General features: G+C 48.6%; 65 protein-coding genes and 4 tRNA genes (2 of these 69 cut by a window edge). 11 read left to right on the top strand and 58 right to left on the bottom strand.

All coding sequences use genetic code 11. The annotated features are described in order from the left end of the window. The 5 genes from ACXYMU_RS01805 to dapF form a co-directional block, all read right to left on the bottom strand. A protein-coding gene (locus ACXYMU_RS01805) for a sporulation protein (RefSeq protein ID WP_458984627.1) crosses the window boundary here: on the bottom strand, positions 1-221 show its beginning. It extends 295 nt beyond the left edge of the window; only the first 221 of its 516 coding nucleotides appear in the window; the start codon lies at positions 219-221; its stop codon lies off the left edge, out of view. Further along, the gene (deoC, locus tag ACXYMU_RS01800; RefSeq protein ID WP_458984626.1) at positions 214-876 is read right to left on the bottom strand and encodes a deoxyribose-phosphate aldolase; all 663 of its coding nucleotides are present in this window, start codon (positions 874-876) and stop codon (positions 214-216) included. The genes ACXYMU_RS01805 and deoC overlap by 8 nt, the downstream gene beginning before the upstream one ends. 121 nt (positions 877-997) lie before the next feature. Then, positions 998-4,375, bottom strand: coding sequence for a preprotein translocase subunit SecA (secA, locus tag ACXYMU_RS01795; RefSeq protein ID WP_458984625.1), 3,378 nt, complete (start codon positions 4,373-4,375; stop codon positions 998-1,000). A 376-nt stretch (positions 4,376-4,751) separates the two neighbouring features. After that, on the bottom strand, positions 4,752-5,267 hold the full coding sequence (locus tag ACXYMU_RS01790) for a GNAT family N-acetyltransferase (RefSeq protein WP_458984624.1): 516 nt from the start codon (positions 5,265-5,267) through the stop codon (positions 4,752-4,754). 28 nt (positions 5,268-5,295) lie between these two features. Next, the gene (gene dapF, locus ACXYMU_RS01785; RefSeq protein WP_458984623.1) at positions 5,296-6,087 is read right to left on the bottom strand and encodes a diaminopimelate epimerase; all 792 of its coding nucleotides are present in this window, start codon (positions 6,085-6,087) and stop codon (positions 5,296-5,298) included. A gap of 102 nt (positions 6,088-6,189) precedes the next feature. Here dapF and ACXYMU_RS01780 point away from each other — a divergent pair, with 102 nt between their 5' ends. The 7 genes from ACXYMU_RS01780 to ACXYMU_RS01750 all read left to right on the top strand — a co-directional run bounded on the left by ACXYMU_RS01780 (position 6,190) and on the right by ACXYMU_RS01750 (position 12,115). Then, on the top strand, positions 6,190-7,083 hold the full coding sequence (locus ACXYMU_RS01780; protein WP_458984622.1) for a class I SAM-dependent methyltransferase: 894 nt from the start codon (positions 6,190-6,192) through the stop codon (positions 7,081-7,083). Between the two features lie 162 nt (positions 7,084-7,245). Continuing rightward, entirely contained in the window at positions 7,246-7,797 is a 552-nt protein-coding gene (locus ACXYMU_RS01775; RefSeq protein WP_458984621.1) for a hypothetical protein, read from the top strand. A gap of 7 nt (positions 7,798-7,804) precedes the next feature. Then, the gene (locus ACXYMU_RS01770; RefSeq protein WP_458984620.1) at positions 7,805-8,245 is read left to right on the top strand and encodes a hypothetical protein; all 441 of its coding nucleotides are present in this window, start codon (positions 7,805-7,807) and stop codon (positions 8,243-8,245) included. 409 nt (positions 8,246-8,654) lie between these two features. Next, on the top strand, positions 8,655-9,401 hold the full coding sequence (locus tag ACXYMU_RS01765; protein ID WP_458984619.1) for an SDR family oxidoreductase: 747 nt from the start codon (positions 8,655-8,657) through the stop codon (positions 9,399-9,401). A gap of 145 nt (positions 9,402-9,546) precedes the next feature. Continuing rightward, on the top strand, positions 9,547-10,491 hold the full coding sequence (locus tag ACXYMU_RS01760) for a Ppx/GppA phosphatase family protein (RefSeq protein ID WP_458984618.1): 945 nt from the start codon (positions 9,547-9,549) through the stop codon (positions 10,489-10,491). Between the two features lie 212 nt (positions 10,492-10,703). Beyond that, positions 10,704-11,771 (top strand): Ldh family oxidoreductase, encoded by a 1,068-nt coding sequence (locus tag ACXYMU_RS01755; protein WP_458984617.1) that lies wholly within the window; start codon positions 10,704-10,706, stop codon positions 11,769-11,771. 5 nt (positions 11,772-11,776) lie between these two features. Further along, complete coding sequence (locus tag ACXYMU_RS01750; RefSeq protein ID WP_458984616.1) at positions 11,777-12,115, top strand: hypothetical protein; 339 nt, start codon at positions 11,777-11,779, stop codon at positions 12,113-12,115. Positions 12,116-12,455: 340 nt separating this feature from the next. Here the strand turns inward: ACXYMU_RS01750 and dnaK are convergent, their stop codons facing one another. From dnaK to ACXYMU_RS01485, 53 genes are all read right to left on the bottom strand, one after another. After that, entirely contained in the window at positions 12,456-14,321 is a 1,866-nt protein-coding gene (gene dnaK, locus ACXYMU_RS01745; RefSeq protein ID WP_458984615.1) for a molecular chaperone DnaK, read from the bottom strand. Between the two features lie 226 nt (positions 14,322-14,547). Continuing rightward, positions 14,548-15,045, bottom strand: a complete 498-nt coding sequence (locus tag ACXYMU_RS01740; RefSeq protein WP_458984614.1) for a DinB family protein — start codon at positions 15,043-15,045, stop codon at positions 14,548-14,550. Between the two features lie 141 nt (positions 15,046-15,186). Continuing rightward, complete coding sequence (locus tag ACXYMU_RS01735; protein ID WP_458984613.1) at positions 15,187-15,486, bottom strand: FtsB family cell division protein; 300 nt, start codon at positions 15,484-15,486, stop codon at positions 15,187-15,189. A 94-nt stretch (positions 15,487-15,580) separates the two neighbouring features. Then, entirely contained in the window at positions 15,581-16,858 is a 1,278-nt protein-coding gene (gene eno, locus ACXYMU_RS01730; RefSeq protein WP_458984612.1) for a phosphopyruvate hydratase, read from the bottom strand. A gap of 20 nt (positions 16,859-16,878) precedes the next feature. Then, complete coding sequence (gene carA / locus ACXYMU_RS01725) at positions 16,879-17,991, bottom strand: glutamine-hydrolyzing carbamoyl-phosphate synthase small subunit (protein WP_458984611.1); 1,113 nt, start codon at positions 17,989-17,991, stop codon at positions 16,879-16,881. Between the two features lie 75 nt (positions 17,992-18,066). Continuing rightward, the gene (gene rplQ, locus ACXYMU_RS01720; protein WP_458984610.1) at positions 18,067-18,648 is read right to left on the bottom strand and encodes a 50S ribosomal protein L17; all 582 of its coding nucleotides are present in this window, start codon (positions 18,646-18,648) and stop codon (positions 18,067-18,069) included. A 70-nt stretch (positions 18,649-18,718) separates the two neighbouring features. Further along, on the bottom strand, positions 18,719-19,708 hold the full coding sequence (locus ACXYMU_RS01715; RefSeq protein WP_458984609.1) for a DNA-directed RNA polymerase subunit alpha: 990 nt from the start codon (positions 19,706-19,708) through the stop codon (positions 18,719-18,721). Positions 19,709-19,745: 37 nt separating this feature from the next. Beyond that, positions 19,746-20,351, bottom strand: coding sequence for a 30S ribosomal protein S4 (rpsD, locus tag ACXYMU_RS01710; RefSeq protein WP_458984608.1), 606 nt, complete (start codon positions 20,349-20,351; stop codon positions 19,746-19,748). A gap of 18 nt (positions 20,352-20,369) precedes the next feature. After that, complete coding sequence (rpsK, locus tag ACXYMU_RS01705; protein ID WP_161890014.1) at positions 20,370-20,762, bottom strand: 30S ribosomal protein S11; 393 nt, start codon at positions 20,760-20,762, stop codon at positions 20,370-20,372. 9 nt (positions 20,763-20,771) lie between these two features. Continuing rightward, complete coding sequence (gene rpsM / locus ACXYMU_RS01700) at positions 20,772-21,149, bottom strand: 30S ribosomal protein S13 (RefSeq protein WP_458984607.1); 378 nt, start codon at positions 21,147-21,149, stop codon at positions 20,772-20,774. Positions 21,150-21,159: 10 nt separating this feature from the next. Next, on the bottom strand, positions 21,160-21,276 hold the full coding sequence (gene rpmJ, locus ACXYMU_RS01695) for a 50S ribosomal protein L36 (RefSeq protein ID WP_045688470.1): 117 nt from the start codon (positions 21,274-21,276) through the stop codon (positions 21,160-21,162). A 5-nt stretch (positions 21,277-21,281) separates the two neighbouring features. Beyond that, complete coding sequence (gene infA, locus ACXYMU_RS01690) at positions 21,282-21,500, bottom strand: translation initiation factor IF-1 (protein ID WP_241643240.1); 219 nt, start codon at positions 21,498-21,500, stop codon at positions 21,282-21,284. Then, complete coding sequence (map, locus tag ACXYMU_RS01685; protein ID WP_458984606.1) at positions 21,501-22,274, bottom strand: type I methionyl aminopeptidase; 774 nt, start codon at positions 22,272-22,274, stop codon at positions 21,501-21,503. It lies immediately after the preceding gene. After that, positions 22,274-23,590: a preprotein translocase subunit SecY gene (secY, locus tag ACXYMU_RS01680; protein WP_458984605.1), complete on the bottom strand. Its 1,317-nt coding sequence runs from the start codon at positions 23,588-23,590 to the stop codon at positions 22,274-22,276. The genes map and secY overlap by 1 nt, the downstream gene beginning before the upstream one ends. Before the next feature lie 9 nt (positions 23,591-23,599). Further along, complete coding sequence (gene rplO / locus ACXYMU_RS01675) at positions 23,600-24,046, bottom strand: 50S ribosomal protein L15 (protein WP_458984604.1); 447 nt, start codon at positions 24,044-24,046, stop codon at positions 23,600-23,602. After that, positions 24,046-24,228, bottom strand: a complete 183-nt coding sequence (gene rpmD, locus ACXYMU_RS01670; protein WP_458984603.1) for a 50S ribosomal protein L30 — start codon at positions 24,226-24,228, stop codon at positions 24,046-24,048. Before rpmD ends, rplO begins: the two co-directional genes overlap by 1 nt. 5 nt (positions 24,229-24,233) lie before the next feature. Continuing rightward, positions 24,234-24,752: a 30S ribosomal protein S5 gene (gene rpsE / locus ACXYMU_RS01665; protein ID WP_458984602.1), complete on the bottom strand. Its 519-nt coding sequence runs from the start codon at positions 24,750-24,752 to the stop codon at positions 24,234-24,236. A 6-nt stretch (positions 24,753-24,758) separates the two neighbouring features. Continuing rightward, positions 24,759-25,106, bottom strand: a complete 348-nt coding sequence (gene rplR, locus ACXYMU_RS01660; RefSeq protein ID WP_458984601.1) for a 50S ribosomal protein L18 — start codon at positions 25,104-25,106, stop codon at positions 24,759-24,761. Between the two features lie 8 nt (positions 25,107-25,114). Continuing rightward, complete coding sequence (gene rplF / locus ACXYMU_RS01655; protein WP_458984600.1) at positions 25,115-25,669, bottom strand: 50S ribosomal protein L6; 555 nt, start codon at positions 25,667-25,669, stop codon at positions 25,115-25,117. Between the two features lie 15 nt (positions 25,670-25,684). Then, a complete protein-coding gene (rpsH, locus tag ACXYMU_RS01650) occupies positions 25,685-26,083 on the bottom strand; it encodes a 30S ribosomal protein S8 (RefSeq protein ID WP_458984599.1) in 399 nt (132 codons plus the stop codon). 90 nt (positions 26,084-26,173) lie between these two features. Continuing rightward, on the bottom strand, positions 26,174-26,443 hold the full coding sequence (gene rpsN, locus ACXYMU_RS01645) for a 30S ribosomal protein S14 (protein WP_458984598.1): 270 nt from the start codon (positions 26,441-26,443) through the stop codon (positions 26,174-26,176). A gap of 4 nt (positions 26,444-26,447) precedes the next feature. After that, positions 26,448-27,002: a 50S ribosomal protein L5 gene (rplE, locus tag ACXYMU_RS01640; protein WP_458984597.1), complete on the bottom strand. Its 555-nt coding sequence runs from the start codon at positions 27,000-27,002 to the stop codon at positions 26,448-26,450. A 1-nt stretch (position 27,003) separates the two neighbouring features. Next, the gene (rplX, locus tag ACXYMU_RS01635) at positions 27,004-27,327 is read right to left on the bottom strand and encodes a 50S ribosomal protein L24 (RefSeq protein ID WP_458984596.1); all 324 of its coding nucleotides are present in this window, start codon (positions 27,325-27,327) and stop codon (positions 27,004-27,006) included. 18 nt (positions 27,328-27,345) lie between these two features. Continuing rightward, positions 27,346-27,714 carry a 50S ribosomal protein L14 gene (rplN, locus tag ACXYMU_RS01630; protein WP_458984595.1) on the bottom strand — a complete coding sequence of 123 codons (369 nt, stop codon included), beginning with the start codon at positions 27,712-27,714 and terminating at the stop codon, positions 27,346-27,348. Between the two features lies 1 nt (position 27,715). After that, a complete protein-coding gene (gene rpsQ, locus ACXYMU_RS01625) occupies positions 27,716-27,973 on the bottom strand; it encodes a 30S ribosomal protein S17 (protein WP_458984594.1) in 258 nt (85 codons plus the stop codon). Positions 27,974-27,987: 14 nt separating this feature from the next. After that, the gene (gene rpmC, locus ACXYMU_RS01620) at positions 27,988-28,188 is read right to left on the bottom strand and encodes a 50S ribosomal protein L29 (RefSeq protein WP_458984593.1); all 201 of its coding nucleotides are present in this window, start codon (positions 28,186-28,188) and stop codon (positions 27,988-27,990) included. Positions 28,189-28,191: 3 nt separating this feature from the next. After that, the gene (gene rplP, locus ACXYMU_RS01615; protein ID WP_458984592.1) at positions 28,192-28,614 is read right to left on the bottom strand and encodes a 50S ribosomal protein L16; all 423 of its coding nucleotides are present in this window, start codon (positions 28,612-28,614) and stop codon (positions 28,192-28,194) included. A gap of 31 nt (positions 28,615-28,645) precedes the next feature. Then, on the bottom strand, positions 28,646-29,443 hold the full coding sequence (rpsC, locus tag ACXYMU_RS01610) for a 30S ribosomal protein S3 (RefSeq protein WP_458984591.1): 798 nt from the start codon (positions 29,441-29,443) through the stop codon (positions 28,646-28,648). Between the two features lie 3 nt (positions 29,444-29,446). Further along, the gene (gene rplV / locus ACXYMU_RS01605) at positions 29,447-29,839 is read right to left on the bottom strand and encodes a 50S ribosomal protein L22 (protein WP_458984590.1); all 393 of its coding nucleotides are present in this window, start codon (positions 29,837-29,839) and stop codon (positions 29,447-29,449) included. A gap of 2 nt (positions 29,840-29,841) precedes the next feature. After that, positions 29,842-30,120 carry a 30S ribosomal protein S19 gene (gene rpsS, locus ACXYMU_RS01600; protein ID WP_241643222.1) on the bottom strand — a complete coding sequence of 93 codons (279 nt, stop codon included), beginning with the start codon at positions 30,118-30,120 and terminating at the stop codon, positions 29,842-29,844. Then, positions 30,121-30,948, bottom strand: coding sequence for a 50S ribosomal protein L2 (gene rplB / locus ACXYMU_RS01595; protein WP_458984589.1), 828 nt, complete (start codon positions 30,946-30,948; stop codon positions 30,121-30,123). Between the two features lie 10 nt (positions 30,949-30,958). Then, on the bottom strand, positions 30,959-31,246 hold the full coding sequence (gene rplW / locus ACXYMU_RS01590) for a 50S ribosomal protein L23 (protein ID WP_458984588.1): 288 nt from the start codon (positions 31,244-31,246) through the stop codon (positions 30,959-30,961). Then, a complete protein-coding gene (gene rplD, locus ACXYMU_RS01585) occupies positions 31,246-31,875 on the bottom strand; it encodes a 50S ribosomal protein L4 (protein ID WP_458984587.1) in 630 nt (209 codons plus the stop codon). Before rplD ends, rplW begins: the two co-directional genes overlap by 1 nt. Before the next feature lie 2 nt (positions 31,876-31,877). After that, positions 31,878-32,495, bottom strand: coding sequence for a 50S ribosomal protein L3 (gene rplC, locus ACXYMU_RS01580; protein WP_458984586.1), 618 nt, complete (start codon positions 32,493-32,495; stop codon positions 31,878-31,880). A 186-nt stretch (positions 32,496-32,681) separates the two neighbouring features. Continuing rightward, positions 32,682-32,987: a 30S ribosomal protein S10 gene (gene rpsJ, locus ACXYMU_RS01575; RefSeq protein ID WP_007654312.1), complete on the bottom strand. Its 306-nt coding sequence runs from the start codon at positions 32,985-32,987 to the stop codon at positions 32,682-32,684. A 9-nt stretch (positions 32,988-32,996) separates the two neighbouring features. Next, the gene (gene fusA, locus ACXYMU_RS01570; protein WP_458984585.1) at positions 32,997-35,102 is read right to left on the bottom strand and encodes an elongation factor G; all 2,106 of its coding nucleotides are present in this window, start codon (positions 35,100-35,102) and stop codon (positions 32,997-32,999) included. A gap of 2 nt (positions 35,103-35,104) precedes the next feature. Beyond that, entirely contained in the window at positions 35,105-35,572 is a 468-nt protein-coding gene (rpsG, locus tag ACXYMU_RS01565; protein ID WP_458984584.1) for a 30S ribosomal protein S7, read from the bottom strand. Between the two features lie 19 nt (positions 35,573-35,591). After that, entirely contained in the window at positions 35,592-36,002 is a 411-nt protein-coding gene (gene rpsL, locus ACXYMU_RS01560; protein WP_458984583.1) for a 30S ribosomal protein S12, read from the bottom strand. A 105-nt stretch (positions 36,003-36,107) separates the two neighbouring features. Further along, positions 36,108-36,425 (bottom strand): DUF3467 domain-containing protein, encoded by a 318-nt coding sequence (locus ACXYMU_RS01555; protein WP_458984582.1) that lies wholly within the window; start codon positions 36,423-36,425, stop codon positions 36,108-36,110. Between the two features lie 7 nt (positions 36,426-36,432). After that, positions 36,433-40,746, bottom strand: coding sequence for a DNA-directed RNA polymerase subunit beta' (rpoC, locus tag ACXYMU_RS01550; protein ID WP_458984581.1), 4,314 nt, complete (start codon positions 40,744-40,746; stop codon positions 36,433-36,435). Between the two features lie 108 nt (positions 40,747-40,854). Further along, positions 40,855-44,727: a DNA-directed RNA polymerase subunit beta gene (rpoB, locus tag ACXYMU_RS01545; RefSeq protein ID WP_458984580.1), complete on the bottom strand. Its 3,873-nt coding sequence runs from the start codon at positions 44,725-44,727 to the stop codon at positions 40,855-40,857. Positions 44,728-44,886: 159 nt separating this feature from the next. Next, positions 44,887-45,267 carry a 50S ribosomal protein L7/L12 gene (rplL, locus tag ACXYMU_RS01540; RefSeq protein WP_458984579.1) on the bottom strand — a complete coding sequence of 127 codons (381 nt, stop codon included), beginning with the start codon at positions 45,265-45,267 and terminating at the stop codon, positions 44,887-44,889. 43 nt (positions 45,268-45,310) lie between these two features. Next, entirely contained in the window at positions 45,311-45,835 is a 525-nt protein-coding gene (rplJ, locus tag ACXYMU_RS01535; RefSeq protein WP_458984578.1) for a 50S ribosomal protein L10, read from the bottom strand. Between the two features lie 4 nt (positions 45,836-45,839). Then, positions 45,840-46,532: a 50S ribosomal protein L1 gene (gene rplA, locus ACXYMU_RS01530; protein ID WP_458984577.1), complete on the bottom strand. Its 693-nt coding sequence runs from the start codon at positions 46,530-46,532 to the stop codon at positions 45,840-45,842. A 15-nt stretch (positions 46,533-46,547) separates the two neighbouring features. Then, positions 46,548-46,991, bottom strand: coding sequence for a 50S ribosomal protein L11 (rplK, locus tag ACXYMU_RS01525; RefSeq protein WP_458984576.1), 444 nt, complete (start codon positions 46,989-46,991; stop codon positions 46,548-46,550). Positions 46,992-47,003: 12 nt separating this feature from the next. Beyond that, positions 47,004-47,561, bottom strand: a complete 558-nt coding sequence (nusG, locus tag ACXYMU_RS01520) for a transcription termination/antitermination protein NusG (protein WP_458984575.1) — start codon at positions 47,559-47,561, stop codon at positions 47,004-47,006. Between the two features lie 9 nt (positions 47,562-47,570). Next, positions 47,571-47,762, bottom strand: a complete 192-nt coding sequence (gene secE, locus ACXYMU_RS01515) for a preprotein translocase subunit SecE (protein WP_458984574.1) — start codon at positions 47,760-47,762, stop codon at positions 47,571-47,573. 30 nt (positions 47,763-47,792) lie between these two features. After that, positions 47,793-47,865, bottom strand: a tRNA-Trp gene (locus tag ACXYMU_RS01510). Positions 47,866-47,976: 111 nt separating this feature from the next. Next, the gene (gene tuf / locus ACXYMU_RS01505) at positions 47,977-49,164 is read right to left on the bottom strand and encodes an elongation factor Tu (protein ID WP_458984573.1); all 1,188 of its coding nucleotides are present in this window, start codon (positions 49,162-49,164) and stop codon (positions 47,977-47,979) included. A gap of 72 nt (positions 49,165-49,236) precedes the next feature. Then, positions 49,237-49,308, bottom strand: a tRNA-Thr gene (locus ACXYMU_RS01500). Positions 49,309-49,426: 118 nt separating this feature from the next. Next, a tRNA-Gly gene (locus ACXYMU_RS01495) sits at positions 49,427-49,499 on the bottom strand. A 90-nt stretch (positions 49,500-49,589) separates the two neighbouring features. Next, a tRNA-Tyr gene (locus tag ACXYMU_RS01490) sits at positions 49,590-49,672 on the bottom strand. Between the two features lie 150 nt (positions 49,673-49,822). Further along, entirely contained in the window at positions 49,823-52,369 is a 2,547-nt protein-coding gene (locus tag ACXYMU_RS01485) for a M1 family aminopeptidase (RefSeq protein ID WP_458984572.1), read from the bottom strand. Between the two features lie 86 nt (positions 52,370-52,455). Here ACXYMU_RS01485 and ACXYMU_RS01480 point away from each other — a divergent pair, with 86 nt between their 5' ends. From ACXYMU_RS01480 to ACXYMU_RS01465, 4 genes are all read left to right on the top strand, one after another. Next, positions 52,456-52,953 (top strand): acyl-CoA carboxylase biotin carboxyl carrier protein subunit, encoded by a 498-nt coding sequence (locus ACXYMU_RS01480; protein WP_458984571.1) that lies wholly within the window; start codon positions 52,456-52,458, stop codon positions 52,951-52,953. A 75-nt stretch (positions 52,954-53,028) separates the two neighbouring features. Next, positions 53,029-53,805, top strand: coding sequence for a UMP kinase (pyrH, locus tag ACXYMU_RS01475; RefSeq protein WP_458984570.1), 777 nt, complete (start codon positions 53,029-53,031; stop codon positions 53,803-53,805). A gap of 51 nt (positions 53,806-53,856) precedes the next feature. Beyond that, positions 53,857-54,420, top strand: a complete 564-nt coding sequence (frr, locus tag ACXYMU_RS01470; protein ID WP_458984569.1) for a ribosome recycling factor — start codon at positions 53,857-53,859, stop codon at positions 54,418-54,420. A 103-nt stretch (positions 54,421-54,523) separates the two neighbouring features. After that, a protein-coding gene (locus ACXYMU_RS01465) for a hypothetical protein (protein WP_458984568.1) crosses the window boundary here: on the top strand, positions 54,524-55,293 show its 5' portion. 118 nt of this gene lie beyond the right edge of the window; 770 of the gene's 888 nt are visible here — the first part of the coding sequence; its start codon is at positions 54,524-54,526; the stop codon falls past the right edge of the window.

Genomic DNA, 55,293 nt, shown 5'->3' with positions numbered 1-55,293 from the left:
GCTACCCTGTCGTTTACATGGTGCGTTGGCTCTATGCGGGCAACAGGCGCCTCAGCTGCATCCACCGGGTATTTCGGACGGTAAATGCTCAGGTCTTCCTCCAGTTTAGGCCTAGCATCCCGGCCCCTGTCTGCGTCTTTTGCTGTGCGGGCAGAAGAAGAGGCACACGCCGTGCTGAAGATCAGGGCCAACGACAGCAGTAGGTTAAGAATTCTATTCATGAGTCACGATGTTTATACTGGCGGAGCAGCCTAGCCTGTCGGCACCCGCCTTGATTAACGCTTCGGCATCTGCCAATGTTTTGATACCTCCGGAGGCTTTTATCTTCATGTGCCTGGGTAACACCCGGCGCATCAGCTTAATGTCTTCCAGCGAAGCACCCCGCGTACTGAAGCCCGTAGAAGTCTTTACGTAATCGGCACCGGCGGTCACACAGATTTCGCAGGCTTTCTCAATCTCATCTGGGCTAAGCAGCGCCGTTTCGATGATCACCTTTAGCTCAGCCTCTTTCATGTGGCAGAACTTAGCCAGGTCGCCCAGTTCATTCTCTACCGCGGCGTACTCCCCGGATTTGAAAGCAGATATGTTCATCACCACATCTATCTCGGTGGCGCCGTCGGCAATGGCCTGATGCGTTTCCAAGAACTTTACCTTGGCGTGCTGATACCCCAGCGGAAAACCGATCACGGTCGCCACTTTCACCAAAGCACCAGGCCCCAGGCGTTCTGTTGCCTGCTGCACATAGCAGGGCGGCACGCAAACAGCCGCGAAGCCATAACTCCGGGCTTCATCGCAAAGCTGCAACACTTGCGCGGCAGTTGCATCCGGCCGTAGCTGCGTATGGTCTATATAGCCGGCAATTTCTTCTGCAAGCATCTTTCTGGTTTAAATGACAAAGGACATAAAACAAGTAGTGAGCTCATTTTACATCCTTCATCGGTTTATCTACTTAAAGTAAAAGGTGGCCGGAGGTATACCCTCGTAGCCACGCTTTTTATTATTCCTCAATCAGTATGCAACGGTTGTGGTTCAGGTCGTCTTCCACTGTCTTGAACTTCACGTCCTTCAGCACACGGCCATCGTTATACTGCACGTTCACACGGTCGTTGCGGCCGGCAACTTTATGCGAGTGTGCCGGCATAATTCTCTCCGGCTCCTGTGCCGGCGCTGAGGTATGGCCAGTTTCATCCTCGAGAGATGAGTGCACTTCCTGCTTCTGCTCTTTCAGCACAGGCGGCTTTGGTGCCATTGGCGGCCTAATCGGCGCTTCCATTTGTGCCGACGGTGCCTGCACCGGTATGTAAGCATGGAACAGGAACTGAATGGTCTGCTCGTTCACCTTGCCGATCATGCGCTTGAACAGCTCAAACGACTCGAACTTATAGATCAACAGCGGGTCTTTCTGCTCGTATACCGCGTTCTGCACACTCTGCTTCAAGTTGTCCATCTCGCGCAGGTGCTCGGTCCAGGCCTGGTCAATCGTACCCAGCGTGATGATTTTCTCCATAGCCCGGATCAGCTCCGCGCCATGCGACTCATACGCTTTGGTCAGGTTGGCCACGGCAGCCAGCTGGCGCTTGCCATCGGTAAACGGCACGGCCACGTTCTCAATCATCGGCCCACGGTTCTGGTGGATGTCTGAGATGATCGGGTATGCCTGCTCTCCCGTCTTCTTGTTGCGATCCAGGTAGTGGTTCAGGGCCTCGTTGTAAAGGCGCTCGGCCAGCGCGTTGGCCTGTACCGACTTGAACTCGTCCTCGGTGATGGCAGACTCGATGCCAAACACGCGCAGCACATGCAGCTGGAAGTTCTCGTAGTCGCTGATGTTTTTGTAGCTTACCACCACGTCTTCGCTGATATCGTAGATCATGTTCCAGATATCCAGCTCCAGGCGCTCCCCGTAAAGGGCGTTGCGGCGGCGCTTGTATACCACCTCACGCTGCGCGTTCATCACATCATCGTACTCCAACAAGCGCTTCCGCTGGCCAAAGTTATTTTCTTCTACCTTTTTCTGCGCACGCTCAATGGAGTTCGTGATCATCGAGTGCTGAATCACCTCTCCTTCTTCTAGGCCCATGCGGTCCATCAGGCGGGCAATACGGTCAGAGCCGAACAGGCGCATCAGGTTGTCTTCCAAACTCACGAAGAACTGTGAAGAACCCGGGTCACCCTGGCGACCGGCGCGACCACGCAACTGGCGGTCTACGCGGCGCGACTCGTGGCGCTCGGTACCGATAATGGCCAGGCCACCCGCGCCTTTAGATTCTTTTGTAAGCTTAATATCGGTACCACGGCCTGCCATGTTCGTGGCGATGGTTACCGTGCCCGGCTTACCGGCCTCGGCTACTACTTCTGCCTCCTTCTGGTGCATCTTGGCGTTCAGTACCTGGTGCTTGATGTTGCGCAGCTTCAGCATGCGGCTCAGGAGCTCCGAGATCTCCACCGAGGTGGTACCCACCAGCACCGGACGGCCCTGTTCTGTCAGTTGCACGATCTCGTCGGCAACGGCATTGTATTTCTCACGAACGGTTTTGTATACCTTGTCGTGCTCGTCTTTTCGTTGAATCGGGCGGTTGGTCGGGATCACGACCACATCCAGCTTGTAGATGTCCCAGAACTCGCCTGCCTCTGTTTCGGCCGTACCCGTCATACCCGAAAGCTTGTGGTACATACGGAAGTAGTTCTGCAGCGTAACCGTGGCGTAAGTCTGTGTGGCGTCCTCCACCTTCACGTTCTCCTTTGCCTCGATGGCCTGGTGCAAACCGTCTGAATAACGACGGCCCTCCATTACGCGGCCTGTCTGCTCATCCACAATTTTTACTTTGTGGTCTGGTGTTACGATATACTCTGTATCCTTCTCGAACAGGGTATAAGCCTTCAGCAACTGGTTGATGGTGTGGATACGCTTCGACTTCTCCTGGAAGTCTGCAATGAGTTGCTCCTTGTTATGCAGTTGCTCCTCGTGCGTCAGCGATTTATCGTTCTCGATGTTGGCGATCTCCGTGCCGATGTCCGGCATGATGTAGAAGTTCGGATCCTCGCCCTGGCCCGTGATCAGGTCAATGCCTTTCTCCGTCAGCTCAATCTGGTTGTGCTTCTCATCGATGGTGAAGTAGAGCGGCGCGTCGGCCTCTGGCATCTGGCGCGAGTTATCCTGCAGGTAGAAGTTCTCTGTCTTCTGCATGATGGCGCGGTTACCTGTTTCGCTCAGGAACTTGATCAAGGGCTTGCTCTTCGGCAAACCACGGTAAGCTCTGAACAACGACAGTCCGCCCTCCTGCGTGTTGCCTTCCTTGATCATGCGCTTGGCATCTGTCAGGAAGTTCTGCACTACCTTCCGCTGCGCTTCCACCAGCATGGCAATGCGTGGCTTCAGTTGGTAGAACTCATGCTCATCGCCGCGCGGCACCGGGCCGGAAATAATGAGCGGGGTACGGGCATCGTCAATCAGAACGGAGTCCACCTCATCGACCATGGCGTAATGGTGCTTGCGCTGCACCAGGTCCTGTGGCTCGCGGCTCATGTTGTCGCGCAGGTAGTCGAAGCCGAATTCGTTGTTTGTACCGTAGGTGATGTCTGCCTTGTAGGCGTTGCGGCGCGACTCGGAGTTCGGCTGGTGCTTGTCGATGCAGTCGATGGTCAGGCCATGGAACTCGAACAAAGGCGCCATCCACTCAGAGTCACGCTTGGCCAGGTAGTCGTTTACCGTAACCACGTGCACGCCGCGTCGGGCCAGTGCGTTCAGGTATGCAGGCAGTGTTGCCACAAGCGTTTTACCCTCACCTGTGGCCATCTCCGCAATCTTACCCTGGTGCAGCACAATGCCACCGATCAGCTGCACATCATAGTGCAGCATGTCCCATACAATTTCGCTTCCGGCGGCCAGCCAGCGGTTTGCCCAGATCGCCTTGTCGCCATCCAGTTGCACGTTTGGCTTGCGGGCAGCAAGGTCACGGTCCATGTCGGTGGCTGTTACCACCATCTGGCCGTTTTCTTTCCAGCGGCGCGCGGTTTCCTTCACTACGGCAAAGCCGAGCGGCAATACTTCCATCAGCACCACTTCCAACTCCTTGTTGCGCTCCTTCTCCAGCTCATCAATCTCAGCGAAGATATTCTCCTTCTGCACGATGTTCAGCTCCGGTTCATCGGCGATGCGCTTGTGCAGCGCGGCAATCTTCTCGTCCGTTGGCTTCAGGCGCTCATCGATAATGCCCTTGATCTCTGCCGTCTTATGGCGGAGCTGATCGTCCGTCAGGCCGCTCAGCTTCACGTATTCTTCGTTAACTTTCGATACGTAAGGGACAACCTCTTTTATATCTCTGTCGGATTTAGTTCCGAATAATTTCGCAACGGTTTTACCGAAAAAATCAAACATCTGTATGTAGCTTTTTATATAAATCCTTTGTTCGCAATATCGTCAAAAATAAGGTGATTTTCCGATATATCCGATGTGTAGCACCAAAACAGTACCAGAATAACCTCACTTTGGCGCATCTGCCATAATTACCGGATACATAGCATTTTTACACTATTTGATACTCAGCGCCTTAAATGGTTATGCCATATCCTGTAACACGTGGCAGAGTGGCAGGGGTTTGCGCTTGCAGGATTGCTGTACAGGGGAGTGGAATCGGGGAGATTTGCTTTATAGACCTGCTCGAATTGCTGCCCTGCCAGCGACTTTACAGTATAACCAGGGTGGTATAACCGTACTGGGCATATGATCTCAAAACCCAGGGCTAACGCTGCGCTTAAAAAACCCGCTGAAACTCTACCACATCCTGCCAGCCATAGGGCGTAGACAGCCAGTCTCTCCGGAGACCTACTTTATCGAAACCGGCTTTCTGGAAAAGGTTGAGGCTGGCCAGATTCGTAGCCGTGACGGTACAGTATACCTGGTGCAGTTGCAGTGTCTGCTGGCTATAGTCCAGAAGCAGTTGCAGGGCCTCGGCAGCATGCTTGTTGCCGCGGTGCGCCGGCAGTACAACAACGCCCACCCCAGCGCGCCGATGCAGCGGCTCGAAATCGAAAAGGTCAATAGTGCCCACCGCCTCATGACGCTGGTTGCAGATGACCAGGCGCAGTTGCTTCACGGTATAGATGTCGAGGGCAGCGTTTTCGAGATAGGTTTTAAGCACCGCCTTAGAGAAAGGCATCAGCGTGTTGCCCACGTGCCAGACCGATTGATCGTTTTCGAGGGTATACAAAAACTCCAGATCAGTGGGCTCTAAGGCTCTTAAATAAGTATTTTCTGCACTTAGGAACACGCTGATCCGGAGTTATACCTTGTTATACCTATAGTTGCTGTGGTTGCGCCAACGGCACAGTGCCCGAAAACACCTGCTTGGCCGGGCCAATCAGGTAAATGTGGTTAAAGTGGCCATCGGTCTGGTCGAAGGCAACTTCTAAATCGCCTCCCAGCGTCTTTACCTTTACCGGGCTTTTAAAGCCTTTCAGGCTGGCCACCAGGGCGCATGCCGTTACACCGGTACCACAGGAGAGCGTTTCATCTTCCACACCACGCTCATAGGTGCGTACAAAAATCTCATCGTCTGCTATTTTCTGCACAAAGTTCACGTTTGTACCCACCTCTTTAAAACGGCTGTTGTAGCGAATGGCACGGCCTTCGGCATATACATCCAGCTCCTGCACATCCTCCACAAAACGCACATAGTGCGGGGAACCCGTGCTGAGGTAATGGTCCTCGCCAATCTGCTCTACGTGGCGCACATCATTCATCTTTAACTGGATGAGGTCGCGCTCTACGCTGGCCTGGTGCTCGCCATCGGCAGCCAGGAAGCAGGCCACATCCTCGATCACCCCCAGGTGTCTTGCAAAACGAACCGTGCAACGCGCCCCGTTGCCGCACATAGAGCCCAGGCGGCCATCGGCATTGTAATACACCATCTCAAAGTCATAGTCCGGATGGTCCTGCAGCAGAATCAGGCCATCAGCGCCCACACCTGTGCGTCTGTCGCAAAGTTGCTTCACCAATGCCTCGTCCTCTGTCGGGAACGTATGCTTCCGGTTGTCTACCATCACGAAGTCATTCCCCGTGCCCTGATATTTGTAAAAGGTTATTGCCATATAGCTGTAACAAAAAATTCTGAGGCAGCGTGCCTTTTTAAGGTTAAGCGGATATTGAGTACTTTTGCCAAGCAGCACACTGCCAATATAAAAGACAAAGATATGTATTCCTTTTTAACTACAGAAAACTGGGCTGATTACGAGCTGGTAGATTCTGGAAATTTTGAGAAGTTGGAGCGTTTCGGAGAGTACTTTGTGGCTCGGCCCGAGCCGCAGGCCATCTGGGACAAGCACCTGCCGGAAAGCGAGTGGCAGCGCCTGGCGCAGGCCGTGTTTACCCGCGACAAAGGCAGCCAGGAAAAAGGCCAGTGGAAGCTGAAGAAAGGAATGCCGGAGCAATGGTATATCAACTATGGCTATAACGACCTGAAACTGCGCTTCCGACTGGGTTTGTCGTCCTTCAAGCATGTGGGCATTTTCCCGGAGCAGGACAGTAACTGGAAGTTTATCTATGACACTACCCGCCAACTGCAAACCCCGCAGCCCAAGGTGCTGAACATGTTTGCCTATACCGGGGGCGCTACCCTGGCCGCCAAAGCCGCTGGTGCCGACGTTACGCACCTCGACTCAATCAAGCAGGTGAACTTCTGGGCCCGCGACAACATGGAGGCCAGTAACCTCGACAATGTGCGCTGGATTGTGGAGGATGCCATGAAATACGCCCGCCGCGAAGTAAAGCGGGGCAACAAGTATAACGGCATCATACTGGACCCTCCTTCTTATGGCCGCGGCCCGAACAACGAGAAATGGCAACTGGAGAATGAGCTGAACGAAATGATCAAGCTCTGCCACGAGATGCTGGACGGCACCGATTATTTCCTGCTCATAAACCTTTACTCGATGGGTTTCTCGGCCATGGTGCTCGATAATCTGATGCGCCAAACCTTTGGGCAGAAAGTGCAGCATGAAGAACTGGGCGAGTTATACCTGCACGACAGCGGCAACCGCCGTTTACCGCTGGGTACCTTCTTCCGGTTCACCTCTGTAAAAAAATAAGTTCTCCCACTTTATCAGCTATATAAAGTGCTGCCATACCCCTCTCATAGTAGCGGTATGGCAGTACGAACTTTCCATGTGTAGCTAGACGCGCGGTATACCTGTCCTGTTCACCACTTACCATACTCTGAGTCAAAAACTAAAGAAATATAGAAACGCTTGATGAAGAAAACGCTGCAGAAAATCCCGTTGTTGCTGATAATCATTTTACAAGCGTCATTCCTGTTAGCGATTTTGCATGAGCAACTCACCCTCATCCCTATCCTGCTTTTTAGCCTGACGTTGGGCCTCGTGCTGTTCGTGGCTTACCGCCAGATGCCCATACATGACTCCAGGCATATGCGAAGGGATTTTGTAGCAGTGCTATTTGTGGTGGTTGGCGCGCTGCTGGCATTCTACATTAACATCATACTGGCTTTCGGCCCTGTTATCGGGGCGGCGTTTGTTGGTGTAGTGGCGTCCTTCATACCGCGTCTCAAGCCGCAATCGCGGTTGCTGCAAGAAGCACCCGCTGCTGCCTATTGTGGCGCTTTTGTGGGTATGTCCAGCCAGCACATCGCCGAAACCCCATTCTTTGTTCTGATGGCTAGCCTGATTACAGGGTTGTTGCTCGTGTTCTCCAAGAACTTCTTTCGGGGTGTTGGCGGCAAACTGGGCACGCTCGCTTTTGGCGGCGTGGCCGTGACCTACTTACTGATTTTCCTGTTCTTTTAGCATGGGTATGCACACAGCTATTCTGATTGCCACTGGTATCATCGCCGCGCTTTGTACCTATGCCCTGAACGTAAAGCTGCACCAAGGGCCTGTACGGGCATCGGCTGGCCTGTCGCTGGCTGTTGGTTTGCTGTTCTACTTTTTCCCGCACTTGCTTCCGGCCTACCTCACGCAGCATATACCGGTTGTGTTTATTGGCGCCTCGTTTATCGGGATGGTGTCCTCTAACGTGGTGTCGAGCTACCTGCTCATTGGCACCTCCGGGTTTCTCTTCTCCCTGATTTACCTGAACACAAGCAGTTTCTTTGCGGGCTATGGCGGGAGCCTAGGCACTGCTGCCTGTATCTCGCTGCTGCTCACAATCAGTTTACCCATATTCGGAAAGCAACACAAGCTCAGCAATGGGTACCTGCTTCTCCGGAAAATGATTTTCAGAAAACGACGCTAGCTGCTGTGTCACGCACAATGGGCACGCGAGTCAGTTCAGCGTTAATATCCTACACAGCGGCAACTTCTTCAACTCAGATTGGGGCGTGCGCGACTTCCCAACTAGCAACCAGGTGATCGGTGGGAACTTTAATAAAGAGACAAGCCACTTGCTTTACGCTTTCGACATGAAATGTATCACTATCACGCCAGGCACTGGGCTTACCTCAAGGTGGCAGATGCGGTTTGGCCTGCGCTGCCTTTCTAACAGGATTTGTTTAAACATTGTGCAAAGGTCCGTTGTTGTAAACACATAGACAAAGGGCGGGCTACGAAGGCAACCTAGCAGGTATGTTTTTGTAGCCCGTGGCACATCTTATGCCTTTTGCCTTTGCAAGCTTAATTTTTATCAAAGTACTAAACAACGAGAAATGGAGACCAATAACATCCAAGGAAAAGTAGTAGTGATTACAGGTGGAAGCAGCGGATTAGGAGAGGCTACAGCCCGGCATTTAGCAGCGAAAGGTGCCTCTGTGGTATTAGGTGCCCGCCGTTTGGAGCAACTGGAAGCCATTGCCTCTGATATCCGCGCGGCAGGCGGCAAAGCCGAAGTATTGAAAACGGACGTTACCAAAGCCGAGGACGTAAAGGCGCTTATCAACAAAGCCGTGGATGCGTTCGGCCGAATTGATGTGTTGGTGAACAACGCTGGCCTGATGTCGATTGCCCCGATAAGCGAGACAAAGGTAGACGAGTGGGACCGCATGATCGATATCAACATCAAAGGTGTATTATATGGCATTGCGGCAGCGCTTCCTATTTTCGAAAAGCAGGGTGCCGGCCACTTCATTAACATCTCTTCGGTAGCTGGCCTAAAGGTATTTAGCCCGGGTGGCACGGTATACAGCGGCACTAAGTTCGCTGTGAAGGCGATTACCGAAGGTTTACGCCATGAGGTGGGTGGCAGCATTCGCACCACATCCATTGACCCGGGTGCCGTTGATTCGGAATTGAAGCACGGTAGTTCGCACGAGCAGAGTTCAGCGTTTGTGAAGGAGTTCTACAAGAGCGCCATTCCGGCCGACTCTGTAGCCAGGGCAATTGCCTTTGCCATCGAGCAGCCTGCCGATGTAGACATTAACTCCATCTCGCTGCGCCCAACCGTGCAGGAGTTCTAGTAGCATACATCGTGCAGCAGTGCACAAATCATAAAGGCTCAATTACCGTTTAGGTTTTGAGCCTTTTTTTATACTCAATTGGCACAAGTCTTCTGAGCAGTGTAACTTGTAGCCAGCATTCGCCGAACCCATTAAGCTTACGATCATGAAGAAACGCCTCGCACTCATCGATATGGGCACCAACACTTTTCACCTGCTCATTACGGAGGTGAATGAAAACGGAACCCGGCATGACTTTGTCAGAACCAAAGTGCCCGTGCGCCTGGGCCAGGGCGGCATCAGCAACGGCGCCATTGCAGAAGAGGCTTACGAACGGGCGCTCAGAACGCTGCAAGATTTCAGGGAGCAGATCGATGCCCACGAGGTGGAGACCGTGCGGGCCATGGCGACCAGTATGGTGCGCAATGCCAGCAATGGCGAAGCCTTTGTGAAGGACATCTTTAAGCTGACCGACATACAGGTAGAGGTGATAGACGGCGATAAAGAAGCTGAACTGATTTATTACGGGGTGCGCTCGGCAGGCGTGCTGGATGAGCAGATTTCTCTGATCATGGACATCGGCGGCGGCAGCGTAGAGTTCATCATCTGCAACAACAACCAGATTTTCTGGAAACGGAGCTTCGAGGTGGGTGCCCAGCGCCTGATGGACCAGTTCTTCCAGCAAGACCCTATCGCACCTGAAAGCATACAAGCCGAGAAAGCCTATCTGCGCGAGAAGCTGCAGCCCCTCACGCAGGCCGTTACCCAGTACAAGCCCACAGTATTGGTTGGCTCGTCCGGCACCTTCGACACGCTCTGCGACATCGATGCACTCCGTAGGGGCGACACCAGCAGGCAAATCAACCAGCCAGCCGCCGCTACACTGGCACTCGACAACTATTACAGAATCCATGCGTCGCTGCTACGCAACAACCACGAACAGCGCCTAGCCATGCCGGGCATGCTTGCCATGCGCGTAGATATGATTGTGCTGGCCAGTATTGTCGTGGACTTTGTGCTGGAAGAGTATGCCCTGAAGGAAATTCGCGTGTCCGCTTATGCCTTGAAAGAAGGGGTGCTGCAGAAAGTGCTTGAGGAGGAAAAAGACTAACCATTTGTCATTTCGACCTATGGGAGAAATCTGAGTATATAAGGCGTTCAGATTTTTGATGTAAGTTGAAATGGCAATTATACAGGTTTATACCTACTGCCACGGCAGCAGTTCACCGGTAGCATACCTCTTCTCATAGCGTTGACTTCCCATACCCAGCCGTTGGTCTGCTGCTTTTTTAGTAATTTCGCCCGCTCATTAGAGATATATACATGCATTCATACAGACAACTCTTCGATTTTACCCAAGAAGTATTCCTGCACATGGGCTGCCCTCCAAAAGATGCCAAACTGGCTGCCGAAGTTCTTTTAGAGGCTGATTTGCGCGGTGTGGACTCACATGGGGTGGCTCGCCTGAGCGGCTATGTGCGCCTTTGGGAAGCCGGCCGTATCAACCCGAAGCCTCAAATGCGCATTGTGCACGAAACCCCGAGCACGGCCACTGTTGACGGCGATGCCGGCCTGGGACTTGTGATTGCCCCTAAAGCCATGGACATTGCTATTGAGAAAGCGGAAAAAGTAGGTACTGGCTGGGTATCTGTCAAGAACTCAAACCACTTCGGCATTGCCGGTTACCATGCTATGGAGGCCCTGTCTTCAGACATGATCGGGATTGCCATGACAAATGCCTCTCCCCTGGTAGCCCCCACTTTCTCCACCGACCGCATGCTAGGCACCAACCCGATTGCCGTGGCCATACCTACCCAAAACCAACCACCCTTCGTCGCCGACTTTGCCACGGCCTCGGCTGCAAACGGCAAGCTGGAGATTTTGCAGCGCAAGGAGAAGAAAGCCCCCCTCGGGTGGATACAAACCAAAGAAGGCGCTCGCACCACCAACGCCAACGAATTGAAAGAAGGTGGCGCGCTTTTACCGTTAGGCAGCGACAAGGTACACGGGAGCCACAAGGGGTATGCGCTCGCCTCTATCGTAGACATTTTCTCGGCAGTATTATCTGGTGCCAACTATGGCCCCTGGGTACCCCCTTTCGTTAGCTTCCTGCCTGTGGCGGATAACCTGCCCGGCGAGGGTATCGGGCACTTCCTAGGTGCCATGCGCATCGACGCCTTCCGCCCCGCCGATGAATTTAAGGCCCACATGGATAACTGGATTGCCACATTCCGCAACGCCAAGGTGAAAAAAGGACAGAAGGCCGTGCTGATACCTGGTGACCCGGAGCGTGAGATGACCCAAAAGCGTCTGAAGAAAGGCATTCCGCTATTGCCGCCGGTAGAGCGCGACCTGGAGCAACTGGCAAAGCGATTCGGTATAAAGCTGTAGGCGCCATGGCTCAACGCTTCACTGCAAAGTTTTTTACCCGGATTGGTGTTGGCTCGGCCAACCGCAGCATCCTAATGATGGTGCTGGCATGGCTCCTGAATGTGCTCTGGCTGGGCCTCAATTACTTCTGGCACTTTGCGTCGGTGGAGGTGTTGCTGGGTATACCTGTTTTGCTGCTCATATACGCATTGCTTGCCCTGCTGGCCTATACCTATTGGGGCGTGCGCGACGTGCAGGAAAAAGACGCCCCCTATGCCAACGTGATGGTGGGCGTTATTGTGGCCGTAACGCTTCTCTACTTCAACTTCAACCTGCTCCAGTTTGTACTCGGCGTAATTCAGTAACAATAAGGTAACGTGACCTCGGAAACAGCATTAGGTTTACCTACTTCGGAGGAGTATAGTTTAGCCGGAACAAGGCAAAATGATTCCCAGTTTTTCCGGGAGGCACCTTGTAGATTTCCGGTGCCACGTGAGTGGCAGCCGTTAGGCAGGAAATGTACACAGTGCCGAGCGGGAAAACGCGCCCCAGCGGGCGTGGAGCGCAAAACAAGCTATGACAACAAGGAGCTTCGAGTTTAAAACAACCGCTTGATTTACGATTTCAAGTTAAGGTATAAAAGCAAACATCCCGCTGCCAGTTTATCTGATAGCGGGATGTTTGCTTTTATACTTGTAAGGTAGCTTACTCTATTTTTTTACCAGACATCGCCTTCTTGATAGAGATCTGCATCACGCGTTCTGCGAACGGGCTTGTCTGCGCTTCCAGCACGTCCACGGCACCGTAAATCGTGTCTTTATCGCCACCGGCAGCCAGCACGTCTTTCAGGCTTTGCAGGTTTTTGCGGGTCAGGGCAATCTCCTCTTCTGTCAGGTGCTCGCCGTTCTTCTCCACAAAGCGCTCTACCTGGTATAGCATCTGCTCGGCGGTGCTGCGGGCCTCGATCTGCATCCGGGCTGTTACGTCGTCTTTTGCGTGCGTGATGGAGTCCATCAGCATCTGCTCTACCTGCTCGTCTGTCAGGCCATACTGTGGCTTCACCTCTACTTCCTGGCGCGTGCCAGAGCGAAGCTCCACTGCCTCTACCTTCAGGATACCGTCCGCGTTCAGGATAAAGTTTACATCTACTTTCGGGAAACCAGCGGGCATGGCAGGTATACCCTTCAGGTCGAACTCGGCCAGTTTGCGGTTCTCCTTCACGATGTCGCGCTCCCCCTGGAAGACGGATATCTTCATGTTCACCTGTCCATCCACCGAAGTGGTATACTGGCGTCCGGCTTTGGTCGGTATCTTGGAGTTTCTCGGGATGATGGGGTCCATCAGGCCACCCATCGTTTCGATGCCCAGTGTGAGCGGCGTCACGTCCAGCAGCAGGATGTCCTTGCGGTTACCCGCCAGGATATCGGCCTGAATGGCTGCGCCGAGCGCTACCACCTCGTCCGGGTTAAGGTTATTATTGGCGGGCTTGCCGAAGAACTCTGAAACGGCCTCGTATACCATCGGCACACGCGTAGAGCCTCCCACCATGATCACGGCGTCAATCTGCTCCGGGCTGAGTTTTGCATCGCCCATTGCCTGGCGGCAGCTTTCAATGGTTCGGGCTACAATTGGGGCAATCAGGGCCTCGAAGGTATGGCGCTCGATATGGCACTCCATGGTGCCGTTGATGTTGCTGGTATATACTTCCTGCGTGCTCAACGCTTTCTTGGCTTCCTCGGCTTTCAAGCGTAACTCCTGCGACAGGTTTTTGTCCTGGTTCACGGTGTCTGCAATCAACTCGTTCTGCTGTATCCAATAGTTGATGATGGCACGGTCGAAGTCATCGCCGCCGAGGTAGGTATCCCCATTGGTAGACAGCACCTCAAAAATTCCCTGATGGATGCTCAGGATGGAAATGTCAAACGTACCGCCCCCCAGGTCATATACCGCCACGGTCTTCTCCTCGTTCGGGTCGATGCCGATGCCGTAGGCCAGTGCGGCCGCTGTGGGCTCGTTTACGATGCGTAGCACCTCCAGCCCGGCCAGTTTTCCGGCGTCGCGGGTAGCCTGGCGCTGGGAGTCGTTGAAGTAGGCGGGCACCGTGATCACGGCGCGGTTCACAGGGGTTTTCAGGGCATGCTCGGCCCGCTCGCGCAGTTCGCGCAGAATGTCCGCCGACAGCTCTATCGGAGAATAGAACTTATCCTGCACCCGGATCTTCACCAGCCCTTCGCTGTCATCATCGATGATCTTATACCCAAAGTAGTCCTTGTGCTCGCCAAGGTCTTTGTAAGATTTGCCTAGCAGGCGCTTGACAGAGTATATCGTGTTTGCCGGATCGGAGATCAGGTAGTCTTTTGCCTCGGTACCTACAATCGTCTCGCCGTTCTGCGTGAAGTGCACCACCGACGGCACGATGGTACCGCGCCCCTGGTCGTTAATGGCGATGGGTTTCTTGTCTTCAGGATGGATGTAGGCCACCAAGCTATTGGTCGTTCCTAAATCTATACCTACTATTACTTCTGCCTGCTGAAGCGCACCAGTAGAAAGGTTTATTGCAACTTTTGCCATAGTATCTTTAATTACGTGAGGCCGCCGCTATACAGCAACAGCACATAGCACAAAGTTACAAATAATTTGGGGAGGGATTTGTTTAACGGGTAAGCGGATTGCCGCCTCTATCATTCAAGAGGAGTTGAAGGGAAGTGTATGGCAGGAAACACTGCATTTGAGATTAAATGAACCTGAAAGCAAAAAGTGGAGCAGTAAAGTAACCTACTGCTCCGCTTCTTGACTTTTACAATCCTTGTTCGTCGGCGCTTGGTCCGTAGCTACCAGGAATAGGGATGTTCAGTAGGCGCAGGTACACGCCTAATTGGGCCCTGTGGTGTATGGTTTGCGCCAACGCATGGCGAATGGTCTCATATTTCGATAAGGTCATGTACACCACCTCGCCATTCTTTAAGCTCCAGGGTTCCTCCAGTTGCTCCTCTGTTGCCTGTGCCATGTCTTCTTTGGCTTTCGCCAGGTTCTTTTCGAAGAGCGCCAACAGTTCCTCGGTGCTGCTTGCATTTCCAGGATTGTATGGGCTAGTTGCAAAATCAAGTTCGTCGGTGGTAACGGCTAAAGTAATCCAGGTAGGCAAGTCGGCAATGTGCAGCGCGAGGTCTTTGACAGGCATGCTTTTGGCGTGTGGTTGCCAGTCATATTTATCGTTAGGCACGATGGCCAGCATGTTGCGGGTTCTCTCTCCTTCTTCGTCTATTTCCTTCAGAAGCTTTTGAATGATTTTCATAGAGTTACTCTGGTTTTGTTGAGAAGCAATATTAACTAATTAAATTAGCATTAAATAACGCAATTAGCAATAAGATTTAGCGAAATACTGCTGCAAATGAAGCAAAGGCAGGTATGAAATAGCAGCCGCTGTTAGAATAGGTTACTCTTCCTCTTTCGCCACAATAATAAACACATCCTCATTCGGGCGTTTCATCAGGTATTTCTCGCGGGCGAATTTCTCAAGCAGTTTGGGGTCGCTCATCAGTTCTTTCCGGTCTTTCTGCACCTCCTCCATCTTTTCCAGGTAATGCTCTTTCTCCTCTTCCAGGTTGCTGAGTGTTTTGTTCATCTGATACTGCGTGATGAAGTCGTTCGAGTCAAAGAAGAGCATCCATACCAAAAACAGGAAAGAGGTGATAAAGTAGAAATTCCGGAGGACTTTGGGGATGCGCTTATACATACTGGTAAGGCTAAAAAGGTCTTATACAAAAATAAGGCTGTGAGTCAGATAACCCACAGCCTTACCAAGATTTATTTTATACCGTATGGTATTTCTAGAATTTTCTGCCCGGGAAGTAAGCTACCTCGCCTAGTTCTTCCTCGATACGGATCAACTGGTTGTACTTGGCCATACGGTCAGAGCGGGAAGAAGAACCTGTTTTGATCTGTCCTGTGTTCAGGGCAACAGCAAGGTCAGCGATTGTGTTGTCTTCTGTCTCACCAGAACGGTGGCTCATTACGCTCTTATACCCATGGCGACGGCCCAGGTTAATGGCGTCAATCGTCTCCGTCAGGGTACCAATCTGGTTTACCTTGATCAGGATAGAGTTAGCCACCTTCTGGTCGATACCTTGCTGCAGGCGCTCTACGTTCGTCACAAACAGGTCATCGCCCACCAACTGGCACTTATCACCAACCTTGTCAGTCAACTCTTTCCAGCCTTTCCAGTCATCCTCAGCCATACCATCCTCGATCGAGATGATCGGGTATTTGTTTACCCACTCATTCCAGTAGCTCACCATGTCAGAAGAAGACAGCTTATCGCCAGTAGACTTCTTGAAGTGGTAAGTGCCAGAAGAAGCATCGTAGAACTCAGAGCTAGCGGCATCCATCGCGATCATCATATCGTCGCCTGGCTTGTAACCAGCCGTCTCAATAGCCTGCAAGACAACCTCGATCGCCTCTACGTTCGAAGCGATATTCGGAGCAAAGCCGCCCTCATCCCCTACGTTCGTAGAAAGGCCTTTCTTCTTCAATACGTTCTTCAGGTGGTGGAACACCTCAGAACCCATGCGCAGTGCCTCAGAGAAAGAAGTAGCACCTACCGGCATGATCATGAACTCCTGGAAGTCGATGGCGTTATCCGCATGGCTACCGCCGTTCAGGATGTTCATCATCGGAACAGGAAGCGTGTTAGCGTTTACACCACCCACATAACGGTAAAGTGGCATATTCAGCTCCTGGGCGGCAGCACGGGCAATCGCCAGCGATACACCAAGGATAGCGTTAGCGCCCAAGTTGCCTTTGTTGTTAGAGCCATCCAGCTCAATCATCAGCTTATCCAGCAGGTTTTGCTCGTATACCTGGAAACCGATCAATTCTTCGGCAATTTTCTCGTTCACGTTCTGCACTGCCTGCAGAACACCTTTGCCCATGTATTTGCTTTTGTCGTTGTCTCGTAGTTCTACTGCCTCGTGCACACCTGTGGAGGCGCCAGAAGGAACAGCAGCACGTCCAAGCGCGCCATATTCGGTAACAACATCTACCTCTACAGTAGGATTTCCTCTTGAGTCGAAGATTTGTCTGGCTTTAATGTCTGTGATTAAGCTCATGGTTCGTTTTAACTATAGTTTTACTTGATTTTACTTTTTTCTAGCAGGGCGATGAAATCATCGAAAAGATATTCTGAGTCGTGGGGCCCTGGCGAAGATTCGGGGTGGTACTGCACCGAGAAGGCAGGCTTCGTCTTCATACGAATTCCTTCGATGGTATTATCGTTTAGGTTGATGTGGGTGACCTCAACCTCAGGGTGGTTACGGACTTGCTCTGCATCTACCACAAAACCGTGGTTCTGACTCGTAATTTCAGAGCGGCCTGTCATCAGGTTCTTAACAGGGTGGTTTAGGCCGCGGTGGCCATTGTGCATTTTATAGGTAGCAATGCCATTGGCCTGCGCCAGCATCTGGTGGCCCATGCATATCCCAAACATCGGTTTCTCCTTTGCCAGGATTTGCTTCACACTGTTCACTGCGATGGTCGTAGCCGCAGGGTCGCCGGGGCCATTGGAGACAAAGTACCCGTCTGGGTTCCATTTCTCCATTTCCTCGAAAGGTGTGTCATAAGGGAAAACCTTCACCTCACAACCACGCTCCAGGAAGTTTCTCAGGCTGTTGCGCTTCACTCCCAGATCTAGCACAGCTACCCGGAACTTTACCTCCTCCGGCTTGTGCTCATAGGTAGCAGGCGTACTTACCTTCGATGACAGCTCAAGGCCAGCCATGGAAGGGACCTCTGCCAACTTCTTACGCAACTCATCCAAGTCTGTTGTTTCAGAAGATACAATGGCATTCATGGCGCCTTTATCACGTATATGGCGCACGAGGGCACGGGTATCAATCTCGCAGATACCTACCACACCAGCTTTTTCAAAATAATCCTGTAGCGAACCTTCCGCAGTTTTACGTGAGAAACTGGATGAAAAATCTTTACAAACCAGACCACTAATCTGCAATCTGTCTGATTCAACCTCACCGGATTGCACTCCATAGTTTCCCACATGCGAAACCGTTGTTACAACCATCTGACCGAAGTAAGAGGGGTCTGTAAAAATTTCCTGGTAACCGGTCATCCCAGTATTAAAGCAGAGTTCGCCACCGGAGGTACCGATGCGGCCTAAGCTTCTACCTTTGTAAACGGTGCCATCTTCTAAAAGAAGTATCGCTTCTGTTGACGTTTGCTTTTTCATAATGCTGATTTGTTACAAAAATAAAAAAGGGACACGACTTTCGTCATGTCCCTTAGAAATATTTACAAATAATACTTACTGAGCATCTTTTGTCTCGTTAGTAGAGTCAGAAGATTCGGCAGGAGCCTCAGTAGCGTCGGCGGCAGGTGCAGCAGCTTCCTTCGCAGGAGCAGCAGTCTCTTCCGTTGCAGGAGCAGTAGTTTCTGCGGTAGTAGCAGCGTCCGTAGACTTCTTGCCACCACGACGACGAGTTTTCTTAGCACCGCCAGCAGTAGTAGTATCTTTCGCCAGCATATCCTCGTTGTAGTCTACCAACTCAATCACACACATTTCTGCGTTGTCACCCAGTCTGTAGCCGGTTTTCAGGATACGGGTATAACCACCCGGTCTGTTGGCAATTTTAGCCGATACCTCATCAAAAAGCTCTTTAACAGACTCTTTGTTCTGCAGGTAAGCAAAACAAGTTCTTCTCGAGTGAGTGGTATCGTTTTTAGATTTGGTCAGAAGAGGCTCTACGTATTTACGCAGCGCTTTCGCCTTGGCAACCGTTGTAGATACGCGCTTGTGCAGGATAAGCGATGATGCCATATTCGACAACATTGCCTTGCGATGCGAAGCAGTTCTTCCTAAGTGGTTGATTTTTTTACCGTGTCTCATTGTATTTGATTGTGCACGTGCATACCGTCGATCAACCCAACCGGGGATCGGGAATTATGCCGTAGATTAATTAATCTTCTTCTAATTTATACTTAGAAAGGTCCATGCCAAAGGTTAAGCCTTTCTCATCAACCAGGTTCTCTAACTCAGTCAACGACTTCTTACCGAAGTTGCGGAACTTCATCATGTCAGCGATGTCTAACTGTACTAAGTCGCCCAACGTCTTGATGTCGGCAGCCTTAAGGCAGTTGTAAGCGCGAACAGAAAGGTCCATATCCTGAAGAGAAGTCTTCAGAACTTTACGCATGTGCAGCAACTCTTCGTCTACAGCCTCCTCTTCTTCAGGCTTGGCAGTTTCGAAAGTCATTGTGTTGTCAGAGAACAGCATGAAATGCTGAATCAGGATGTTGGCCGCACCTTTCAATGCATCTTCGGGATGGATAGATCCATCCGTCTGAATGTCAAGAACAAGCTTTTCGTAGTCAGTTTTCTGCTCTACACGCGTGTTCTCCACACTGAATTTCACATTTTTGATAGGTGTGTAGATGGCATCGATAGAGATCTGACCAAATACTTGCTCCGCTGGCTTGTTCTCATCAGCAGGAACGTAACCACGTCCTTTCTGAATGGTAAGCTCAACTTCGAAGTTGATGCTTGGGTCCAGGTGGCAAATGACCAGCTCTGGGTTCAGCACTTCGTAGCTTGAGGTGAACTTGTTGATGTCACCAGCTTTGAATGTATCTTGACCACTGAGGTTAACAGTGATTTTTTCATCTAATACTTCGCTTATTTTCTTAAAGCGAGCCATCTTCAGGTTAAGGATCACATCAGATACATCCTCAACCACCCCTTCAACAGACGAAAACTCATGCAATACACCACCAATACGGATGCTTGTGATAGCATATCCTTCTAATGATGAAAGAAGAATTCTGCGCAAAGCATTACCGATGGTTACACCGTAACCTTTTTCAAGCGGCTTGAATTCAAATAAACCATGAAAGTCGTCGGCTTTTTCCATCACAACTTTCTCTGGCATTTGAAATGCTAATATTGACATACTTGCAGTGTTAAAGGTTAGAAATTGATTATGCTGCTTACTTAGAGTAAAGCTCGACGATCAGCTGCTCCTGGATTTTCTCAGGGATCTGATCTCTTTCAGGTGTAGCGATGTACTTACCTGACATCTCAGAAGCATTCCACTCTAACCAGCTGAACTGACGCGCATTGCGAACAGTCAGGGAAGTAGTGATAGCCTCTAAAGACTTAGATTTTTCTCTAACTGCAACCACATCACCAATTTTCAGGCTGACAGAAGGTATGTTCACGATCTCACCGTTCACAAGAATGTGCTTGTGCAGCACAAGCTGACGGGCAGCTCTTCTGGTAGGGGCGATACCTAAACGGTAAACAGTGTTATCAAGTCTAGACTCAAGTAACGCTAACAGGTTCTCACCAGTGATACCACCTTTTCTATGGGCTTTCTCAAAGATGTTAGCGAATTGCTTCTCTAAAATACCGTAGATGTATTTAGCCTTCTGCTTTTCCGCTAACTGAACAGCGTATTCAGACTGCTTCTTACGACGGCCACGGCCGTGCATCCCTGGAGGGTATGCTTTCTTTTTTAGTGCTTTGCTAGGACCAAAAATCTCTTCGTTGAATTTTCTGGAGATTTTGCTCTTAGGACCAGTATATCTTGCCATTTCTTAATTTTAATTAGATTAAACTCTTCTGCGTTTTGGAGGACGACATCCGTTGTGCGGTAGAGGCGTTACATCTTTAATAGAAGTAACTTCAATACCAGTGTTCTGTACAGTACGGATAGCAGATTCTCTACCTGCACCCGGTCCTTTTACAAAAACCTCAGCCTTGCGCATACCTAAGTCATAAGCAACTTTGGCACAATCGCCGGCTGCCATCTGAGCAGCATACGGAGTGTTCTTTTTAGAACCTTTGAAGCCCATTTTACCAGCAGAAGCCCAAGAAATAACCTGGCCTACGTTGTTGGTTACTGATATAATGATATTGTTGAAAGAAGCCTTGATGTGCACCTGTCCTGTTGATTCAACAACAACAACGCGCTTTTTAGCTTTGTCTTTTCTTTTTTGAGCCATGATTAAATATTATTTAGAAGCTTTCTTCTTGTTTGCAACAGTCTTACGCTTACCTTTTCTAGTGCGAGAGTTGTTCTTAGTACGCTGTCCACGTACTGGCAAACCCTTACGGTGTCTCAAGCCTCGGTAGCTACCAATGTCCATAAGACGCTTGATGTGCAATTGCACCTCAGATCTTAGAACACCTTCAGTTTTGTGCTCACCTGCAATAATATTTCTGATCTCACCGGCTTCGTCTTCTGTCCAGTCTTTCACCTTTTTGTCAAGATCCACCCCGGCTTGCTGAAGAATTTTTTGCGATGAACTGCGACCAATACCGAAGATATAGGTCAATGCGATTTCGCCTCTTTTGTTATCCGGAATATCTACTCCTGCGATTCTAGCCATACTAATTTAATTATCCTTGTCTTTGTTTATATCTTGGATTCTTCTTGTTGATAACATACAGCTTACCCTTGCGACGGATAATCTTGCAGTCAACACTTCTCTTTTTAACAGATGCTTTAACTTTCATTATTATTATTTATATCGGTAAACAATTCTGCCTTTGGTCAGGTCATAAGGAGACATCTCTAGCTTCACTCTATCACCAGGTAAAATCTTGATGTAATTCATGCGCATTTTACCAGAAATATGAGCAATCAACTGATGACCGTTTTCAAGCTCAACTCTAAACATGGCGTTAGACAGAGCTTCAATGATAGTTCCGTCTTGTTCTATGGACGACTGTTTTGCCATTTATGATTTGTTTGCTTGTTCTATATAATCAAATGTTGTTAAAATCTCAGCTTTGTCTTTTCGCACTACCACAGAGTGTTCAAAGTGGGCAGCAGGTTTATGATCTTTGGTACGAATTGTCCAGCCATCATCCTCCTGCACAATCTGCCTGGCTCCTAAGGTAATCATAGGCTCAATAGCAAGAACTAAACCTTCCTGCAACTTTGGCCCTTGACCACGTCGGCCATAATTAGGCACTTCCGGCGATTCGTGCAAGTTACGACCAATCCCGTGTCCAACCAACTCTCTAACAACTCCAAACCCCTGAGCTTCGGCATGCTGCTGCACAGCAAAACTAACATCACCCATTCTGGACCCAACCACAGCCTTCTCAATACCTTTGTAAAGAGACTCTTTTGTAACTTTCAATAATGCCTGAACTTCATCAGACACATTACCCACCGCGTGCGTATAAGCACAGTCGCTGTGGAAACCCTGAAAGTAAACTCCTGCATCAACAGAGATTACGTCTCCATCGTTCAAAGTATACTCACTAGGAAAGCCATGCACTACAGTTGAGTTAACTGAAATGCATAGGCTAAATGGAAAACCGTTGTAATTTTTGAAAGAAGGCTTCGCCCCATTGTCACGGATAAACTCTTCCGCTCTTTTATCTAGGGTAAGGGTAGAAACCCCTTCATTTATTAGACAAGCAATTTCGCCATGTGCTTTGCTTAATATCAAAGCACTCTGGCGAATTAGCTCAATTTCTTCTTCTGTTTTATATATGATCATTAGGATGCTAGGGCGATATTCTCTGTTCTGCCTCTAAGCTTACCTGACTTCATCATGCCATCGTAATGCCTCATCAACAGGTAGCTTTCTACTTGCTGCAAGGTATCGAGTACTACACCCACCATGATAATCAGGGATGTGCCTCCGAAGAATTGCGAAAACTCTCTGGTTACACCCAGTAGCATGGCTATAGATGGGAAGATTGCTACAAGCGCTAAATAAATAGCACCCGGAAGTGTAATTCTGGTTAGGATCGCGTCGATATACTCTGATGTTGCCAAACCTGGCTTAACACCTGGTACGAATCCACCGCTACGCTTCAGATCATCCGCGATCTGATTAGGGTTTACACTGATCGCGGTATAGAAATACGTAAAGACCAGGATAAGCAAACCGAACACCAGGTTGTACTGCCAAGACGTAAAGTCAGAGAAAGTAGCCCCGATATAGTTAGCCGTCTCGTTTGAATCCGCCCAGATAGAGGCAATCATGGAAGGCAGGAACATAAGCGACTGCGCAAAGATGATTGGCATTACACCGGCTGCGTTTACTTTAAGAGGTATAAACTGGCGCTGACCGCTGTACAGAGAGCTTCCGCCCACCTGCTTGGCATACTGCACCGGAATGCGGCGGATAGCCTGGGTTAACATCACCACAGACATTACCACAAAAAACAGAACAAACAGTTCAAAAAGGAATAAGAGGGCACCGTTTAATTGCTTCGAAAGTCCTTCTGCCACTATAGCGCCAGGGAAGCGGGAAACAATACCGATCATGATCAGCATGGAGATACCGTTACCGATACCTTTGTCTGTAATCTTTTCACCTAACCACATACAGAAGATGGTACCCGAAGTGAGCACGATCATGGATGTGATGGTGAATAATGTTTGGCTGATCACGATAGCCTCGGCATTGATGGTGGCAACGAAGCCGACTGCCTGGGCTAACGTGATAACAATGGTAAGAACTCGGGTGATTTGGTTGATTTTCTTTCGACCAGATTCACCCTCCTTCTGCATTTTTTGGAAATAAGGTACGGCAATGGTCAGAAGCTGCAATACAATCGAAGCCGATATGTAAGGCATTATACCTAATGCAAAGATTGATGCATTACTGAATGCACCTCCAAGAAACGTATCTAACAAACCAAACAGGCCACTTGTGTTAGCCTGTAACAGGTTTGGATCTACACCAGGTAAAACAACAAAAGAACCAAGTCTAAAAATTGCAATAAAGAAAATCGTATTCAGGATTCGCACCCTGAGGTCTTCAATTGCAAATATGTTCTTAATAGTTGTTATAAACTTCTTCATACCGAACGATTAAAGCGCTACTGTTTTACCGCCTGCTTTTTCAATGGATGATGTTGCAGTGCCAGAGAAAGCATGGGCGTGGATTTCTACAGCCTTGTTCAATTCTCCTCTGCCTAATATTTTAACTTTGTCATTCTTCTGAACCAGACCGTGCGCCTTAAAGAACTCAAAGTTCAATACAGTTTCGCTGGTTGAATCGACTAGTGACTGGATGATATCTAAGTTGATAGCCTTATACTCAACACGGTTGATGTTTTTGAAGCCATACTTAGGCACACGTCTCTGAAGTGGCATCTGACCACCTTCAAAGCCGGATTTCTGTGAGTAACCAGAACGTGATTTAGCACCTTTGTGTCCGCGTGTGGATGTACCACCTCTACCGGAACCAGTACCTCTACCAATTCTCTTTCTGGTCTTTACAGCACCCTCTGCAGGTTTTAAAGATTGTAAGTACATTATTGAAAGTCTTTAACTTCTACTAGATTATGAACCTTTTTTACCATACCAGCAATCTGAGGAGTATACTCAACAGATACTGATCTGCTTATTTTTCCAAGACCCAAAGCTTTGATAGTAGCCTTCTGGTCTTTCGGACGGTCAATGATACTTTTGACCTGAGTGATAGTTACTTTAGCCATTTCAATTATCCGTTGAATACTTTCTGTAAATTAACCCCGCGCTGCTGAGCAACTGCCAAAGGATCACGCATCTTAGAAAGCGCATCGAAAGTTGCCTTAACCACGTTGTGTGGGTTAGACGAGCCTTTGGACTTGCAAAGTACGTCCTTAATGCCTGCACTCTCAAGTACGGCACGCATCGCACCACCGGCGATTACACCAGTACCGGCTGCAGCTGGCTTCACCAGTACAAAGCCACCAGAGTACTTACCTTCCATTGGGTGAGGAACAGTGCTATGATAGATAGGAACCTTCACAAGGTTTTTCTTAGCGTCGTCGATACCCTTGGCGATGGCGTCAGTTACTTCGTTGGCTTTACCAAGTCCATATCCAACCACGCCGTTACCGTCTCCAACAACCACGATAGCCGCGAAAGAGAATCTTCTACCGCCTTTAACTACCTTGGCAACACGATTAATGGCTACTACTTTCTCCTTCAGCTCGATTTCGCTTGCCTTTACGCTTCGTATATTATTCTTCAACATAATTTTCTAGAATTTAAGGCCAGCCTCACGAGCCGCTTCCGCCAATGATTTAACTTTACCATGATACAGGTAACCAGAGCGATCGAAAACTACTTCAGAGATACCCTTCGAAATTGCTTTCTCAGCGATCTCCTTGCCAATCTGGCTCGCAGTTTCTTTGTTCGCTTTTGCATCATCAAGCTTAACGGAAGAGGCAGCTGCTAGTGTCACACCAGTAGTATCGTCGATCAACTGTGCATAGATCGCCTTGTTGCTGCGAAACACAGATAATCTTGGCCTTGCAGAAGTACCAGAAATTTTATTTCTGATACCTCTCTTAATTCTTAGTCTTCTTGAAATCTTGTTAGTCGACATGATGATGATTATTTAGATGCTGTCTTACCAGCTTTTCTTCTGATAACTTCACCTACAAAGCGGATACCTTTACCTTTGTAAGGCTCTACTTTACGCAGTGATCTGATTTTTGCAGCTACCTGGCCGATCAATTGCTTGTCGTTAGACTCCAATGTGATAACCGGAGACTTACCTTTTTCCGTAACAGCTGTTGCAGTTACTTCATCAGGCAGGCCAAGGTATATGTTATGCGAGTAACCAAGCGCAAGCTCAAGAACACCATTCTGAACAGTAGCTTTGTAACCAACACCTACTAATTCAAGTTGCTCTTTGTAACCCTCGCTCACACCTACTACCATGTTGTTGATCAGCGAGCGGTACAAACCATGCATCGCCTTATGGCGCTTCTGCTCTGTTGGGCGCTCTACCACCAATTGGTTGTCCTGCTGCTTCACGATCATATCTTTGTCTACCGGGGTAGACAAAGATCCTTTCGGTCCTTTCACAGTAACCACGTTGTTATCAGCAACGGATACTTCGATGTTGTTAGGCAGGCTGATGGGCAATTTTCCTATACGTGACATTGTCTATCCTCCTAATTAATAAACGTAACATAATACCTCGCCACCAATCTTCAGTGACTTAGCTTCTTTCTCTGTCATTACGCCCTGAGAAGTAGACAATATCGCGATACCTAACCCGTTAAGTACACGAGGAAGGTTCTCACTTCCGGCGTATTTACGAAGCCCTGGCTTACTTACCCTGTCCAGTTTCACAATAGCAGACTGCTTAGTGTTAGGGTTGTACTTCAGAGCTATCTTGATTGTACCTTGTACCGCAGAGTCATCAAATTTATAACTCTGGATGTACCCTTTGTCGTACAATACTTTAGTAATCTCTTTCTTTATGTTGCTAGATGGTATTTCAACTATCCTGTGGTTCGCCTTGATAGCGTTACGCACTCTAGTTAAATAATCTGCTATTGGATCTGTGTTCATTATGAAAACTCTATAATAATGAATGCTTTATCTAAGCGAGGGGCAAAGATACAAATATCTTTTCGTTTTTCTTACCGAGTAAGAAAAAAATTACCAGCTCGACTTTGTAACACCAGGAATTTTACCAGCAGAAGCAAGCTCTCTGAAAAGTACACGAGAAATACCAAACTTTCTCATATATCCTCTTGGTCGGCCTGACAGTTTGCAACGATTGTGCAACCTTACTGGAGAAGCGTTACGTGGCAACTTATCAAGTGCCTCGTAATCTCCGCTAGCTTTCAATTCGGCTCTTTTAGTAGCGTACTTCGCTACCAGCTTCTGTCTCTTAAGCTCTCTGGCTTTAACTGATTCTTTTGCCATTTTCTTATTTGTTAATGTTAACGAAAGGCATGCCGAATGCTTTTAACAGCTCATAGCTCTCCTCATCTGTGTTAGCAGTAGTTACAAACGTGATGTCCATACCTGTGATGGCTTTCACCTTGTCGATACTGATTTCAGGGAAGATAATCTGCTCTTTTACACCAAGTGTATAGTTTCCGCGACCATCAAAGCCTTTTTCGTTCACACCTCTGAAGTCACGAACACGTGGAAGGGCGATTGTCAACAAACGATCCAGGAATTCATACATTTTCTCACCACGAAGCGTTACGCGGGCGCCAATTGGCATACCCTCGCGCAGCTTGAAGTTTGAAACTGATTTCTTGGCGATTGTCGCAACAGCCTTCTGGCCGGTGATGGTAGTAAGCTCCTCTACGCCGATGTCCACCAACTTCTTGTCAGCAACGGCAGCGCCGATACCTTTGTTGATAGAGATCTTTGTAAGCTTAGGCACCTGCATGATGTTCTTGTATTGGAACTTCTCCTTTAAGGCAGGCACTACCTCGTTCTCGTATTTTTCTTTAAATCTTGTAGTTGCCATCTTAGATAACCTCTCCTGTCTTTTTAGAGTAACGCTCTGTTTTACCTTCGCTGTTCTTACGCTTCGCAGTCTTCGTTGTCTCACCTGACTTAGGGTCAACAAGTGCTACGTTGCTAGCGTGAATAGGAGCTTCTACCTGGCTGATGCCACCCTGTGGGTTTTTGGCGCTAGGCTTAGCGTGCTTTGTCACTAAGTTTAGCCCTTCGATAGTTACTCTCTGCTTATCTGCATTCACAGCGATAATACGGCCTGTCTTGCCGCGCTCGTCTCCGGCAATTACTTTAACTGTATCGCCAGTCTTTACATGAAGTTTTTTCTTATTCATTTTAATCTGAATTTTAGGTTATAGAACTTCAGGTGCTAACGAAACAATTTTCATGAATTGCTTTTCACGAAGTTCACGGGCTACTGGTCCGAAAATACGGGTACCGCGTGGCTCATTGTTTGCATTTAGAAGAACGGCAGCGTTGTCGTCAAAACGGATATAAGATCCGTCTTTTCTTCTAACCTCTTTCTTTGTTCTTACAATAACTGCTTTAGAAACAGTTCCTTTTTTAACGTTACCAGAAGAAAGAGCTGATTTTACAGTCACAACGATTCTATCTCCGATAGAAGCGTATTTCTTACCAGTACCACCTAACACACGGATGCAAAGAACTTCTTTGGCACCGCTGTTATCAGCTACACTTAGTCTTGATTCCTGCTGTATCATTTTATTTAGCTCTTTCTATTATTTCTACTAAACGCCAGTTCTTGTTCTTGCTCAACGGACGGGTTTCCTGAATGCGAACAACGTCTCCGATGTTGCAGTCATTATTCTCGTCATGCGCCATGAACTTGGTAGACTTGTTTAGAAACTTACCGTAGATCGGGTGTTTCATCTTGCTTTCCACCAGTACAGTGATAGATTTGTTCATCTTATTGCTAACAACCTTACCACTTCTTTCTTTTCTTAGATTTCTCTCTTCCATGATTTAATTAAGTGTTAGGAGTTAGCTTGTAAATCACGACTGTGAAGCTCCGTGTTGAGGCGAGCAATGGTACGCTTGGCCTCACGGATTTTCATTGGGTTCTCCAACGGAGATATAGCATGTGCAAAACGCAGGTTCTGCATGTTGGAGCGCTCAGTGTTTAGCTTTTCCTTCAGCTCTTCTGAAGACAAAGCCTTGATCTCTGAATTTTTCATTTTCTATTTCTCAACGTAATCTCTACGTACTACAAATTTTGATTTGACTGGCAGCTTCTGGGCTGCTAATCGCAATGACTCTCTGGCAACATCCAAAGTAACGCCATCAGACTCGAACATGATCGTTCCTGGCTTCACAACGGCTACCCAATACTCTGGGGAACCCTTACCCTTACCCATTCGAACCTCTGCAGGCTTCTTGGTAATAGGCTTGTCAGGGAAGATACGAATCCACACTTGTCCTTCACGCTTCATAGCTCTTGTCATTGCGATACGGGCGGCCTCAATCTGACGGCTCGTGATCCAAGATGCTTCCAGCGATTTTATTGCAAATGAACCGAACGAAATGGTGCTGCCTCTATGAGCCAGACCCTTTACGCGGCCTTTTTGCATTTTTCTATATTTAGTTCTTTTAGGCTGTAACATTTTCTAAAATCGTAATAATGTTATCAATCGATTACTGACGTGGTTTGCCACTTCTACGTGGACCACCGCCAGCACCATCCGCTTTCTTGTTTCGGTTGCCGCCGCCACCGCGTCGGTCGTTACCGCCACGTCTGTCACCACCACCAGCACCTGGTCCGGATCCTTTGCCGCTTTCTAAGCCAGCATTTGGCGTAAGGTCTTTCTTACCGTAAACCTCGCCTTTGAAGATCCAAACTTTGATACCAAGCTTGCCATATACGGTCTGTGCTTCAGACAGTGCATAGTCGATGTCTGCGCGAAGCGTGTGCAAAGGAGTTCTACCCTCTTTGTAATGCTCCGTTCTTGCCATCTCAGCACCGCCTAAACGGCCAGATACCTGCACCTTGATACCTTCAGCACCTACACGCAGAGCAGAAGCGATTGCCTGCTTCATCGCACGACGGAAAGAGATACGGGCCTGCAGCTGCTGGGCGATAGACTCACCCACTAGCTTAGCATCAAGCTCAGGGCGCTTAATCTCAAAGATATTGATCTGAATATCCTTGTTTGTAAGCTTCTTAAGCTCTTCCTTGATCTTATCTACTTCCTGGCCGCCTTTACCGATAACCACACCCGGACGGGCCGTGTTGATCGTGATGGTGATGCGCTTAAGCGTTCTCTCAATAATGATTTTAGAAATGCCGCCTTTAGGAATACGCGCTAATATGTATTTTCTGATTTTTTCGTCCTCGATCAGCTTCTCAGCGAAATCTTTGCCGCCATACCAGTTAGAATCCCAACCTTTGATAATGCCGAGTCGAAAACCGATTGGATTTACTTTCTGTCCCATTTCTTACTTGTTGGCTTTTTTAGATTTCTTTGATTGCTGTTCCAGTTGCTCCTCAGTCAGGCTGTCAATCACCACGGTCACGTGGTTAGAGCGCTTTCTGATGCGGTATCCGCGTCCTTGTGGGGCCGGGCGCAAACGCTTCAGCATCTTGCCTTCATCCACAAAGATCTCTTTTACATAGAGGTTTGCATCTTCGATGCGTGCGTCCTCATTCTTCTGCTGCCAGTTAGACAGGGCAGAAAGAAGAAGCTTCTCTAATCTTTCTGAGCCTGAGTTAGCCTCAAACTTCAGAAGGTTCAGGGCTCTTGATACGCTCTTGCCACGGATCAAGCCAGCTACTAATCTCATTTTGCGAGGAGAAGTAGGTACGTTTTTTAGTTTTGCTACTGCTTCCATGATTATCGCTTGCCTTTATCTTTTTTAGCAACGTGACCTCGGAAGTTTCTGGTTGGGGCAAACTCACCGAGTTTGTGTCCTACCATGTTTTCCGTCACATATACCGGAATAAATTTATTGCCATTGTGCACTGCAAACGTGTGGCCAACGAAATCCGGAGAAATCATTGATCTACGAGACCAAGTCTTAATCACAGACTTTTTACCCGCCTCGTTCATTACAGTCACTTTCTTCTCGAGCCTAAAGTCAATATAAGGCCCTTTTTTTAATGATCTAGCCATTTATTTTTTCTTACCTCTGTTAACAATAAGCTGTTCAGAATACTTATTCTTGTTTCTTGTCTTAAGACCTTTAGAATACAGGCCTTTACGTGAGCGTGGGTGACCGCCTGAAGACTTACCTTCACCACCACCCATAGGGTGATCGACAGGGTTCATGGCAACACCACGTACGCGAGGACGCTTACCTAACCATCTGTTACGTCCGGCTTTTCCAAGCTTCACGTTCATGTGGTCAGAGTTAGAAACAGTACCCACAGTAGCTGAACAGTTCACCAACACCATTCTCAGTTCGCCTGATGGCAATTTGATGGTCGCATAACGACCCTCGCGTGCTACCAGCTGTGCGTAAGAACCGGCACTACGTGCAAGGATCGCGCCAGCACCTGGCTGCAACTCGATGTTGTGGATGATTGTACCTAGAGGTATATCAGATAAAGGAAGGCAGTTACCAACCTCAGGAGCGATGCCTGGGCCAGAGTTAACCACGGTACCCACTTGGAGTCCGGCAGGAGCAATGATGTATGCTTTAACGCCGTCAACGTAATGCAACAAAGCGATGCGGGCAGTTCTGTTTGGATCGTACTCGATCGTCTTTACAGTTGCAGGTACGCCGTGCTTGGTACGCTTGAAGTCTATAACCCGGTATTTCTTCTTATGGCCACCGCCTGTATAGCGCATGGTCATTCTACCAGAGTCATTGCGTCCACCAGATTTTTTGATAGGTGCCAACAAAGATTTTTCAGGAGTGCTTGCCGTGATTTCATCAAAGGCAGGGGCTACTCTAAATCTTTGACCTGGTGTTGTTGGTCTTAGTTTTTTTAAAGCCATTTTAACTTAATTATATTCCGCTGTAAAAGTCGATAACTTCACCCTCTTTCAGGGTTACAATTGCTTTTTTAGTCAGAGATGTACGGCCAGAAACGGCGCCAGACTTCGTATACTTCGTCTTCACTTTACCAAGAGAGCGCATGGTAGCCACTTTCTCTACAGTTACGCCGTATAGCTTCTCGATCTCTTTTCTGATCTCTACTTTGTTGGCGTTTCTGTGCACCTCAAAAGCATATTTGCCTACCTCGTTCAGGGCCGCAAACTTCTCAGTGATAATTGGTCTCTTCAGAATGCTCATTATTTCGCGCTTAAGAGGTTTTCTAATACATTAACTGACTCCTCTACTAGCAACAGTTTCTCTGTGTTCAGCAGATCGTATGTATTCACGTCGCTAGCTGTAGAGATCTTAACTTTTGACAGGTTACGCCCGGAAAGAACGACATTCTTGTCAGCAGCTGGAAGTAGAATCAACGTCTTGCCTGTTGAGTTCAGGTTGCTCAGGATCCCTTTGAATTCGCTTGTTTTAGGCGCATCCAGGGTGAATGCTTCCACCAACGCTACTTTGTTATCGCGAGCCAATAAAGAAAGCGCTGAAAGACGAGCTGTTCTCTTCAGTTTCTTGTTCAGTTTGAAGCTGTAGTTTCTTGGCTTAGGACCGAAAACACGACCACCTCCAATAAACAAAGGGGCTTTCAAAGAACCGGCACGAGCTCCGCCTGTACCTTTTTGTTTCTTGATCTTCTTTGTAGAACCCGCAATTTCAGCGCGCTCTTTTGACTTGTGCGTACCTTGGCGCTGATTTGCCAGGTATTGCTTCACGTCAAGATACATTGCATGCTCATTTGGCTCAACACCAAACACTGCATCAGAAAGCGTTACCTTTCTGCCTGTATCCTCACCTTTGATATTTAATACAGAAAGCTCCATTTTTATTTCTCAATTAACACGTAAGAATTTTTGGCACCTGGTACAGAGCCACTAACAACCAACAGGTTTTTGTCTGCTACCACACGCAGCACGGTCAAGTTTTCGATCTTCACGCGGTTACCACCCATTCTACCGGCCATTCGCATGCCCTTGAATACGCGTGATGGCCATGAACATGCACCGATTGAACCTGGGTGCCTTGCTCTGTTGTGCTGTCCGTGCGTCTGTCCACCAACACCGGCAAAGTTATGGCGCTTCACAACACCCTGGAAACCTTTACCTTTTGATGTACCTACTACGTCCACGAATTCTCCCTCGATAAACAGATTTACATCTACTGTATCGCCAAGATTCACAGAAAGTCCTTCCGTGTCAAATTCAGCTACTTTTTTCTTTGGAGTTGTGTTAGCTTTCTGGTAGTGTCCGGCCTCTGCCTTCGTTGTTCTCTTAAGCTTCTTCTCGCCATAGCCAAGCTGTACAGCTTCGTAGCCATCCGTTTCGACTGTCTTCACCTGAGTAACTACACATGGGCCAGCTTGAATAAGCGTAACAGGCGTGTATTTACCATCTGCTGTGAAGAGGCTTGTCATTCCGATTTTCTTACCGATAATTCCAGGCATTCAACTTGTTTTTTTAAAAGATGGATATTATTTATAGTATGCCCTCAGTTTTCTAAGGGAGTGCAAAGTTATGAAATTATTTTTTGTTTCAACAACTTTGGTTTAAATTATTTATAAATCATGTAGTTATAAAAAAAAGGAGAACCAGTTTCCCGGTTCTCCTTTTTGGTATGGCTTTGTAGTTTATCAAACTTTGATCTCTACATCAACGCCACTTGGCAATTCTAATTTCATCAGTGCATCTACTGTTTTAGAACTTGTAGAATAGATATCTACTAAACGCTTGTAAGTGCAAAGCTGGAACTGCTCGCGAGATTTCTTGTTCACGTGTGGTGAACGCAATACAGTGAACTTGTCCTTTTCAGTTGGAAGAGGAATTGGTCCGCTTACAATTGCACCTGTGGCTTTTACAGCCTTAACAATCTTCTCAGAAGACTTGTCTACCAGGTTGTGGTCGTAAGACTTAAGTTTTATTCTTATTTTCTGATTCATTTTATACTACTATTTAGCTGCAGTTCCTTTTATTTTGGCAATGATGGCATCTGCTAAGTTCTGCGGTACTTGCTCGTAATGAGAGAAAGTAAGAGAAGCTGTAGCTCTACCAGAAGTGATAGTACGAAGGTCTGTTACGTAACCGAACAGTTCGGAAAGCGGAACGTCAGCCTTCACTACGGTGGAAGTACCTTTCGTGTCCATACCCTTCATCAAACCTCTTCTTCTGTTCAAGTCACCTGTTACCGGACCAGTATACTCATCAGGGGTAACTACGTCTACCGCCATGATCGGCTCAAGAAGACGCGGAGCACATTGCTTACCTGCTTCTTTGAAACCTTGACGCGCAGCCAATTCAAATGACAGGGCATCCGAGTCAACGTCGTGGAATGAACCGTGGAACAGACGCACTTTCATGGAGTCTACTGGGAAGCCTGCCAGGATACCATTCTTCATTGCCTCTTCGAAGCCCTTCTGAATAGCCGGGATGAATTCACGAGGAATCACACCACCTACAATCGCGTTCTCGAACTCGAGGCCTTGCTTGCCATCTTCACGTGGTCCCATGTTGAACACGATGTCGGCAAACTTACCACGACCACCAGACTGCTTCTTGAATACCTCACGGTGCTCAACAGTCTTCGTGATAGTTTCTTTGTAAGCCACCTGCGGTGCACCCTGGTTCAATTCAACCTTAAACTCGCGCTTCATACGGTCGATGATGATCTCCAGGTGAAGCTCACCCATACCTCTTAGGATTGTCTGACCAGTCTCCTCGTCAGTGTTTACCTGCAGGGTTGGATCTTCCTCAACCAGTTTTGCGATAGCCATACCCATCTTATCTGAGTCAGCCTGCGTCTTAGGCTCGATCGCGTATCCGATCACCGGCTCTGGGAACTCCATAGACTCCAGAACGATCTTTGCGCTTTGGTCGCACAGGGTATCGCCTGTCTTGATGTCTTTGAAGCCTACTACCGCCGCGATGTCACCGGCAGCCAGTCTTTCGATCTGGTTCTGCTTGTTAGCATGCATCTGGAAGATACGGGAGATACGCTCTTTGTTACCTGAACGAGTGTTGAAGATGTATGAACCTGACTCCAACACACCTGAATAGGCACGTACGAAGCAAAGGCGACCTACATAAGGGTCAGTAGCGATTTTGAAAGCAAGACCAGCGAATGGCTCTGTCTCACTTGGCTTACGCTTCACCTCTTCACCTGTATCCGGGTTGATACCTGAGATGCTTTCTTTGTCCATCGGTGACGGGCACAATGCCATCACGTAGTCAAGCATCGTCTGTACGCCTTTGTTCTTGAAAGAAGAACCGCACAGCATCGGCACAATGGCCATATCAATAGTTGCGGCACGAAGGGCAGCGATAATCTCGTCTTCAGAGATTGACTCCGGATCTTCGAAGTATTTCTCCATCAGCGTCTCGTCGTACTCGGCTACTGCTTCCAGTAGTTTCTCTCTGTACTCAGCCGCTTCTTCTACCATGTCATCCGGAATCGGAACTTCGGTAAAGGTCATTCCTTTATCCTCTTCGTTCCAGATGATACCACGGTTATTAACCAGGTCAACCACACCGCGGAAGTTGTCTTCACCACCGATTGGCAATTGAAGGGCAACCGCGTTGCTTCCTAGCATTTCTTTCACCTGCTTACAAACAGCAAGGAAGTCAGCACCAGAACGGTCCATCTTGTTAACGAAACCGATACGGGCAACTTTGTAGTTGTCAGCAAGGCGCCAGTTAGTCTCAGACTGTGGCTCTACACCATCAACCGCACTGAAAAGGAATACCAGACCGTCCAATACGCGAAGTGATCTGTTCACCTCTACTGTAAAGTCTACGTGACCTGGTGTGTCTATAATGTTGATATGATAGTCTTGTCCTCGGTAAGGCCATTTTACTGTAGTGGCAGCAGAGGTAATGGTGATACCACGCTCCTGCTCCTGCTCCATCCAGTCCATTGTGGCTGCCCCATCATGTACCTCACCAATTTTGTGGCTTACACCAGCATAATATAGAATACGCTCAGTCGTAGTGGTCTTACCTGCATCGATGTGCGCGGCAATACCAATATTTCTTGTGTATTTTAAGTCTCTAGTTGCCATTATTAGAATCTAAAGTGTGAGAATGCTTTGTTTGCTTCTGCCATTCTGTGCGTATCGTCTTTCTTCTTCACGGCAGCACCTTCACCTTTAGCAGCAGCAATAATCTCCCCTGCTAATCTGTCTTTCATTGTCTTCTCGCCTCTTTTGCGAGCGTAAGATATCATCCACTTGATACCTAGAGATACTCTGCGGTCCGGACGAACCTCAGTCGGCACTTGGAATGTAGCTCCTCCTACACGGCGGCTTTTAACCTCTACGCTTGGCATGATGTTATTCAGTGCCTTCTTCCAGGTTTCAAGACCGTTTTCCTTTGTTCTTTGCTCTACTATTTCTACAGCGTCGTAGAAGATTCCGTAAGCAACACTTTTCTTTCCGTCTTCCATCATGTAGTTAACGAAACGTGTTACTAAGGTCTCTTTGTATTTTGGATCAGGAAGGAGAATTCTACTTTTAGGCTTTGCTTTTCTCATTGTATTTGTACTCTATGAATTATCGTTTTTTACCTTTTGTAGGAGCTGCAACCTGACCTGGTTTCGGACGCTTGGCACCGTACTTAGAACGTGACTGAAGACGGCCGCTTACACCAGCTGTATCCAACGCTCCACGCACGATATGATATCGCACACCCGGAAGGTCTTTTACTCTACCACCTCTGATGAGCACAATCGAGTGCTCCTGCAGGTTGTGGCCTTCACCTGGTATATAGGCGTTAACTTCTTTACCGTTCGTTAATCTTACCCTGGCCACTTTACGCATGGCAGAGTTTGGCTTCTTAGGCGTTGTCGTATATACTCTTGTACATACGCCACGACGCTGTGGGCATGAATCTAGGGCTGGAGACTTCGATTTCGAAGTTAGTTTCTCTCTTCCCTTTCTTACTAATTGCTGTATAGTAGGCATTTACAATCTGTTAATTATAGATTTTTTCTACTTGAAAATTTGGACTGCAAAGGTATACATTTACCCTTGCAATTTCAAAATTTTAATTGACTAATTATTAGCACCTTAGGCTTCCCCTACCGTTCCGCCAAAGTTCATGGGGAAAGAAGGGGCCTCTTGGGCATGCTTGATCTCGCCGAAGCTGTCCTCATATTTCTTGATGTTATCGGCCAGAGCAGCCAATAATCGCTTGGCGTGCTCCGGCGTGATAACAACTCTTGATTTGACTTTTGCTTTTGGCAGACCTGGCATCAATCGGATAAAATCGATCACAAACTCGCTGCTGGAATGGGCAATCATTGCTAAGTTGGCGTACTGGCCTTCCGCTACTTCTTCCGATAGCTCGATGTTAATCTGATTCTGCTGTTGCTGATCTTCTGCCATGCCTCAATTATTTATTCTGCAGTTCCTGCTGTCTCTTGGTTGTCGCTTTCTTCGACTCCACCAACGCATCATATTCATCCTGGCTTCCTACGATCAGTTTCTGGTAGTCTCTCAGACCAGTACCGGCAGGGATCAGGTGTCCTACAATCACGTTTTCTTTCAGACCGAGCAACTCATCCGCCTTACCTTTGATAGCCGCTTCGCTCAACACCTTCGTTGTTTCCTGGAAGGATGCAGCTGAGATAAAGCTTTGCGTACCAAGTGATGCCTGGGTTATACCCTGCAGCGTTGGACGAGAGACTGATGGCTGTGCGTCACGCACGGTTACCAGTTTCAGGTCGCGGCGCTTCAGGCTCGAGTTCTCGTCGCGGAGTCTTCTGGCTGTTACAATCTGACCTGGCTTCAGGTTGGCTGAGTCACCTGATTCTTCAACAACTTTCATGTCGATGATGCGGTCGTTCTCCTCCATGAAGGTGATCTTGTCTACTACCTGGTTTTCCAGGAAGCTTGTATCGCCGGCATCCACCACCACAACTTTCTGCATCATCTGGCGAACTACCACCTCAATGTGCTTGTCGTTGATCTTCACACCCTGCAGACGGTATACTTCCTGAATCTCATTCACTAAGTACTCCTGCACTGCACCTGGTCCCTGAATGTTCAGGATATCGGTTGGTGTAATGGCTCCATCAGACAATGGCATACCTGCGCGCACGAAGTCGTTGTCCTGTACCAGGATGTGCTTCGAAAGTGGCACCATGTACTTCTTCTTCACGCCGTCCTTCGACTCGATGAAGATTTCGCGGTTACCACGCTTTACGCTACCGTATGTTACCACACCGTCAATCTCAGACACAACTGCCGGGTTCGATGGGTTACGCGCCTCGAATAGCTCCGTCACACGTGGCAGACCACCTGTAATGTCGCGCGTCTTACCAATTGCACGAGGAATCTTCACTAGGATCTGGCCGGCTTTGATTTTCTCCCCGTTCTCTACTGTAAGGTGTGCTCCCACCGGTATGTTGTAGCCTTTCGACTCGCCATTCTTCGGATTCACCACGATGGCAGGGTTTTGGGTTTTATCTTTTGTATCGATAATCACCTTCTCACGGTAACCTGTCTGCTCATCTGACTCCTCGCGGTAAGTTATACCCTCGATAATCGATTCGTACGTGATCTCACCGTCAAACTCGGAAAGGATAACAGCGTTGTACGGATCCCAATTACAGATCTGTGCGCCTTTCTCGATCGTCTGGCCATCGTTCACGTGCAGGAATGAGCCATACGGAACGTGGTTGCTGATGAGTAATTTGCCTGTGCTTGGATCTACAACTTTCACCTCGCCCGAACGACCCATCACCACTTTAACCGGCTCGCCTTCGTTGTTTACTGTATCCAGTGAACGAACGTCCTCAAACTCGATCTTACCGCCAAACTTGGCGAGGATAGTAGCATCTACCGCGATGTTAGATGCCGTACCACCCACGTGGAATGTACGGAGTGTCAGCTGCGTACCCGGCTCACCGATAGACTGTGCCGCGATAACACCAACAGCCTCACCTTTCTGCACCATAAAGCCTGTTGCCAGGTTACGGCCGTAGCACTTCGCGCAGATTCCGCGCTTAGACTCACAGGTAAGTACCGAACGGATCTCCACAGTTTCGATAGCAGTTTCCTCAATGGCACGTGCTACTTCTTCTGTGATCTCGCCGCCTGACTCAATGATCAGTTCGTTAGAGAGCGGATCGTATACATCATGCACAGTTACGCGACCCAGGATACGCTCAGAAAGCGACTCCACGATATCTTCGTTGTCTTTCAGTGCACTCACCTCCAGGCCACGCAGCGTACCGCAGTCTTCCTCGTTCACAATCACGTCCTGCGATACGTCTACCAGACGACGTGTCAGGTAACCAGCATCCGCAGTCTTAAGGGCTGTATCGGCAAGACCTTTACGAGCACCGTGTGTAGAGATGAAGTACTCGATTACATCCAGACCTTCCTTAAAGTTAGAAAGGATCGGGTTTTCGATAATCTCACCCACAGAACCCTGCAATGACTTCTGAGGCTTGGCCATCAGACCTCGCATACCACCCAGCTGACGGATCTGCTCTCTAGAACCACGGGCTCCTGAGTGCATCATCATGAAGATGGAGTTAAAGCCCTGGTCATCGTTCTCCAGACGGCGCATCAACGTTTCCGTGATCTGGTTGTTGATACGGGTCCAGATATCAATTACCTGGTTGTAACGCTCGTTGTCTGTGATCAGACCCATCGAGTAGTTCTGCCATACAGCGTCAACATCCTTCTTGGCTTGCGCTACAAGAATGTCCTTCTCTTTCGGTATCTGGATATCACCCAGACCCATTGACAGACCACCTTTGTAGGCTGACTGGAATCCAAGTGTCTTAATATCATCCAGGAACTGCGCAGTACGCGCCATACCTGTTTCCTTAAATACACGGGAGATAATCTGCTGAAGCTTCTTCTTCGTCAACAGCTCATCGATGTACCCTACTTCTTCCGGTACGAACTGGTTGAAGATTACACGGCCAGCCACGGTTTCGATTGATTTCGTTACCAGCTCACCCTGCTCATCTCTGATTTTTGTTCTTACCTTGATATAAGCCTGCTTTGACAAGCGGCCTTCGTTGATGGCGATAATCACTTCCTCCGCAGAGTAGAAGCTCATACCCTCACCCGGGATCAGTTCATTTTCTGTCGTGCGCTTTCCTTTGGATACATAGTATAAACCAAGTACCATGTCCTGAGAAGGTACCGCAATCGGTGCACCGTTCGCAGGGTTCAGGATGTTGTGCGACGCTAGCATCAGCATAGAGGCTTCCAGTACAGCAGCAGGTCCGAGTGGAACGTGCACCGCCATCTGGTCACCGTCAAAGTCGGCGTTGAATGCCGTACACACCAATGGGTGCAGCTGAATTGCCTTTCCTTCGATCAGCTTTGGCTGGAACGCCTGAATACCCAATCTGTGGAGCGTAGGAGCACGGTTAAGGAGCACAGGGTGGCCTTTCAGCACGTTCTCCAGAATATCCCAAACAACAGGATCCTTACGGTCTACAATCTTTTTGGCAGACTTCACCGTCTTCACAATGCCTCTTTCGATCAGCTTGCGGATGATGAACGGCTTGAAGAGCTCAGCTGCCATGTTCTTAGGCAGACCGCACTCGTGCAGCTTCAGCTCAGGACCAACCACAATTACCGAACGGCCAGAGTAGTCCACACGTTTACCAAGCAAGTTCTGACGGAAACGTCCCTGCTTACCTTTCAGCATGTCTGAGAGTGACTTTAGCGCACGGTTACCTTCTGCACGAACAGCGTTCACTTTACGTGAGTTATCGAACAGGGAGTCTACCGCTTCCTGCAGCATACGCTTCTCGTTGCGGAGGATTACCTCTGGGGCTTTGATCTCGATCAGACGCTTCAGACGGTTGTTACGGATAATAACGCGTCTGTAAAGGTCGTTCAAGTCAGAAGTCGCGAAACGGCCACCGTCCAATGGAACAAGAGGGCGAAGTTCTGGCGGGATAACAGGCACCATGCGGATGATCATCCACTCTGGTCTGTTCTCGATTCTTGTCGTAGCGTCACGGAAAGCCTCCACAACGCGCAGGCGCTTCAAAGCCTCTGCTTTACGCTGCTGAGAAGTCTCGTGTGCCGCAGCGTGGCGAAGCTCGTATGACAGGTCATCAAGGTTTGTGCGCTCTAACAGCATTTGCAGTGCCTCGGCACCCATCTTGGCGATGAACTTGTTTGGATCGTTATTATCCAACTGCTGGTTCTCGCGCGGAAGTTTGTCTACCATGTCCAGGTACTCATCTTCTGTCAGGAAGTCCAGTGTGTTCACACCGTCTTCTGCCAAAATACCCGGCTGGATTACTGCATATCTTTCGTAATAGATAATCTGGTCAAGCTTCTTGGTAGGTAAGCCCAGCAGATATCCGATTTTGTTCGGAAGTGATTTGAAATACCAGATGTGTGCCACCGGAACTACCAGTTCGATGTGGCCCATGCGCTCACGACGCACTTTTTTCTCGGTCACCTCTACGCCGCAACGGTCGCAGATGATGCCCTTATATCTGATACGCTTGTATTTTCCGCAGTGGCATTCCCAATCCTTTACAGGCCCGAATATTCTTTCGCAGAATAAACCACCCATCTCAGGCTTGTAAGTTCTATAGTTAATGGTCTCAGGCTTTGTCACCTCTCCGTTGGAACGCTCCAGAATGGACTCCGGGGAAGCCAGACTGATCGTTACTTTTGAGAAGTCCTGAGAAAGCTTTTTATTTTTTGCAAATGCCATATTATTAAATAATAATGTCGATACAATGAATTTGCCCTACAGCTATACCTGTATAAAGTGCGCTAAGCGCTTCGGCAATCTCTGCCTCCGCGCTTAGCTCTTACTTTATTACTCCAACGTGATTTCCAGTGCCAGTCCTCTTAGCTCGTGAATCAATACGTTGAATGATTCCGGGATATTCGGCTTCGGCAACACGTCGCCTTTTACGATGGCCTCGTATGCTTTCGCTCGGCCAATCACGTCATCTGATTTTACTGTAAGTATTTCCTGCAGCACGTTAGAAGCACCGAAGGCCTCTAGTGCCCATACCTCCATCTCACCGAAACGCTGACCACCAAACTGGGCTTTACCACCCAATGGCTGCTGCGTGATCAAAGAGTATGGTCCGATAGAACGGGCGTGCATCTTATCATCTACCAAGTGGCCCAGTTTCAGCATGTAAATCACGCCTACTGTTACCGGCTGGTCGAAGCGATCGCCGCTCAATCCATCAAACAGGTATGAACGTCCGAACACAGGAAGTCCGGCCTCGGCCAACTCTGCAGAAACCTGCTCTTCCGTGGCACCGTCGAAGATTGGCGTCGCATACGTTCTGCCCAACTTCAGACCTGCCCATCCAAGCACTGTCTCATATATCTGACCGATGTTCATTCGGGAAGGTACGCCAAGCGGGTTAAGCACGATGTCCATTGGCGTTCCGTCTTCCAGGAACGGCATGTCCTCTTCACGAACGATTCTTGCTACCACACCCTTGTTACCGTGACGTCCCGCCATCTTGTCACCCACTTTCAGCTTACGCTTCTTCGCGATGTACACCTTGGCTAACTGTACGATACCTGCCGGCAGTTCGTCTCCAACCTCCAGCGTGAAACGCTCACGCTTAAAGTGTGCAGAAACGATGTTACGGCGCTTGTTGTAGTTCTTGACAAGTTGCACCAGCATTCCGTTTGTTTTCTCGTCAGCGGTCCAGTTCTCCAAGATCAGGTCCTTGAACATGTTCACCTCTTCCGGAACGGCGTAGTTGCTCTCGTCTTTGTATGGGTTCTTCTCCGGGAATAAAGCCTCCGAGATGTTCTTTCTCGTGAACTTAGAGCCCTTCGTCAGAATATCATCTCCAAACTTGTGCTTGATGCCCTGTGAGGTCTTACCTTCCAGTAAAGCAACCAACTTGTCGGCCATCACATTTTTGATGACGTTCAGTTCTTTGCTGTATTTAACCTTTAGTTCTTCAACCTCTTTCTTAGACTTGGCACGCAGGTTCTTGTCTTTTTTCGGACGGGAGAACAGCTTGGTCTCAATCACAACACCGTTCAATGATGGCGGCGCCTTAAGCGAGGCATCCTTCACATCACCGGCCTTGTCTCCGAAGATAGCACGCAGCAGTTTCTCCTCTGGTGTCGGGTCAGTTTCTCCTTTCGGCGTGATCTTACCGATCAGGATATCTCCCTCACGTACTTCAGCACCGATACGGATGATACCGTTCTCGTCCAGGTTGCGAACGGCCTCCTCGCTTACGTTCGGGATCTCAGAGGTTAATTCCTCCTCGCCACGCTTCGTCTCACGAACTTCCAGCTCAAACTCCTCGATGTGGATAGACGTGAACACATCGTCACGCACTACTTTCTCAGAGATTACGATCGCATCCTCGAAGTTATACCCTTGCCAAGGCATGAAGGCCACCTGCAGGTTACGTCCCAGTGCCAGTTCGCCTTCGTTTGTGGCATAGCCCTCGCACAATGGCTCCCCTTTGGTAACGCGCTGGCCTTTTCTCACAATCGGAGAAAGGTTGATGCAGGTATCTTGGTTTGTTCTTCTGAATTTGATTAGCTTGTAGGTAACATACTCGGCGTCGAAAGAAACTAGCTTCTCATCATCGCTCAAGTCATACTTCACTACAATTTTAGTAGAGTCAACAAAGTCGATTTCTCCGTCGCCTTCTGCAATTACCAGGGCACGTGAGTCAATCGCTGCTCTTCTCTCCAAACCTGTACCTACAATCGGGGCCTGTGGCTTCAAAAGTGGCACAGCCTGGCGCTGCATGTTCGAGCCCATCAAGGCACGGTTCGCATCGTCATGCTCCAGGAATGGAATCATAGAGGCTGCCACCGATACAATCTGGTTCGGCGCAACGTCCATGTAGGTATAAGTCTCTGGTGCTTCAACCGGGAAGTCACCTTCGAAACGACCTTTTACTGTTGGGTTTACAAAGTTACCGCCATCGTCGATCACGGCGTTCGCCTGTGCGATGTGGTGGGTGTCTTCCTCTTCTGCTGTCAGGTACTCTACAGTACCGTCAATCACTACCTTACCTCCGATCACCTTTCTGTAAGGTGTCTCGATAAAGCCCATGTGGTTTACGCGAGCGTGCACACACAGCGAGGAGATCAGACCGATGTTCGGACCCTCTGGCGTTTCAATGGTACAAAGTCGTCCGTAGTGCGTGTAGTGAACGTCACGTACCTCAAAACCGGCACGCTCTCTTGACAGACCACCTGGCCCCAGTGCTGATACACGACGCTTGTGCGTCACTTCAGCCAGCGGGTTGGTCTGGTCCATGAATTGAGAAAGCTGGTTTGTTCCGAAGAACGAGTTGATTACAGAAGACAGCGTACGCGCGTTGATTAGGTCAACAGGCTTGAAATCTTCGTTGTCGCGCACGTTCATACGCTCTTTGATGGTACGGGCCATACGGGCCAGACCAACGCCGAACTGAGCATATAGCTGCTCGCCTACCGTTCTTACACGGCGGTTGCTCAAGTGGTCAATATCATCGACAACAGCCTTAGAGTTGATCAAACCAATCAGGTACTTCACGATCAGGACAATGTCCTCGTTGGTCAGTACTTTCGCTTCCCAGTTTGAGTCTAGGCCAAGCTTCTTGTTGATTCTGTAACGACCAACTTCTCCCAGGTCATAACGCTTGTCAGAGAAGAACAGCTTCTGGATGATATCACGGGCTGTTTCAACGTCTGGTGCCTCAGTGTTTCGCAACTGGCGGTAGATTTGCTCTACGGCTTCCTGCTCTGAGTTAGAGTTGTCTTTCTGAAGGGTGTTGTAGATAATCGCATAATCCGCGATGTTTACGTTCTCACGGTGCAAGATGATTGACTTCACACCGGAGTCCACAATCACATCGATATCCTCCGTGGTGATTTCAGAGTCACGCTCCAGGATCACCTCGTTACGGTCGATGGAAACTACCTCCCCTGTGTCCTCATCTACGAAGTCTTCCGTCCATGTTCTGAGAACGCGTGCAGCAAGCTTTCTTCCGATAGACTTCTTCAGGGTTGCTTTATCTGCCGGCACTTCCTCAGAAAGGCCAAACAGGTCAAGTATATCTTTGTCTGTTCCGTAACCGATGGCACGGAGCAGGGTGGTAACAGGAAACTTTTTCTTACGGTCGATGTAAGCATACATCACGTTGTTCACGTCTGTTGCAAACTCAACCCAAGAACCTTTAAAAGGAATAATTCTGGCAGAATATAGCTTTGTACCGTTAGTATGCTTACTTTGTGCAAAGAACACCCCCGGAGATCTGTGTAGCTGTGATACAATTACACGCTCGGCGCCGTTGATTACAAAAGAGCCTTTTTCAGTCATGTATGGGATGTTACCCAAAAACACTTCCTGCTCGATTGTCTCAAAGTCCTCGTTGTCCTCATCGTTGCAGATTAGGCGAAGCTTTGCTTTCAAAGGCACTGAGTAGGTCAAGCCCCTGTCGATGCTTTCATCTACAGAATACTTGGGAGGATCTATATGATAGTCGATAAACTCCAACACGAAGTTTTCTCTTGAATCTGATATGGGGAAGTTCTCGGCAAATACCTTGAACAAACCTTCCTGGGCTCTATTCTCCGCCGGGGTCTCCAACTGAAAGAAGTCCTGGAATGACTGAAGCTGAACATCTAAGAAGTCAGGATAGTCAATGACCGGATTAATAGAGGCGAAGTTAATTCGCTCTGTCGTTCTATTGTTAGCCAAAGCCTTGGAATTTTAGTTAATGATCATTATAAACACACAGAGTCCAAAACAACTGTGGGCAAAAAAAGGATCCAAGAAAACTTGAATCCATATACAAACAGGAAAAGACCTGACTAAACTGCCAGGTCTACCTGTTATCGGTATGTTGATATAGTGGGATTATTTAACCTCCACTTCAGCACCAGCTTCTTCCAAAGATTTCTTCAGTGATTCAGCCTCGTTCTTGTCAACACCTTCTTTCAGTGCTTTAGGAGCGCCATCAACTAATTCTTTAGCCTCTTTCAGACCAAGACCAGTCAACTCTTTAACCAGCTTAACTACCGCTAGTTTCTGAGCACCTGCTGACTTCAGGACTACGTCAAAAGAAGTTTTTTCTTCTGCAGCAGCTCCACCCTCAGCACCTGCACCACCAGCCATCATAACTGGAGCAGCAGCAGCTGGCTCGATACCGTACTCGTCCTTCAGAATAGTAGCTAGTTCACTAACTTCCTTAACAGTTAAGTTTACTAACTGCTCAGCGAATGCTTTCAAATCTGCCATTTTTATTGAAATTAAAAGTTACTTATTGATTACGTTTTAAAAATTATTCTTTTTCCGATAATGTTTTCAGGATACCGGCTAACTTACCACCGCTGCTCTGAAGCGCAGAAACAACGTTCTTCGCAGGAGACTGAAGCAAGGCGATAACATCAGCGATGAGCTCATTCTTAGACTTAACGTTAGAAAGTGCTTCTAACTGGTCTTCGCCTATGTATAAACCTGCATCGATGAATGCACCTTTCAGAAGTGGCAGTTGGCTGCCTTTCTTTCTGAAATCTTTGATGAGTTTTGCAGGGGCATTGCCTGACTCCGCAGAGAACAGGATACCGGAAGCGCCTTTCAAAACACCTTCAAGTGCAGTCGTATCAGCCTCTAGTGTGTCCAGAGCCTTTTTGATCAGTGTGTTCTTATATACTTTGTACTCAAGACCGCGGTCAAAGCACATTCTCCTGAACTGGTTAATGCTTGCTACGCTCATGGTAGAGGCATCGGTGATGTAGAAGTAGTTCGTGTTAGCGAACTTCTCGCTCAGTTCATTTACGATTATCTCTTTTTCTTCCCTGGTCATTTTCTTAGATTGTTGCGTTCTTGTCAACGATTACGGCCGGGCTCATCGTGCTTGACATCGTGATGCTTCTGATGTATGTGCCCTTAGCTGAAGAAGGCTTCAAACGGTTCAGTGTCTGAATTACCTCAGCTGCATTCGCAGCCAACTGATCTGCAGAGAAAGAAGCTTTGCCTACGCTGGTGTGGATGATTCCGAACTTGTCAACTTTAAAGTCGATTTTACCGGCTTTCACTTCTTTTACCGCTTTAGCTACATCCTGCGTTACAGTTCCAGACTTTGGGTTTGGCATCAGGTTACGTGGACCTAAAATTCTACCCAAACGACCAACCTTCGCCATTACTGCTGGCATCGTGATGATCACGTCTACATCTGTCCAGCCTTTCTCGATTTTCTGGATATAGTCATCCAGACCTACGAAATCAGCACCTGCATCCTTTGCTTCCTGCTCTTTGTCCGGTGTAACCAAGGCAAGAACTTTCACGTCTTTGCCTGTGCCGTGCGGCAATGTTACGATTCCTCGCACCATCTGGTCAGCCTTACGAGGGTCAACTCCTAAGCGCACATCGATATCAACAGAGGCATCAAATTTGGTGAACGTAATGTCCTTTACAACTGAAGCGGCATCTGTTAAAGAATACTCTTTTGTCAGGTCAGCTTTTTCTAAAGCAGCCTTCCTTTTCTTTGAAATCTTTGCCATTTGTCCTTTAACTAATTATTCGTTCCACGGAGCATTACCAGAAACCGTGATACCCATGCTTCTTGCTGTTCCTGCTACTTGTTTCATAGCAGCTTCAACTTTGAATGCATTTAAATCTGGCATCTTTGTTTCTGCAATCTCTCTAATCTGATCCCATGTTACAGATCCTACTTTGTTTCTGTTAGGCTCTTTTGAACCGCCCTTGATCTTAGCAGCATCCATTAACAATACAGGAGCAGGTGGCGTCTTAATAACGAAGTCAAAAGACTTATCTGCGTAGATTGTAATCAATACTGGTAACACTTGTCCAGGCTTATCCTGTGTTCTAGCATTGAACTGCTTACAGAACTCCATGATGTTAAGACCCTTAGAACCAAGTGCAGGTCCAATCGGTGGCGATGGGTTCGCGGCACCTCCCTTTACCTGTAATTTCAGGTAACCTTTTATTTCCTTTGCCATTATATTATTTTACTACGATTCTTTCTCTACCTGCATATAGTTCAGTTCTACCGGCGTATTTCGGCCAAAGATCTTCACCATCACATTCAGTTTCTTACGCTCTTCGAATATTTCTTCCACTGTTCCGGAGAAACCACTGAACGGACCATCCATTACTTTGATTGTCTCTCCTACCACAAATGGTGTATCCAGCACTTCTGCCTGCTCTTCTGCTTCGTCAACGGTACCCAGAATCCTGTTTACTTCTGACTGGCGCAATGGAACAGCTTTTTTGGTGGCAGATCCATCATTGGCTCCCAGGAAGCCAATAACCCCTGGCGTGCTGATGATAATGTGCTCAGCCTCACCATGAGATAAGTCTGCGTGTACCAGCACGTATCCTGGAAAGAAGCTACGCTCGCGGATACGCTTTTTACCGCCCCGCATTTCGTATACTTTCTCAGCCGGGATCAGCACCTGCGGCACATACTCATCAAGGCCCTGGCGCATGATCTCATTTTCCAGGTAAGCTTTCGCTTTTTTCTCCTGTCCGCTTACTGCGCGAACCACATACCATTTTAAATCAGCCATATCCCTAATTTAAAATTGGTTGTAAAACCATGTCAGCCCTGAATCAAAAACAAAATCCATAGCACCAACCACAAGAGCAAATATCAATGAACCTATCAAGACAAGCACAGAACTGTTTTGCAATTCAGCATAAGTCGGCCAAGAGACTCTGTCTCTCATCTCCTCTACTGTATCGTTGATATAGGTTGTTACTTTGCTCATCGCTTCGCTTTACTGAGGGTGAAAAAATTGCACGGGTGGAGAGACTCGAACTCCCAGCCAATGGTTTTGGAGACCACTACTCTACCAATTGAGCTACACCCGTAAAAAAATGCACGCCACTTTTTCCAAATGGAGTGCAAATTTATCTATTTTATTCATGAAAACAAACCCGTTCTTAAAAAACTTTCTAAGAACGGGTTTGAATCAAGTATAATTAGTCTAGGATTTCAGTTACCTGACCGGCACCTACTGTTCTACCACCCTCACGGATCGCAAAACGCAGACCTTTTTCCATAGCAACCTTGTTGATCAACTTCACAGTGATTGTGATGTTGTCACCTGGCATTACCATTTCTACGCCTTCAGGAAGAACGATCTCTCCTGTAACGTCTGTCGTTCTCAGGTAGAACTGTGGACGGTACTTGTTGAAGAATGGCGTGTGACGGCCACCTTCTTCTTTAGAAAGAACGTAAACCTCAGCTTTGAACTCCTGGTGAGGCTTTACAGAACCTGGCTTACAGATAACCATACCACGACGGATATCAGTTTTCTCTATACCACGAAGCAAAAGACCTACGTTGTCACCAGCTTCACCTCTGTCAAGGATCTTACGGAACATCTCAACTCCAGTAACTACTGACTTCAAGTTCTCAGCACCCATACCCAGGATGTCAACCTGCTCACCAGAGTTGATTACACCACGCTCGATACGGCCTGTTGCAACAGTACCACGACCAGTGATAGAGAACACGTCCTCTACTGGCATCAAGAATGGAAGGTCAGTTAAACGAGCCGGGATTGGAATGTAGCTATCTACTGCAGCCATCAGTTCTTCGATGGTCTTCACCCACTTCTCGTCGCCGTTAAGGCCACCAAGAGCAGAACCCTGAATTACTGGAATGTTATCGCCGTCGAAATCATAGAAAGAAAGCAACTCACGGATTTCCATCTCAACAAGCTCAAGAAGCTCCGGATCGTCCACCATGTCAACTTTGTTCATGAAAACTACCAACTGAGGAACACCTACCTGACGGGCAAGAAGGATATGCTCGCGTGTCTGTGGCATTGGACCATCAGTAGCAGCAACCACAAGGATAGCGCCGTCCATCTGGGCAGCACCAGTAACCATGTTCTTCACGTAGTCAGCGTGACCTGGGCAGTCAACGTGCGCATAGTGACGGTTTTCTGTAGCGTACTCTACGTGTGATGTATTGATAGTAATACCTCTTTCTTTTTCTTCAGGAGCGTTGTCAATTGAAGAGAAGTCACGAAGTTTAGCAAGACCTTTATTTGCCAACACAGTTGTGATAGCAGCTGTCAAAGTAGTTTTGCCGTGGTCAACGTGACCAATAGTACCGATATTTACGTGCGGTTTGGAACGGTCAAATGTTTCTTTAGCCATTGTATGATATTAAATTAAGGTTAAAACGTTTAAGTTTATGTCGCGCTTTTTAATTACACGTAACGGACTTTGAGCCAACGATGGGAATTGAACCCACGACCTCTTCCTTACCAAGGAAGCACTCTACCCCTGAGCTACGTCGGCTTCTAAGTTCATCTAGGATATTACAACCCTATTTACAGTAAAAAGGAAGCTCATCTGCATGAATTTCCTTCTCCAGTTAATCCGTAAAGTAGTAAGCTGCACTATTCTAACTTAAATGAGCGGGAGACGAGGGTCGAACTCGCGGCCTATAGCTTGGAAGGCTATCGCTCTACCAACTGAGCTACTCCCGCTTACTTTAATTTTGAATAATTGAATGCGTGAATAAAAAAACAAAATCACCATTCAGTCACTCTGTTATTCAAGCATTCAAAATTAATCAGTGGGGAGAGCAGGATTCGAACCTGCGAAAGTTTACACTAACGGAGTTACAGTCCGTTCCATTTGGCCGCTCTGGAATCTCCCCGATTTCACTAATCTCAATAAAATCAGCAAAACTATTTCCTTAGATGAACCCGTTTACGAGCCCTTGCTTGTTCTAAGGAGATGCAAAATTAAGCCCTTTTTCTTTCCAGTCAAACAATCCGGAAAAAAAATGTGAATTATTTTTCCTCGTTTACACCCCATACAGTTGCAGGAGGCGCTCATCTTTCTCAGTATCACGTATTTCCTTCAGCAATGCCTGCACTTCTGGCTTTTCCGACATCACCATCAACGCCTGATAGGCAGCCGCCCGCACGTAATAAAGGCTGTTGCTTTTTGCCAGATTAGCCAGATAGGCAATTACCTCCGGCGTGTTTGTCTCGGCATTGCTGGCCAGGTAGGCCCCGAAACTCTGCAGCAGGTAGTACAATTGCCCGCCATTGGTGGCCTTTAGCTGGCGCATAAACCAATCGTACTTCTCTGCCCCGCCCTGCACGGCATAATAGGTTGCCAGAGCCAACACGACTTCCTCATTCTTCTCTTTTTCAAATTGAGCGAGCTTCTGCTTCACATCCGGAGCACCGGTACCCGCATAGGCTAATATAGCCGCTGCTGACACCTGGTATGAGCTGTCCTGCATCGCCTTCCCGAACAGGGAGGTATACTTCTCCCCTCCCCAGTTTGCCAGCGCAAGGATGGCGTCTGCGCGAACGGCTCCGCGTTTGTCCTGCGTCGCCGCCTGCAGGATCAGCGGCTCCACTCCAGCCGCATCTTTTTTGTCTAGCCCTGCCAGGTGAGTGACGGCGGCATCTCTTACGCGCCAGTACTTGTCCTGAAGTGCCGTTTTATACATCTGCTGCACAGCAGGTTCGTTTACTTTATCCTCCAGCGCTGACAACGCCTCTATTTTGGGGCCGAACTGGTTGGCATGGGCGAACTGGTACAATAATTCCTGCTCTGATTTCTGATGATCTACTTCCGCCAGCAGTTGTTGGCCGGCATCGAACAAAACCAGTTGTGGTGCCGTGGGCACATCAAAGGTAAATGTCTGCGCTGCTTTGCTAACGGTGATCTTATGGGTTGTTTTTTTTCCGCCTTCCCAAACTGCAACTTCCAGCGGAAGCCTGTAAACCGGCATATAGGCGGTATCCTGCACCTGGGCGACTTGCAGTGCCAGCTTTCCGTTTTGGTAGGTATGAGTCACTTTCAGTTCTGGGTGCCCGGGCTTCATGAACCATTGGTCGAAGAACCACATTAGGTCCATCCCTGTCACATCCTCAAAGGCCATCCGCAGCTCTGCCACTTCCACATCCGAGAACTTGTTGCGGGTAAGGTATAAGTTCAGAGAAGCCCACCATGCATCGTCGCCTACAAGCTGCCGGAGCATATGCAACACCCGCCCGCCTTTGGCATAGGAGTGACTGTCGAACATATCTTCGCGGCTGTTGTAGTAATACCGGATCAGGGGCTCCCGCTTGGTCTGCGCCTCATCCAGATACTGCCCCAGCTCATCTAGCTGCAGGTAAGCGGCCTCATCTGCTCCAAACTTGTGCTCTGCCCACAGGTATTCTGAATAATTGGCGAAAGACTCGTTTAGCGGCAGGTTAGCCCACGATTCAGTGGTCACGTAATCGCCAAACCACTGGTGGAACAGCTCATGCGCGATAATCCCGTCCCAGTCTTTATCCAGCAACTCGCGCTCATTCAGCTGCAGGCCCTCCATGAATACCGAGGCAGAAGTATTCTCCATAGCCCCCGACACGAAATCGCGCACGACTACCTGCGCGTATTTAGGCCATGGGTATGCTACGCCCAGCTTTTGGGAAAAGAACTCCATCATTTCGGGGGTATGGCCGAATATCTTTTTGGCGGTGCCTTTGTAGGCTGGCTCCACATAGTAGTTCACCTCCCGGTCACGCCACGTGTCTTTCACTACGGCAAACTCACCGATCGCCATCATGGCCAAGTAAGGCGCATGGGGCAGTTCCTGCTTCCAGTAATCTGTTTTGGTACCGTCGGCGTTTTGGCGCGAATACATGAACACCCCGTTGGATAGCGTGGTATAAGCCGGGTCCACGGTGATGTATACATCCTGCGTCATGCGCTCGTTTGGCGAGTCAATGGTGGGAAACCAGGCTGAGTTCGCCTGCGTTTCGCCCTGGGTCCAGATCTGCGTCGGCTTCTCGGTGTTATCCTTCAGCGGATTTATAAAATAAAGCCCTTTGTCCGAGGAGATGGCATCGCTTCCGCCTGCCGCGAGTTCATTGGGCTTAGCGGTATAGCTGATCTCGACCACATACTCCTCGTTGCGGGTATAAGTCTTGTTCAAGGCAATGGCCAGTTTCTCGCCATCGTAGCTATACTTGAGTGGGGTGCCGTCATACCCCTTCATCAGGCTCACACTGTGGATATCCATCCCTTTCGCGTCCAGTTCCAAAGTATCCTGGGGGTAAAAGTATGGCTTCAGTTTTAACTCCGCCGTGCCGTTCAGGTACTGCTTTTGCCAATCGAAGCGCACCCGCAGCGCGGTATGGATCAGGTCATGCTTTTTAGTGCGGGAAGGATTAAAGCTGTACTTCTTAGGAGCCCACTCAGGCACCGCTGCTGTAGGCGCAGGGGCTGGTTTAGCGGTGGCTACTGCCCTGGGCTTTTTATCCGTAACAGCTTTGTTGGCATTGCACCCGCCAGTCAGGGCCATTACAGCAGAAAGGCTTACAATGCTCAAAAACCTATGATTCATAAGTAGATTGTTTTAATTTTGAGGTGAAGTTCTAAATTTACTTTAAGAAATCAATTAACTTTAAGGTCAAAACCACTCGAACGAAGATGCTCCAGGTAAAAACCGCTAACGGCAAAACATGGCAGGTTGATATTCAGAAAGGGACAATGTTGTTGAACGACGCTCCCTTCGATTGGGACATCTCCCCTATCGGCCACAACACCTATCACATCATAAAGGACGCTCGCTCGTATACGGCAGAATTAGTTACCGCGAACTACGAAGAGAAAACTTTTACCTTTAAAATCAACGGAAAGGTGCAAACTGTGAGCGTGAAAGACCGCTTCGACCTGCTGCTCGACAAGCTGGGCATGAGCAACGCCAACGCCCATAAGGTGAACGACGTGAAAGCCCCGATGCCTGGGCTGATTCTGGAGATAAAGGTACAACCCGGCCAGGAAGTAAAAAAAGGCGACCCGATCATGATTTTGGAGGCTATGAAGATGGAGAACATCCTAAAGTCCCCGGGCGACGGCGTTGTGAAGGAAATCAAAGTAAAAGAAAAGCAGAATGTGGAGAAAAACCAAGTGCTGATTCTGTTTTAACATCGCAACAAGCGACTGCCCCGGTAGTCGCTTTGTTGTGTAAGCGAAGATTTATAACCAATACAGATATATACCGTGAAGTATAAACGAATTTTGCTAAAGCTCAGCGGAGAAGCGCTCATGGGCGACCAACAGTACGGAATCGACTCTAACAGACTGATCCAGTATGCACAAGAGATCAAGGATGTTTCCGCGCTTGGTGTGGAAGTGGCTGTGGTGATCGGCGGAGGCAATATTTTCAGGGGGGTGCAGGCTGAGCGCGTAGGGCTCGACCGCGTGCAGGGAGATTACATGGGTATGCTGGCTACCGTTATCAACAGCATGGCGCTGCAGAGTGCGCTTGAGAAACTGGGGGTTTACACCCGCCTGCTCTCCGGCATCAACATTCAGCAGGTATGCGAGCCATACATCCGCCGACGTGCCGTACGCCACCTCGAGAAAGGGCGTGTGGTGATCTTCGGGGCCGGAACAGGCAACCCCTACTTCACCACGGATTCAGCGGCTTCGCTGCGTGCCATCGAGATTGAGGCGGACGTGGTGCTGAAAGGCACCCGCGTGGATGGCATTTACTCTGCAGACCCGGAGAAAGACCCCAATGCAGTGTTCTACCGTAATATCTCTTTCAAGGAAGTGTTTGAGAAGGGCCTGAACGTGATGGACATGACCGCCTTTACGCTTTGCAAGGAAAACGGCCTGCCTATCATCGTGTTTGACATGAACAAAGCCGGCAACCTGGAGCGCCTGGTAAACGGCGAGGAAATCGGCACGCTGGTAAGCATGGACGAAGTGGTGGAGGAATTGAAGGCCTCAATCGAGCAATTGCAGGAGAACCCGCGTCCTGAGGAAAAATAATTTTATTATTTTTGCCCTGTTTATTTCAGAACTACAATAAGCTAATTAGATATGACGGAAGAAATTCAGTTTTACCTCAGCGAAGCAGAGGAGTCGATGGAAAAGGCCGTGCAGCACACAGGCATGGAGCTTACGAAGATACGTGCCGGCAAGGCTTCTCCTGCTATGGTAGAGCATTTGAAGGTAGATTACTACGGCGCGCCAACACCTCTCTCGCAGGTTGCCAACGTGGCCACCCCTGATGCGCGCACCCTGCTGATCAAGCCTTGGGAGAAAAACATGCTCGGCGAGATCAACAAGGCCATCAAGAACAGCGACCTCGGACTGAACCCGCAGCAGGAGGCTGATGCGATCCGCCTGAATATCCCGGCCCTTACCGAGGAGCGTCGCCGCGACCTGGTGAAGCAGGTAAAGACTGAGACAGAGAACGGGAAGATCAGCATCCGCAACATCCGCAAAGACGTGAACGACACCCTGAAGAAACTGCAAAAAGAAGGCACTTCAGAGGATGCCGTACGCGATGCAGAGGCCAAGGTGCAAAAGCTTACGGACGGCTACATCGTAAAAATAGATGAACTGCTTTCGAAAAAAGAAGCAGAGATCATGACAGTGTAACTATAACACCTACAGAAACACCTCATAGAAAAGCCCCTTTAAATATGTAAAGGGGCTTTTCTATTTTCTCCATCATTTAACCGATTACCTCAGAACTAGCTGTATGAACGTCTTATTTCTCACATTCGGCGACAATATCCAGAACCACTACCAGGCCAATTTCGCAATCCTTTCCTTGTTAAAGGACAAGTCAGGTATCAACAGGATCTATGTCTACACAGACCGCCCGCAGTATTACAGCCGTTACCTCGACTATGTGCAGGTAGTGCCTATTTCTGAGGAGATGATGAAAGACTGGAAGGGGCCTTACGACTTTTTCTGGCGGCTGAAGCTTAAAGCGATGGAAGACCTGGTGCGACGGCACCCGGACATGCCGATGCTTTTCCTGGACTCTGATACGTTCCTTTACACAGACCTCGCACACTTGACGGCACCGCTGCAACAGGGAAAAGCACTGATGCATGTGGCCGAAGGATTGCTCTCACAGTTGAAAAGCAAGACAGAGCGCAGAATGTGGTCTAAAGTAAATGGCCTGAAGGTCGGAGACATTACGATCAATGCCGGGCACACGATGTGGAACTCAGGCGTATTGGGTTTGCCTGCGGCCCGAAACCAACAAACCATTGAACTGGCCATACAGTTATGCGACACCATGCGCGCGCAAGACACAACCAGAATGATTGAGCAGTTCGCCCTGTCTATCGCCCTGACTGAGACATACCCTATGGAAGCCGCTAATGCTACGATTGGGCACTACTGGGGCAATAAAGGCCAATGGAACGAGCGCATCACGCAATTCTACATGGAGTCGTTTTTAAAGGCCTATACGGTAGAACAGGATGTGGCGCGCCTGCAGGAATTTGATTACGGGCA

It is taken from the genome of Pontibacter sp. CAU 1760 (assembly GCF_054482735.1).
Note: the sequence above shows the minus strand (reverse complement) of the source record. Positions and strands in the feature narration are given on the sequence as shown.

What these genes read in the sequence shown, in the direction of transcription:
- deoC (WP_458984626.1), bottom strand. Translation starts at nt 876, where the DNA reads ATGCTTGCAGAAGAAATTGCCGGCTATATAGACCATACGCAGCTACGG.
- secA (WP_458984625.1), bottom strand. Translation starts at nt 4,375, where the DNA reads ATGTTTGATTTTTTCGGTAAAACCGTTGCGAAATTATTCGGAACTAAA.
- dapF (WP_458984623.1), bottom strand. Translation starts at nt 6,087, where the DNA reads ATGGCAATAACCTTTTACAAATATCAGGGCACGGGGAATGACTTCGTG.
- ACXYMU_RS01780 (WP_458984622.1), top strand. Translation starts at nt 6,190, where the DNA reads ATGTATTCCTTTTTAACTACAGAAAACTGGGCTGATTACGAGCTGGTA.
- ACXYMU_RS01775 (WP_458984621.1), top strand. Translation starts at nt 7,246, where the DNA reads ATGAAGAAAACGCTGCAGAAAATCCCGTTGTTGCTGATAATCATTTTA.
- ACXYMU_RS01770 (WP_458984620.1), top strand. Translation starts at nt 7,805, where the DNA reads ATGCACACAGCTATTCTGATTGCCACTGGTATCATCGCCGCGCTTTGT.
- ACXYMU_RS01765 (WP_458984619.1), top strand. Translation starts at nt 8,655, where the DNA reads ATGGAGACCAATAACATCCAAGGAAAAGTAGTAGTGATTACAGGTGGA.
- ACXYMU_RS01760 (WP_458984618.1), top strand. Translation starts at nt 9,547, where the DNA reads ATGAAGAAACGCCTCGCACTCATCGATATGGGCACCAACACTTTTCAC.
- ACXYMU_RS01755 (WP_458984617.1), top strand. Translation starts at nt 10,704, where the DNA reads ATGCATTCATACAGACAACTCTTCGATTTTACCCAAGAAGTATTCCTG.
- ACXYMU_RS01750 (WP_458984616.1), top strand. Translation starts at nt 11,777, where the DNA reads ATGGCTCAACGCTTCACTGCAAAGTTTTTTACCCGGATTGGTGTTGGC.
- dnaK (WP_458984615.1), bottom strand. Translation starts at nt 14,321, where the DNA reads ATGGCAAAAGTTGCAATAAACCTTTCTACTGGTGCGCTTCAGCAGGCA.
- ACXYMU_RS01740 (WP_458984614.1), bottom strand. Translation starts at nt 15,045, where the DNA reads ATGAAAATCATTCAAAAGCTTCTGAAGGAAATAGACGAAGAAGGAGAG.
- ACXYMU_RS01735 (WP_458984613.1), bottom strand. Translation starts at nt 15,486, where the DNA reads ATGTATAAGCGCATCCCCAAAGTCCTCCGGAATTTCTACTTTATCACC.
- eno (WP_458984612.1), bottom strand. Translation starts at nt 16,858, where the DNA reads ATGAGCTTAATCACAGACATTAAAGCCAGACAAATCTTCGACTCAAGA.
- carA (WP_458984611.1), bottom strand. Translation starts at nt 17,991, where the DNA reads ATGAAAAAGCAAACGTCAACAGAAGCGATACTTCTTTTAGAAGATGGC.
- rplQ (WP_458984610.1), bottom strand. Translation starts at nt 18,648, where the DNA reads ATGAGACACGGTAAAAAAATCAACCACTTAGGAAGAACTGCTTCGCAT.
- ACXYMU_RS01715 (WP_458984609.1), bottom strand. Translation starts at nt 19,708, where the DNA reads ATGTCAATATTAGCATTTCAAATGCCAGAGAAAGTTGTGATGGAAAAA.
- rpsD (WP_458984608.1), bottom strand. Translation starts at nt 20,351, where the DNA reads ATGGCAAGATATACTGGTCCTAAGAGCAAAATCTCCAGAAAATTCAAC.
- rpsK (WP_161890014.1), bottom strand. Translation starts at nt 20,762, where the DNA reads ATGGCTCAAAAAAGAAAAGACAAAGCTAAAAAGCGCGTTGTTGTTGTT.
- rpsM (WP_458984607.1), bottom strand. Translation starts at nt 21,149, where the DNA reads ATGGCTAGAATCGCAGGAGTAGATATTCCGGATAACAAAAGAGGCGAA.
- rpmJ (WP_045688470.1), bottom strand. Translation starts at nt 21,276, where the DNA reads ATGAAAGTTAAAGCATCTGTTAAAAAGAGAAGTGTTGACTGCAAGATT.
- infA (WP_241643240.1), bottom strand. Translation starts at nt 21,500, where the DNA reads ATGGCAAAACAGTCGTCCATAGAACAAGACGGAACTATCATTGAAGCT.
- map (WP_458984606.1), bottom strand. Translation starts at nt 22,274, where the DNA reads ATGATCATATATAAAACAGAAGAAGAAATTGAGCTAATTCGCCAGAGT.
- secY (WP_458984605.1), bottom strand. Translation starts at nt 23,590, where the DNA reads ATGAAGAAGTTTATAACAACTATTAAGAACATATTTGCAATTGAAGAC.
- rplO (WP_458984604.1), bottom strand. Translation starts at nt 24,046, where the DNA reads ATGTACTTACAATCTTTAAAACCTGCAGAGGGTGCTGTAAAGACCAGA.
- rpmD (WP_458984603.1), bottom strand. Translation starts at nt 24,228, where the DNA reads ATGGCTAAAGTAACTATCACTCAGGTCAAAAGTATCATTGACCGTCCG.
- rpsE (WP_458984602.1), bottom strand. Translation starts at nt 24,752, where the DNA reads ATGTTGAAGAATAATATACGAAGCGTAAAGGCAAGCGAAATCGAGCTG.
- rplR (WP_458984601.1), bottom strand. Translation starts at nt 25,106, where the DNA reads ATGTCGACTAACAAGATTTCAAGAAGACTAAGAATTAAGAGAGGTATC.
- rplF (WP_458984600.1), bottom strand. Translation starts at nt 25,669, where the DNA reads ATGTCACGTATAGGAAAATTGCCCATCAGCCTGCCTAACAACATCGAA.
- rpsH (WP_458984599.1), bottom strand. Translation starts at nt 26,083, where the DNA reads ATGAACACAGATCCAATAGCAGATTATTTAACTAGAGTGCGTAACGCT.
- rpsN (WP_458984598.1), bottom strand. Translation starts at nt 26,443, where the DNA reads ATGGCAAAAGAATCAGTTAAAGCCAGAGAGCTTAAGAGACAGAAGCTG.
- rplE (WP_458984597.1), bottom strand. Translation starts at nt 27,002, where the DNA reads ATGGCAACTACAAGATTTAAAGAAAAATACGAGAACGAGGTAGTGCCT.
- rplX (WP_458984596.1), bottom strand. Translation starts at nt 27,327, where the DNA reads ATGAATAAGAAAAAACTTCATGTAAAGACTGGCGATACAGTTAAAGTA.
- rplN (WP_458984595.1), bottom strand. Translation starts at nt 27,714, where the DNA reads ATGATACAGCAGGAATCAAGACTAAGTGTAGCTGATAACAGCGGTGCC.
- rpsQ (WP_458984594.1), bottom strand. Translation starts at nt 27,973, where the DNA reads ATGGAAGAGAGAAATCTAAGAAAAGAAAGAAGTGGTAAGGTTGTTAGC.
- rpmC (WP_458984593.1), bottom strand. Translation starts at nt 28,188, where the DNA reads ATGAAAAATTCAGAGATCAAGGCTTTGTCTTCAGAAGAGCTGAAGGAA.
- rplP (WP_458984592.1), bottom strand. Translation starts at nt 28,614, where the DNA reads ATGTTACAGCCTAAAAGAACTAAATATAGAAAAATGCAAAAAGGCCGC.
- rpsC (WP_458984591.1), bottom strand. Translation starts at nt 29,443, where the DNA reads ATGGGACAGAAAGTAAATCCAATCGGTTTTCGACTCGGCATTATCAAA.
- rplV (WP_458984590.1), bottom strand. Translation starts at nt 29,839, where the DNA reads ATGGAAGCAGTAGCAAAACTAAAAAACGTACCTACTTCTCCTCGCAAA.
- rpsS (WP_241643222.1), bottom strand. Translation starts at nt 30,120, where the DNA reads ATGGCTAGATCATTAAAAAAAGGGCCTTATATTGACTTTAGGCTCGAG.
- rplB (WP_458984589.1), bottom strand. Translation starts at nt 30,948, where the DNA reads ATGGCTTTAAAAAAACTAAGACCAACAACACCAGGTCAAAGATTTAGA.
- rplW (WP_458984588.1), bottom strand. Translation starts at nt 31,246, where the DNA reads ATGAGCATTCTGAAGAGACCAATTATCACTGAGAAGTTTGCGGCCCTG.
- rplD (WP_458984587.1), bottom strand. Translation starts at nt 31,875, where the DNA reads ATGGAGCTTTCTGTATTAAATATCAAAGGTGAGGATACAGGCAGAAAG.
- rplC (WP_458984586.1), bottom strand. Translation starts at nt 32,495, where the DNA reads ATGCCTGGAATTATCGGTAAGAAAATCGGAATGACAAGCCTCTTCACA.
- rpsJ (WP_007654312.1), bottom strand. Translation starts at nt 32,987, where the DNA reads ATGAATCAGAAAATAAGAATAAAACTTAAGTCTTACGACCACAACCTG.
- fusA (WP_458984585.1), bottom strand. Translation starts at nt 35,102, where the DNA reads ATGGCAACTAGAGACTTAAAATACACAAGAAATATTGGTATTGCCGCG.
- rpsG (WP_458984584.1), bottom strand. Translation starts at nt 35,572, where the DNA reads ATGAGAAAAGCAAAGCCTAAAAGTAGAATTCTCCTTCCTGATCCAAAA.
- rpsL (WP_458984583.1), bottom strand. Translation starts at nt 36,002, where the DNA reads ATGCCTACTATACAGCAATTAGTAAGAAAGGGAAGAGAGAAACTAACT.
- ACXYMU_RS01555 (WP_458984582.1), bottom strand. Translation starts at nt 36,425, where the DNA reads ATGGCAGAAGATCAGCAACAGCAGAATCAGATTAACATCGAGCTATCG.
- rpoC (WP_458984581.1), bottom strand. Translation starts at nt 40,746, where the DNA reads ATGGCATTTGCAAAAAATAAAAAGCTTTCTCAGGACTTCTCAAAAGTA.
- rplL (WP_458984579.1), bottom strand. Translation starts at nt 45,267, where the DNA reads ATGGCAGATTTGAAAGCATTCGCTGAGCAGTTAGTAAACTTAACTGTT.
- rplJ (WP_458984578.1), bottom strand. Translation starts at nt 45,835, where the DNA reads ATGACCAGGGAAGAAAAAGAGATAATCGTAAATGAACTGAGCGAGAAG.
- rplA (WP_458984577.1), bottom strand. Translation starts at nt 46,532, where the DNA reads ATGGCAAAGATTTCAAAGAAAAGGAAGGCTGCTTTAGAAAAAGCTGAC.
- rplK (WP_458984576.1), bottom strand. Translation starts at nt 46,991, where the DNA reads ATGGCAAAGGAAATAAAAGGTTACCTGAAATTACAGGTAAAGGGAGGT.
- nusG (WP_458984575.1), bottom strand. Translation starts at nt 47,561, where the DNA reads ATGGCTGATTTAAAATGGTATGTGGTTCGCGCAGTAAGCGGACAGGAG.
- secE (WP_458984574.1), bottom strand. Translation starts at nt 47,762, where the DNA reads ATGAGCAAAGTAACAACCTATATCAACGATACAGTAGAGGAGATGAGA.
- tuf (WP_458984573.1), bottom strand. Translation starts at nt 49,164, where the DNA reads ATGGCTAAAGAAACATTTGACCGTTCCAAACCGCACGTAAATATCGGT.
- ACXYMU_RS01485 (WP_458984572.1), bottom strand. Translation starts at nt 52,369, where the DNA reads ATGAATCATAGGTTTTTGAGCATTGTAAGCCTTTCTGCTGTAATGGCC.
- ACXYMU_RS01480 (WP_458984571.1), top strand. Translation starts at nt 52,456, where the DNA reads ATGCTCCAGGTAAAAACCGCTAACGGCAAAACATGGCAGGTTGATATT.
- frr (WP_458984569.1), top strand. Translation starts at nt 53,857, where the DNA reads ATGACGGAAGAAATTCAGTTTTACCTCAGCGAAGCAGAGGAGTCGATG.